Origin of the sequence: Rhodoluna sp. (genome assembly GCF_036721215.1) — a bacterium.
Lineage (GTDB): Bacteria > Actinomycetota > Actinomycetes > Actinomycetales > Microbacteriaceae > Rhodoluna.
Map to the genome: position 1 here is coordinate 230,390 of NZ_DAIMLM010000002.1, position 57,671 is coordinate 288,060.

Here is a 57,671-nt window from a genome sequence, read left to right on the forward strand (position 1 = left end):
CCAGGGTCTTTGCTAACCGGGTAGCGATTGACATGCCCCTTGAAACCGATCCGACAATTACTTATAGCTATGACGGAACCGACATGTCAGAAGCTTCCAGGCAAGAGCAGATTGCCTATGGTTACAACACGTATTTGGTTCGCGGTTTGCCACCTGGACCAATCAGTTCCCCAGGTGAGCTTGCAATTGACGCAACTTTGAATCCCGCCGTTGGAGACTGGCTGTTCTTCGTGACAATCAATCTTGCTACCGGTGAGACTAAGTTTTCGAAGACTCTAGCCGAGCATGAGTCATGGATTCCGTTGCTTCGGAAGTGGGAGTCAGAGAATCCGGACTGGTATGACGAGTAAATTCTGTGTTGTTGGTTCCCCAATAAAGCACAGTCTCTCGCCAGTCATTCACAAAGCCGCATACGCACGGCTGGGTTTGGATTTCAGCTACGAACGAATAGAAGTTCCGCTAGGCGGCCTAGGGGCAGTGATGGAAGATCAAGCTTTCTCTGGGCTGAGTGTGACCATGCCACTCAAAAACGAAGCTTTCGAGTTGTCAGATTCATACTCGCCAGAGGCCGAGAGAACCGGTGTAGTGAACACCCTGGTTAGATCTTCAAGTGGTTGGGTTGGCCACAACACTGATGTTCTCGGTTTCGCAAAGTGTTTCGATCAGGTCTCAGATCCGCAAAGAATTAACATTGTCGGCTCGGGTGCAACAGCGCGCTCTGCAGCTCTAGCGATCTCAAGAGTGTTTCCTGCCGCGAAGCTGTCGGTTATTGGAAGAACAGCAAGTTCTTTGGATGAGTTCACTGGATATCTAAACGGTCTTGGCATCGCTTCTGAGGTATTAGAACCTGAAGTTTCTTCATTAGTTGGTGCAGACTTGGTTGTCTCGACCGTGCCGGCAGGGGCCTTTACCGAACTCTGGGATCAGCTCGGAGCTACCAGCAGCGCTAGTCGCGGATTTCTGTTTGACGTTGTCTACGACCCATGGCCATCCCTAGCCTCTCGGGCCTGGGCAGGAAAATCTATTTCTGGTCTTGAGTTGCTTGTCTGGCAAGCCATCGAGCAGGTAAAGCTCTTTGTTGACTCAACGGGACACTCGGTTCCGATTGTCGACCAAGAGCTTTATGAGTCAATGATTGGCGCTGTGGCAGACCAATCTGGTTTCAAATAGACCAACTGTGAGAGAATCGAAACTATGTTGCGCTGGTTAACCGCTGGAGAATCGCATGGCCCTGAGCTGGTTGCGATTGTTGAAGGAATGCCTGCTGGGATCGAAATTACCACCAGCGATGTTCAGGATGCACTGGCTAGGCGAAGACTCGGCTTCGGTCGAGGTGCCCGTATGAAATTCGAACAGGATCAGGTTCAATTAAGCGGTGGCGTGAGACACGGCCTATCTCAGGGCGGTCCAATTGCTATTACAATCCAAAACACTGAGTGGCCCAAATGGCAACAGGTCATGTCTGCAGATCCCGTGAATGACGAAGATCTATCGGGCGCACGTGCTGAGCCACTGACTAGACCTCGTCCAGGCCACGCCGACTTCACCGGCATGCAAAAATATGGCTTCTTGGACTCTCGTCCAGTGCTTGAGCGCGCCTCTGCGAGAGAGACAGCCGCGAGAGTTGCTTTGGGTGAGGTCGCTGCGAGATTTCTATTCCAGCTGGGAATCAAACTAGTTACTCACACCGTGGCTATTGGACCAGTGAAATCCGAAGATGAACAGCTTCCAACGCCAGCTGATGTATCAACTCTTGATGAGAATCCGGTTCGTTGTTTTAGTAAGCAGGTTACCGAGGCTATGGTTTCAGAGATTGAAGACTGCCAGAAAAGCGGAGACACTCTCGGGGGAGTAGTTGAAACCCTTGTGTACGGACTACCTCCTGGTTTGGGCAGTTATGTTCATTGGGATCGCAAGTTAGATTCTCAGCTTGCTGGTGCCCTGATGGGAATTCAGGCCATAAAAGGTGTCGAGATTGGTGATGGCTTTAGCACCGCTAGTCGCAGAGGATCGGTTGCGCACGATGAGATATCAAGAGACAACGATGGCCTGGTGAAAAGATCAACTGGAAGAGCCGGAGGCATCGAAGGCGGTATGTCAACCGGCGAGGTGCTTCGAGTGCGTGCAGCGATGAAACCAATTTCAACCGTGCCCAAAGCCTTGGCAACGATAGATGTAAAAACCGGTGAGGCAACCAAGGCTCACCATCAGCGCTCGGATGTTTGCGCAGTACCGGCAGCAGGAATAGTCGCTGAGGCGATGGTTGCACTCGTGGTCGCGAACGCTGTCTTGGAAAAATTCGGAGGGGACTCTGTCACAGAGACCAAGCGGAACTTGGCTTCTTATCTTGAATCAATCCCTGAAGTCTTAAAGTCTGCTGGTAGCTGATGAAGCAGCCTTTGGTTCTGGTTGGACCCATGGGTGTTGGCAAGACAACCGTTGGAAAGAAACTTGCCAAGGAGCTAAATACTTCCTTTGCTGATACCGACAAAATCATCGCTTCAGAACACGGTTCTATCTCTTCTCTTTTTGACCGCCTTGGCGAGCCTGGCTTCAGGGAGATCGAGAGTAAAGTGTTGGCTAAGTGCCTAGAGGGATCGGGAGTTGTTGCAACCGGCGGCGGTGTTGTAACCACGGAGTCAAACCGAAAGCTACTAAAAACCCACAACGTGATTTATCTTGCGACCGACGGTAAGCACATTGCTTCACGAATCAGTACAAGAAATCGTCCACTTCTAAGTGATGGTGAAAACAGTTGGAAAAGCATCTATGAAGCTAGGAAACCGTTTTATCAGGAAGTAGCAACCCACGAGGTCGATACCAGTGGCAAATCTCTTGCAACCATCGTCACCGAGATTTCAACACTTCTGGGGCAAAAATGACTGAGTTAACAAGAATTACTGTTGGTGCTGCTGAACCCTACGAGGTTGTAATTGGTAGGAATCTACTTGATCAAGTTCCCTCTATGCTTGTTGGAGCCAAAAAGGTTTTGATTGTCCACCCAGTTGGACTATCCGTTAGTGCTGAGGCTCTTAGGGACTCTCTTATGGAGGCAAACTTCGAAGTTGTGCTAGCTGGGGTGCCCGATAGTGAGGATGCCAAGCGAATCGAAGTCGCGGCTTTTTGTTGGGGAATCCTTGGCAAGTCAGAGTTTTCTAGGTCAGACATGATCATTGGATTTGGCGGAGGCGCTATAACTGACCTTGCTGGATTCGTTGCGGCAACTTGGCTGAGGGGTGTTGGAATTGTTCAAATCCCTACCACCGTACTTGCGATGGTTGATGCATCAATTGGTGGCAAGACAGGAGTAAACACTGCCGAGGGTAAGAATCTCGTCGGTGTCTTTCATTCTCCTAAAAGCGTCTTAGTAGATCTAGAAACCTTGGGTAGTTTGGCACGAAATGAATTGATCGCCGGATTCGCAGAGGTTGTGAAGTGCGGATTCATCAGTGACACTCAGATACTTGATCTGATAGAAAACAATACTTCCGAAGCTACGGACCCATCATCTGAGCTTTTTCTTGAGCTTGTGACGCGTGCAATCAAAGTCAAGGCTTTGGTTGTGGCTGAAGATTTCCGCGAGCAAGGTCTTCGCGAGACCCTGAACTACGGCCACACTCTTGGCCATGCCATCGAATTGGCGGAGCGGTATAAGTGGCGTCACGGTGCAGCTGTATCAATTGGAATGGTGTTCGCTGCCGAGTTGGCCAGGCTAAACGGTCGTTTATCTAGCTTTGACGTTCAAAGGCACCGTGACATTCTCACCAGTCTCGGGCTTCCAGTTTCCTACCCAGCGGATAAGTGGCCTCAACTACTTGCCAACATGCGAATTGATAAGAAGGCCCGTGCGGGAAACTTGCGATTTATCGTTCTGGACGAGGTAGGAAAGCCAAGAGTTATGCACTCACCAACTGATGAAATATTGTTCACTGCCTTTCAAGAGATTGCTCAGTAGGCTAGTTCCATGAAATCCATAGTGGTACTCAATGGGCCAAATCTGCAACGCCTTGGATCCAGAGAGCCTGATATTTACGGGACTCTTGACTACACAACTCTCGTCAGTATGTTGGAAAAACACGCTGCCGAACTTGGAGTGTCCTTGACTGTGAAGCAGTCCGATAGCGAGAGCGAACTGATTTCCTGGCTACACGAGGCTACTGATTCGGGAGCTGACATAATTTTCAACCCCGCCGCTTTTACGCACTATTCCTACGCCATTGGCGACGCTTGCAAGATCCACACTGAATCTGGTGCGAAGCTAATAGAGGTCCACATTTCAAATCCACATGCCAGAGAAGAGTTTCGTAAAACCAGCGTCGTTTCTCCAGCCGCAACTGGGGTCATAGCCGGTTTTGGGTTTGACTCCTATCTGTTGGCGCTTAGACAGCTCACTTCCTAAACGCTAGACTCCATAGGTAAACCAACAAGAACAAGGATCGAGCGAGCACGAACATGGCAACATCAAATGATCTAAAAAACGGCCTAGTTCTAAACATTGACGGACAATTGTGGACTGTTATCGAGTTCCAGCACGTCAAACCGGGCAAAGGACCTGCGTTCGTGCGTTCGAAGCTTAAAAATGTTTTGACTGGCAAGGTTGTTGAAAGAACATTCAACGCTGGTGTCAAAGTTGAGACGGCGAATGTTGACAAGCGTGAAATGAACTATCTGTATAACGACGGCTCGGGTTACGTGTTCATGGATAATCAGAACTACGAGCAGATGAGCTTGACTAATGAAATAGTTGGCGATGCTAAGGACTACCTACTAGAGAACCAAGGTGCAATTGTCGCAGTCTACGAGGGTAATCCGATCTATGTTGAGCTGCCGGCCTCTGTTGTCCTAGAGATTACTTTCACTGAGCCTGGCCTTCAGGGCGATCGCTCGAGTGGTGGAACCAAACCTGCAACGGTTGAAACTGGCCTCCAGATTCAGGTGCCGCTGTTTATTGAGCAGAACACCAAGGTTCGAGTGGACACCAGAACTGGCGAGTACCTCGGTCGAGTTACCGACTAGCAAGTGAGCTCCCGGACAAAGTCTCGCAAGATGGCACTTGATGCCGTTTTTGCAGCTGACCTTAGGAAAATCAATCCTGAATTGCTTCTGGCAGCATCTGCCGAGGAGCAGCTTGATCGGCAGAATCAGGAAGAGATCGTTGGTTACGCTAGGCAAATCGTCGAAGGAGTCGCGGCCAACTTTGCCGAGATTGACGATCGCATAGAGGCTTTCTCCCATAAGTGGTCTGTTGAACGTATGCCAGCAGTTGACCGGGCAATTCTGCGGGTTGCTTGCTGGGAGATTCTTTTCAACGAAGAAGTGCCAGATGGAGTGGCAATTTCCGAGGCTGTCCAGTTGGCCGCCGAGCTTTCAACGGAGGATTCCAGTGCTTTCGTGAATGGTTTGCTGGGCGCTATTGCTGGCACAAAAACCGCTAGATGATGTAGGGTAACTTCTAGTAAACATCCTTTAAAGATCGTCCTGTGAGGCGAAGAAGGAGGTGGGCGTTGTCAAAACGCACTGTCTTGAGCTCGGACGACATTCGTCGGGCTATCACTCGCATCTCTCACGAGATTCTTGAGCAAAATCGCGGCGTAGATAATCTTCTTTTGCTGGGTATTCCAACCAGAGGTATTCCAATCGCCACGCGCATCGCTCAGGTCATTAAAGAACACTCTGCTACCGACGTATCGGTCGGTTCACTTGACGTCACGATGTATCGGGATGATCTATCAGATCAGCCAACACGGGTTGTCGGCATTACCAATATCCCTACCTCAGGTGTTGCCGGGAAAGCGGTCGTCCTAGTTGACGATGTTCTCTTTAGCGGCAGAACTATCCGGGCCGCTCTTGATGCTTTGAATGATCACGGACGCCCAGCGGCAGTTCTACTAGCCGTTTTGGTTGACCGGGGTCATCGTCAATTACCAATCAGAGCTGATTATGTCGGCAAGAACCTACCTACCGCGTTGACCGAGAGAATTTCGGTGAAGCTTGAAGAGGTAGATGGAGTGGACGAAGTGGTGATCGACGATTGAAGAATTTGCTCTCAGCTTCTGATCTGGCCAAGCCACAGATCATCGAAGTTCTTGATTTGGCGCATGAAATGTCCGATGTAAACGAGCGCGAGATTAAGAAGCTACCAACTCTTCGGGGAAAAACCGTCGTGAATCTTTTCTTTGAAGACTCAACACGAACCAGGATTTCCTTCGAGCTCGCGGCAAAACGGCTTTCAGCCGACGTGATCAACTTTGCTGCCAAAGGATCATCCGTCTCAAAAGGTGAATCTTTGAAAGATACCGCTCAGACCCTAGAGGCGATGGGGGCAGACGCAATTGTTCTTCGCCACGGCTCAAGTGGGTCAGCACATCGCCTGGCACACTCGGGCTGGGTTCGATCGGCCGTAATTAACGCTGGTGACGGCTCCCACGAGCATCCAACACAGGCACTGTTAGACGCTATGACCATAAGGCAAACGCTACTAACCAACCCAATTGGAACTGATCTTTCAGGAATGAAGGTTTTGATTGTAGGAGACATTTCACACTCAAGGGTGGCTCGCTCGAATCTGATTCTGCTAAAAGCCCTTGGCGCGAGAGTAGCTACCTGTGGCCCGGCCACCTTGGTGCCGCGATCTTTGGAGCCAAGCGGCGGAATCTTTTATTCACTTGATAACGCAATTGACGAATTCGCACCTGATGCAGTTTTGATGCTGAGAATTCAGTCCGAGCGAATGGAAGCATCTTTTTTCCCCACAGAGCGCGAGTACTCAAGGGTTTGGGGCATGAACAGTGAAAGGCTTTCAAGGCTTGGAGATTCAGCCATTGTCTTACATCCAGGACCGATGAATCGTGGACTCGAGATAGACGCAGCCAGCGCTGATAGCCCCAAGTCAAAGATTCTAGAACAAGTTCAAAATGGTGTCGCAGTCAGGATGGCTGTTTTATTTCATCTGCTGGCTGGGGACAAGGGGGAGACAAGATGAATTTCATTCTGCAAAACGCCGTAGACACCAAAGGCAAGTCAGTTGAGGTTGTTATTGAAGGTGGCCTCATAGCCTCAACAAAATCCAAGGACATCGACCACGAGTTAGTCGATTGCTCCGGTCTTCACGTGCTACCGGGATTTGTTGATTTACACACTCACCTTCGCGAACCAGGATTCGAAAACAGCGAAACTATAAGAACTGGTTCTATGTCAGCTGCCGCTGGCGGCTATACCGCGGTTCATGCCATGGCCAACACTTTCCCGGTTGCTGATACAGCTGGCGTAGTTGAGCAAGTGCTACGAATCGGTAAGCAGGTCGGCTTGGTACATGTTCAGCCAATCGGTGCAGTCACCGTAGGTCTTGCTGGGGAGCAACTGGCTGAACTTGGTGCGATGCATGACTCGGCGGCTCGCGTTCGAATATTCAGCGATGACGGTAATTGCGTTCACGATCCTCTGTTGATGCGAAGAGCACTTGAGTATGTAAAGGGTTTTGATGGCATCGTTGCTCAGCATGCTCAAGACCCCAGACTCACCAAGAATGCTCAGATGAACGAGGGTGCTATTTCTTCGCGCCTTGGCTTGGCCGGCTGGCCAGCTCTAGCTGAGGAGTCGATTATCGCAAGAGACATTATGCTCACTGAGCTAACTGCATCTAAGCTGCACGTTTGCCACGTGTCGACCAGACGATCGGTAGAATTGATTCGAGAAGCTAAGTCCCAAGGTATCCAGGTAACAGCTGAGGTAACGGCTCACCATTTGTTATTGACTGAAGATCTCGCGGAAAGTTACGATCCGGTATACAAAGTCAATCCACCGCTAAGAAAAGCTGACGACGTAATGGCTTTGCGCGAGGCCTTGGTCGATGGAACGATAGACGTGATCGCAACCGATCACGCCCCACACCCAAAGGAGTCAAAGGACACCGATTGGGCCAGCGCCGCTTTCGGAATGATCGGCCTCGAGTTCGCATACACAGTGGCTCAGCAGGTTCTGATTGATTCCGGGGCATCCAATCTTGAGCGTCTTGCAGAAGTCATGTCTACGGCTCCCGCACGAATCTCTGGGTTGGATGGTCAGGGCAACTACTTGTTACCAGGAAGTCCGGCGAATCTCACGCTGGTTAATTTGGGGCAAGCTTGGGTAGGCGTGGAAAAAACTCACTCGAAGAGCTCCAACAACCCCTATCAGGGCCTGGAATTCAAAGGCCGCGTTGTGCACACAATTTTTGACGGAGAATTTACTTTGAAGGATCAGACGATAAGGGGGGCCAACACCGATGTTTGAGTTGTATCAGGTTGGTCTGGCATTCGTTGCCGTCTTGCTTGGAGTCATTGCTTGGGCCGGAGCGATTTGGCACAAGAAGTCGAAGGCTCAAGACCTAGAACTAGCTACCCCTGAATACATCGAGTTCAGCAACGTGGGAACGAACGGATTTTACGTCGCAACAACTTATGCTGATCTACCTCTGAATCGGGTTTCGGCGCATGGGCTAGGTTTCGCTGGGAAGGCCTTCTTAGATGTTTCAGATCGGGGCGTTAGGGTTCATCGAATCGGCGAACGAAGCTTCAGAATTGATTCATCCGCCTTGATAGATCTCCGCAGAACTTCGGGTGTTATCGACAAAGTTGTAGAGAAAGACGGACTACTTTCTCTGCGCTGGAAGCTTGGAGTAACCGAACTTGAAACACATCTGAGGTTCGCAAATAATAAGTCAAGAGATGAGATTGCTCATGATGTCTCAAAGCTGATTGTTGGTGTCAAATGACTTCGGCAAAGTTGGTTCTCGAGGACGGAAAGGTCTTCTACGGAAACTCTTATGGCGCTGAAGGCCAGGCACTTGGTGAAATCGTCTTTGCGACTGGCATGACCGGATATCAGGAGACTCTCACTGATCCGTCGTACGCTGGTCAGATTGTCGTGCAGACAGCCCCTCATATAGGCAATACAGGGGTCAACAGCATGGACGAGGAATCAAATCGTATTTGGGTTTCTGGTTATGTGGTGCGCGAACCATCGAGGATCGTCTCGAATTACCGTTCAGAAAAGTCCCTTGATGGAGAGCTTGAGAGTAACTTCATCGTTGGAATCAGCGGACTCGACACAAGGGCTCTAACTAGGCACATTCGCTCACTCGGTGCGATGCGCGCTGGTATCTTCTCGGGACCCCGATCGGAACAATCCATCGAGAGATTGCTGGAGATTGTGCGTGAAGCTCCAGAGATGAAGGGTCTGTCGCTTAGTTCCGTGGTGACAACACCAGACGCGTACGAGGTGCCCCACATGGGTCAGTACGTTGGTCGGGTAACAATTCTCGACCTCGGAATAAAGCGCACCACGATAGCCCAAATGATTAACCGCGGGCTTGTAGTTTCGGTGTTGCCGGCCACCTCCGATCTTGATCAAGTGCTGGCAACAAGTCCGGATGCTGTCTTTTACTCGAATGGGCCTGGAGACCCGAGGGCATCCGCCACTCAGGTAGCCCTGCTGCAAGAGATCCTCAAGCGAAGAATTCCGTTTTTTGGAATCTGTTTTGGAAACCAATTGCTTGGACGCGCACTTGGCTTTGACACTTACAAGCTTCCTTTTGGCCATCGTGGCATCAACCAACCAATCCTTGATAGAACCACTGGCAAGGTTGAGGTTTCTTCTCATAACCATGGTTTCGCCGTATCGGTTCCCGGTGGCGAGAATGGAGAAATTGTTGAGTCACCGGCAGGTTTTGGAAAAGTCAGAGTTTCACATGTGAACCTAAACGACGACTGTGTTGAGGGTCTGGAGTGTCTAGAGCTCAGCGCCTATTCCGTTCAGTTCCATCCAGAAGCGGCAGCGGGCCCACACGATTCCCATCATCTTTTTGATCGCTTGGTTGACATGATCTCTAGCCGAAAGGCGCTGAACTAATGCCGAAAAGAGAGGATATAAAGAGCGTTCTAGTAATCGGTAGTGGGCCAATTGTCATTGGCCAAGCGTGCGAATTCGACTACTCGGGAACTCAGGCCTGTCGTGTGTTGCGGGAAGAAGGAGTGAGAGTAATTCTCGTCAACTCGAATCCGGCGACAATCATGACCGATCCTGATTTTGCAGACGCGACCTATGTCGAGCCAATTACGCCAGCGGTTATTGAAGCCATTATCGCCAAGGAGCGACCAGATGCGATCTTGCCAACACTTGGTGGGCAAACTGCGTTGAACGCCGCCATGAAACTTCATGAGCTAGGAGTTTTGGAAAAGTACTCGGTAGAGCTTATTGGAGCAAACGTTGCAGCCATTCGCGCCGGTGAAGATCGCAGCGAGTTCAAGCAAATCGTTTTGGACTCTGGAGCCGATGTTGCAAAGTCTTTTATCGCTCACGACATTGATGAAGCCCTAGCGGCCGCCAAGAATTTGGGTTATCCGGTTGTTGTTAGACCGTCATTTACGATGGGTGGCCTCGGTTCCGGTTTTGCCTACAACAAGGAAGATTTGATCAGAATTGCCGGAGCTGGTCTTCAGGCAAGCCCCACCAGCGAGGTCTTACTCGAGGAGTCGATTCTTGGCTGGAAAGAGTACGAACTTGAACTAATGCGAGACAAGAATGACAACGCAGTTGTTGTCTGTTCAATTGAGAACGTTGATCCCGTTGGGGTCCATACCGGAGACTCGATCACAGTAGCTCCCGCTCTAACTTTGACAGACAGAGAGTTCCAGAACCTAAGAGACATTTCGATCCAGATTATCCGAGCCGTAGGTGTTGATACCGGTGGATGCAACATTCAGTTTGCGGTGAATCCACTCAATGGACGCGTAATTGTTATTGAGATGAATCCCAGGGTCTCAAGATCCTCCGCACTTGCCTCTAAGGCAACAGGTTTTCCTATCGCAAAGATTGCTGCAAAACTTGCACTCGGATACACGCTAGATGAGATTCCAAACGACATTACGGGAGTGACGCCGGCAAGCTTTGAGCCAACACTTGATTACGTCGCCGTAAAGGTTCCAAGGTTCGCGTTTGAGAAGTTCCCGGCAGCGGATTCAACTCTTACAACGACAATGAAGTCCGTAGGCGAGGCCATGGCTATTGGAAGAACTTTCAGCCAGGCTCTGCAGAAAGCCCTACGTTCACTTGAAAAGAGGGGGTCGTCCTTCCATTGGGCCCCTAACACCACACCACTAAAAGATCTTGTCGAGATCATAAGAAAGCCAACGGATGGACGAATTGTCGATGTTCAGCAAGCGCTTTTGAAGGGTGCTTCTATTGACGAGGTGTTTGAGGCCACCAAGATTGACCCCTGGTTCTTAGATCAAATTGTCTTGATAAATGAGGTTGCTGAAACAGTCAGATTGGCAAAGGACTTAGACTTCGAGACCCTCAGGCATGCAAAAATGCATGGCTTTAGTGATCAACAAATTGCCCAGATTCGAAGACTTAGTGAGTTTGACGTCAGGAGTATCCGCCACCAACTAGGCCTTAGACCGGTTTACAAGACTGTTGACACTTGTGCGGGGGAGTTTCCGGCTCTTACCCCTTATCACTACTCAACCTATGAGCAAGAAACAGAGGTTGTTGCATCTGACAGAAGTAAGGTGATCATCCTCGGGTCTGGTCCAAACAGGATCGGCCAGGGAGTCGAGTTTGATTACTCTTGCGTGCACGCTTGTTTTGCTTTATCTGATGCAGGTTACGAGACTGTAATGATCAACTGCAACCCGGAAACCGTTTCTACTGATTACGACACTTCAGATCGCTTGTACTTTGAACCAATGACACTCGAAGATGTTCTGGAAGTGATCCACGCCGAGTCGCTATCTGGCGAAATTGTAGGTGTGATTGTTCAACTCGGGGGTCAGACTGCTCTCGGATTAGCTCAAGGGCTCAAAGACGCGGGAGTCCCGATTCTTGGAACCACACCCGAGTCACTGGATTTGGCTGAGGACAGGGGAGCATTCTCAAAGATCCTTGATCAAGCCGGTCTGCTATCTCCAGCAAATGGAACGGCAACAACCCTTGAGGAAGCTAAGGCAGTAGCTCACAGTATTGGCTACCCAGTACTGGTTCGACCATCTCATGTGCTTGGAGGTCGTGGGATGGAGATCGTTTACGAGGCCGAGGGAATGACTGGCTACTTTGGTCGCATTGAGGGTCAAGCAATTGTTGGTGTTGAGCATCCTTTACTAGTTGATCGATTCCTCGACGATGCAATTGAGATAGACATCGATGCTTTGTATGACGGTGTTGAACTGTATGTCGGTGGCGTCATGGAACACATCGAGGAAGCTGGAATTCACTCTGGTGACTCTAGTTGCACACTTCCCCCAATTACTTTGAGCGATTCTCAGATACAGCGAGTCCGGGACGCAACAGAACTAATTGCCAAGGGAGTTGGCGTGAAAGGATTAATCAACGTCCAGTTTGGCTTGGCCGCGGATGTGCTTTATGTGCTTGAAGCAAACCCGAGGGCCTCGCGAACTGTTCCATTTGTCTCCAAGGCTCTTGGAATAACACTGGCCAAAGCGGCGTCCCTTGTCATGGTTGGCAAAACTATTCACGAGCTACGTGCGGAAGGTCACTTGCCAGCAGTTGACGGCGTTGTTTCTTTACCGGGAGATCCAATCTCGGTCAAGGAAGCAGTTCTTCCCTTTAAGCGGTTCGCAACTCCAGAGGGCAAGTATGTTGACTCTCTTCTAGGTCCGGAAATGCGATCAACCGGAGAGGTCATGGGAATAGACGTGGACTTTCCAACGGCATTCGCAAAGTCCCAAGCCGCAGCTGGTAGCGCTCTTCCCAAGTCGGGAAAAATCTTTGTTTCTGTTGCAGATAGAGACAAGCCACAGATGCTTCTGGCTATCCGAAGATTGGCGCAGTTAGGTTTCGAGATTCTTGCGACCGAGGGAACGGCACAAATTCTGGGGAGGCACGGGGTAACTGCCACGTCTGTGCGAAAGCACAGCCAAGGTTCCTCCGAAACAATGGGCCCAACAATTGTTGAACTGATAACAGCGGGTCAAGTCGATGTGGTTGTGAATACCCCAACCGGGGCCGCGGCAAGACGGGATGGTTACGAAATTCGAGCGGCCACCACAGCAGCCGACAAGCCGATCTTTACAACAATCGCGCAACTGAGCTCGGCAATCGGATCCTTTGAGTCTGTAATTGCAGGTCCGTTCGCAGTTCGATCATTGCAAGAATATGCGCAAGACAGAAAGGCCGCTCTTGCCAAGTAGTTTCGGAGAGCGCCTTGTCAAAACATTCGCCACAAGTGGCCAGCTTTGTGTTGGTATGGACCCGAGTGTGGAACAGCTCAGTAAATGGGGACTTTCCGAAAGCTCTGCTGGCGCTGAGCAATTCTGCATGCAAATCATTGATAGCTGCTCTGGTGAAATTGGTTTATTGAAACCCCAGGTTTCATTCTTTGAGCAGTTTGGTTCCGAGGGCTTCGCCGCTTTGGAGCGAGTGCTTGTTCGAGCTTCTGAAGCGGGTTTCATTGTTATAGCTGATGCCAAACGAGGAGACATCGGAACCACAATGGATGGCTACGCTAGGGCCTGGCTTTCAACTGAGGGTCCATTAGTTGCAGACGCGGTTACTGTTTCACCGTACTTAGGCGCAGAATCCCTCGACCCCACGATTGCATTTGCGTCCAGCAATTCCAAGGGAGTGTTTATCTTGGCGGCAACCTCCAATCCGGAGGGCAAAGTTCTACAATCTTCTATTTCCGATAATCAAAGAAGCGTAGCAAGCAACGTTTCCTCGTATGCAGCTGGTTTCAATAAGGAATCTATGGGTTCGGTTGGTTTGGTCATCGGGGCGCAGGCTAATCTAATTGACATGGATATCGATCCCAAGAAACTAATTCACACTCCCATCTTGGCGCCGGGCTTTGGCGCTCAGGGGGCAAAGCTTTCGAATGCTCGGTCAATTTTTGGAGATCTTGCTGAAGTGACAATTTTTAGCGTTTCTAGATCTGTGGCAGGGGAGTCATCGGTTGGTTTGCGAGATAGAGTTCAGAGCGCGAAAGCAGAACTAGAGATTGGGCTTTCGAGATGAGTGCAAAATTAGTTGTACTTTCCGGGCCTTCTGCTGTGGGTAAAGGAACATTGGCTAGCTACATCATCGAACAGAACAAGGATTATGAGCTCTCGGTTTCAGCCACTACGAGAACCCCGCGTCCAGGAGAAATTGATGGAAAATCATATCGATTCGTGAGCGAAGACGAGTTTTCAAGGATGCAGCAATCAAATGAGCTACTTGAGTGGGCCACCGTTCATGGTCAGCACAGGTACGGCACACCTAGGTTCCCGGTAGAGAAGGCGCTTGCCGAGGGTAAGAATGTGGTTCTCGAAATTGATGTGCAGGGAGCTTTTCAAGTAAAGAAGTCTTTCCCAGAGGCACTTTTGGTTTTTGTGAATCCTCCTAGTTTTGAAGAGCTTGGGGCAAGGATGGATAAGCGGGGTACAGAGAGCCCAGAAGATAAGCTTCGAAGGCTGGAAACGGCTTCATCGGAGCTTTCACAAGCTGATTCCTTTGATTTTCAGGTAATAAATGACGAGGTAGCCAGATGTGCCCAAGAAGTCGTAGACTTAGTTAAATCCAACTAATTGCAGGGAAGTTTGTCATGTCAGAAAAGCTTGAAGGTATTGTTTCTCCGTCCATCGATAACCTAATGGACCGTGTTGACTCAAAGTATGAACTTGTAATGTTTGCCGCCAAGCGAGCACGTCAGATCAACGATTACTACTCCTCTCTGCACGAGGGATCACTTTTTAGCAACGTAGGCCCACTTGTTGATGTAACAATCGACGAGAAGCCACTAACGATTGCTCTGAATGAAGTTGACCAGGGACTTCTCACCAAGAAAAATCTAGACTAAACGGCAAAGCTCAAATGGCTAACGTAGTCGTTGGTGTAACAGGTGGAATCGCTGCCTATAAATCCGCTGCCCTCATTCGACTGCTGTCTGAAGCTGGTCACAGTGTCCAAGTTGTCGCAACAATCAATGCCACGCGATTCATTGGGACAACTACCCTAGAGGCGCTTTCTCACAACAAAGTCCAAATAGTCGACCCAGATCTTTTCACTGACGTTGAGAGCGTGAAGCATGTTTCTCTCGCGAAATCAGCAGATCTTATTGTCGTAGCTCCCGCAACTGCTTCTTTCCTAGCTAAAGTGGCAGCGGGTATAGCTGATGATCTTTTGACAACAACGGTGCTTACCGCAACCTGCCCAGTGATAATTGCCCCGGCGATGCACACTGAGATGTGGGAAAATGCCGCCACTCAGCAGAATGTCTCCACACTAAGAAATCGTGGCGTGCACATCGTAGACCCTGGTGTTGGAAGGCTCACTGGAGAAGACACTGGCGTTGGTCGACTAGCTGAGCCAGAAGTCATACTCTCCGCCGCGAACTCTTTGCTAGCCGAGAGAATCCTTGAGGGTGTTCGAGTGCTTGTCACCACCGGAGGCACCAGAGAGCGAATTGATCCTGCTCGTTATGTTGGAAATTTCTCTTCCGGAAAGCAGGGTCTAGCTTTTGCTAGAGCCGCCCTGGAAATGGGTGCAAGCGTAAGAGTAATCGCCGCAAACGTCGATCAGAGCTTGCTCCAAGGGATAGACCACTCGAATGTGGTCAGTGCATCTGATCTAAGCGAAAGCATTGATGATGCAATTGGCAACTTTGATTTACTGGTTATGGCGGCAGCGGTCGCCGATTACAGCCCGACCATAGTTTCTGATGTGAAGATTAAGAGGTCTACTTCCGGAGAGAACCTCCAGATCTCGCTGACTGCAAATCCTGACATCGTCGCTGCTGTCTCGGAAAGAACCAGAGGCACGGGATCAGACGCGCTTATTGTCGCCTTTGCTGCGGAGTCAGGAGAAGATCTAGAGACTCTGGCCAAGACAAAGCTCCTCTCAAAAAAGTGCGACTTTGTTGTTGCTAACAGCATCAGCTCAGGCGAAGTATTCGGCTCGGATCAGAACTCGGTAGTTTTGGTTTCTGAGAGCGATTCGACTAGGTTCTCGGGTTCGAAGCTAGAGATTGCAAGGGCTGTTTTGGAGATCGTTTCCAGTAAAGTTGTTAGGTTACCAAGAGGGGAATCCAAATGAGCAATTTGCGTCAGTTCACGTCTGAGTCAGTTACTGAAGGCCATCCAGATAAAATCTGTGATCAAATCTCAGATGCGATTCTTGATGCCATGCTAACCGAGGACCCTAATGCGCGCGTCGCGGTAGAGACCATGGTGACAACAGGTCTGGTCCACGTTGCCGGTGAGGTTTCAACCACTGGATACGTTGAGATTCCCGCAATTGTCCGTAAGACCGTACTTGACATCGGTTACAACTCTTCGAGCATTGGTTTTGACGGAGCAAGCTGTGGCGTCTCAGTTTCTATCGGTCAGCAGTCACCAGACATCGCTCAGGGTGTTGATTCGGGGCTAGAAGTTCGAGATGGTGGATCATCCGACCCATACGAGTTACAGGGTGCTGGTGACCAGGGTCTAATGTTTGGCTACGCAAGCAATGAGACCAGTAATTTCATGCCAACGGCTATAGCTCTAGCTCACAGGCTTTCTGAAAAGCTTTCCGCAGTTAGAAAAAGTGGTCAGGTTGACTTTCTTAGGCCGGATGGCAAAACCCAGGTCACTATTGGATACGAGGGATCCACACCTCGGACGGTTGAAGCCATTGTGGTTTCTTCCCAGCACAACGATAAAGTCAGTCAGGCGGAGATCCACGCTGCTATTCGCGAGCAGGTTGTGAATCCGATTCTTTCTGAGTCCGGACTTGATTTCTCGAATGCCAAGCTATTCATCAACCCAACCGGAAAGTTCGTTATTGGTGGCCCGCAGGGAGATGCTGGTCTAACTGGCCGCAAAATCATCGTAGACACATATGGTGGAGCTTCTCGACACGGCGGCGGTGCTTTCAGCGGTAAAGATCCTTCTAAGGTTGACCGTTCCGCTGCTTATGCCATGAGATGGGTAGCTAAGAATGTTGTCGCTTCCGGAGCTGCCGATCGTGCAGAAGTGCAGGTTGCCTACGCAATTGGTGTTGCTAATCCAGTCGGTATCTACCTGGAAACCTTCGGCACTGAGAAGGCTGACACTCAGCAGATAGAGAAGGCAATCAGGGACATTTTTGACTTGAGACCCCGAGCAATTGTTGAGTCACTAGACCTACTGAGACCGATCTACAAAAAGACTGCCGCCTACGGACACTTTGGACGCGAACTGCCTGAATTCACTTGGGAGAAGTTGAATCGAGTAGAGGAACTTCGTTCTGCACTGAAGCTATAGCTATGCCAGTAATTGCGAAGGTTGCCGTAGTCTCGAATCTTCCACAGCTAGACAAACTTTTTGATTACCTGGTACCAGACGAGCTTGTGTCTGTCACTTGGGTTGGCTCAAGAGTGAAAGTCCCTTTTGGTAAGGCAGCGAAAGCCTACGAAGGCTTCATCTTCCAGCTTGAAACCTCATCAGATTTCCCAGGGCAGCTTTCAAGCGTTCAAGAAGTCATAGGAACAAAGCCTGCTCTGTCCGCAGTGCTGATTGAATTCCTACAAGATCTTGCGGTTCGATCTGCGTCATCTATTGGTGAGATTTTGAAGCTCGCTGTTCCGCCGCACATGCCAAGAGCTTTCAAATCCCACATCGATCTAGCTGAACCGCAACTGATTCCTTTGAAGGCGGCATCACTGCTTGAGAACGCACAAGCTCAAGAACTTGTGCGCAAGGATTCGTTGCATGCCGTACTTGAAAGGCCCGCAATCGCTTCGCTTGGAGTAGATCCCGATGTCCGAAACTTCCCAAGCTGGGTGGTTTCGATGTGTTCAGTTGCAGCCCTAAATCTCAATGAAGGAAAATCCTCGATACTTTCTGTTCCAGACTTTCGCGATCAAGAAATACTCCTGGAAGCACTTGGTGGTTACGGCCTTGATGATTTCATAGCGAATTTCTCGCAAGAGCAACCAAAATCCAAAATCTATGAGGCTTACCTTCGTGCTTTGGATGAGACGCCAAGAGTGATTGTTGGTTCTAGATCTGTGATTCTCGCTCCAGCGCACAAACTCGGAACTATTGCTATCTTCGATGATGGCGACCGTAGCTTTACTGATCAGTCTGCACCGTATCTAAACGCTCGAGACAACGCCCTTTTGAGGCAAAGCATTCAAAAATGCTCTCTAGTATTCCTGTCGTACTCGAGATCCACTGATGTACAGCGCCTCGTTGAAACTGGATACCTCAAGGACTCTTCTGAAACATTTCCAAAACCGAAGATTTCTGTTTCAGAACCTGGTTTCAGGGTTGACTCTCACGCCTTCAAAGCTATCAAGAAGGGTTTGGAATCTGGTTCAGTCTTGGTTCAAGTGGCTTCTAGGGGAGAGTCAACAGCTCTGTTTTGTTCATCTTGCGACAAGAGAGTTTCTTGTCAGGTTTGCGCTGGTCCGGTTTGGGTCGATGGTTCTGGTGTGAGAAAGTGCCGTTGGTGCAATGCCTTCTCTCCTGCAGCTGCTTGTGAATGTGGATCAATCGAAATCAGCAAGGGAAGAGCCGGAGCTTCCAGAACAGCTTCGGAGCTCGGGCGATCCTTTCCAAACTCGAAGGTTATTGAGTCAACTGGGGAGAACAGGATTCTGAGCGTTTCTCAGGGAAAGAATCTGGTTATTGCAACAGCTGGAGCCGAACCTTTTGTTGCCGAGGGTTATCGAGCAGTTGTCATGCTCGATGCCCAAACCCTTCTATCGCGACAGAATCTTCGGGCAACCGAGGATGCCGTGAGACTGTGGTCAAACGCCATTTCCAAACTAGCTACCGACGGTGAAGCGGTGCTTGTGGGAGTGTCAGGTTCTTTGTCGCAGAAGTTCTGCCTCTGGCAACAAGTTGAGATTGCCGCCGACGAACTAGCATCGCGAAGGGAGCTAAGTCTCCCTCCAGCTCTTCGACTGGGGAGTGTCGCAGGAAGCCAGGTGATGCTTGTCGAACTAGCGCAATCCCTAGCGAGTTTCGGGAAAGTTAAGGTACTAGGACCAGCTCCACACGTCAAAGGAAATGATTCGAGTGAGTGGCGTCTGATTGTTAAGTACAACTATTCAGATACCGTTGAGGTAGCAAAGCACCTTCGCGGCGAAGCGATTCGTTTGTCTCGCGGCAAATCCGTTCTTGCCGCCTCCGGCAGAGCAGTCAGGGCTTTGAAGGTCCGGATGAGTGACGGAGATGTTGTCTAGCATGACAGCCAAGCTGAGAGTAGTTTTCGCAGGGACTCCCCAAAATGCCGCGGAAACTTTAGATCGCCTTGTGAGCGAGGGAGTTCAAATTGTCGGCGTCCTAACCAGAACAGACGCTCGCGTTGGTCGATCTGGTGAACTTACACCCACCGCTGTCGCACAGAAAGCGCATGAGCTCGGATTAGAAACCTTCAAGACAAACAAAATTGATGACAAGGCTATTGAATGGCTGATCTCTCTCAGGGCGGACATTGGAGCCGTTGTTGCCTATGGGTCAATTTTCAAGCAACCAGTGCTTGAAATACCGCGGCTGGGATGGCTAAACCTTCATTACTCAGTTCTTCCCGAGTTACCTGGTCCAGCACCAGTCCAGCACGCCATCCTGCAAGGGAAAAAGGTAACCGGCGTAACCGTGTTTCGTCTTGACTCAGGTGTTGATTCCGGACCGATTATATCCAGCAAGGAACAGGCTATTGACGATGCCGATACAACGGGATCCTTGCTGAGCAAGCTAACTGGAATTGGTTCCAAATTACTTGTTGACATTCTTCAACAGGATGAAGCCAAGCTCGCGCTGGCGAGACCGCAGGAAATCTCGGGAGTTCATGCATCTGCAACGAAACCGACTCGCGAGCTTGCAAGATTAGATCTCACAGGTGACGCTCTCACACAGCTAAACAAGATCAGAGCGATGAATCCTGAACCGATGGCTTGGTTCGAGTTAAATGGGACAATCATCAGAGTGATTCGAGCTAGATATCACGACTCAATCTCAGAGGCGTCAACTATGAGAATTGTGGAGAAGGAGCTCGTTGCACATTGCAAGACAGGTTCATTAGTTCTTGATCTTGTACAACCAGCGGGTAAGCAGCAAATGTCCGGCGCTGATTGGTTTAGAGGCCTGCGGGTTGAGAAATTGAAACTTTTCTAATGCGTGCAATAGCTTTTGAGCTACTAAGGCGTGTGGCGGAAGATGATTCTTACGCGAATTTGCTTTTACCGAAATTGCTTAGTGACGCGAAAGTGGACTCAAGAGATGCCGGGTTTATCCAAGAACTAGCCTTTGGCACACTCAGAAACAAGTTGCTTTACGAGAAAGTCATTGAGCTAGCATCGGCAAGGGAAATTCGCACCATCGACTCACACGCGCTTATTGTTTTACTTTTAGGGGCTCATCAGATTCTAGGTATGCGGGTTCCTGCGCACGCAGCCATAAATGAGTCGGTCAATTTGGCTAAACAGAAAGCTTCACAGTCTGCAGCTGGATTCGTGAATGCCGTCTTACGTCGAGTTTCAGAGAGGTCGCGCGAACAGTGGATTGAAAAAGTTTTAGAGTCTACTGACTCATCCGACGAGAGGCTCTCTCTCGCTTATTCTCACCCACTTTGGATTGTGAAGGCTCTGAGAGCTGCCCTCGAGAGTCGAGGCTTGGGGGACTCGCTTGAGGATCTCTTGGTTGCGGATAACACTCCGGCCAAGGTATCTGTCGCTGCGCTTCCCGGTTTTGCAGACGTTAGTGAGTTATCGAATTTTGGAACTTTGGGTATCGCGAGCCCGATCGGTTTGGAGCTAAGCGTGCCGCCATCCCGAGTACCACATGTTCAGAGTGGTTTCGTTAGAGTCCAAGATCAAGGTTCTCAACTTGCAGTCCTTGCTTTGTTAGCAGCCGAGCTAAATGTTGAGGACTCCAGTTGGCTGGATCTTTGCGCAGGTCCAGGCGGTAAGGCTGCGCTGATGTTAGCTGTGGCCAAGCAAAGAAATGTGACTTTTGAAGCAAATGAAGTCTCGACGCACCGCGCCAAGCTTGTTCAGCAGGCGCTTGATCCTATTGCGAAGTTGAAAGTCAGCATCGGTGACGGTCGCAAGTTAGCTGAAGGGGGAGCAAAGTTCTCGAGACTTTTGCTCGATGCCCCTTGCACGGGACTTGGGGCTCTCAGGAGACGGCCTGAATCACGTTGGCGCAAGAAGTCAACTGACATCCCCGAGCTAGCAAAGCTGCAAAAGGATCTTTTCAAAGCGTCTTGGGATTCGCTGTTGCCTGGAGGCGTGTTGGGTTACGTTACCTGTTCACCGCACCTTTCTGAAACCACGGCACTGGTTTCCTGGGCCGAGTCACAGTATCGGGTTGACTTGGAGTTACTACCGGCTAACGCGATTTTGAATGAAATCAATCCGAACTTGGGCCTCGATGTCACATTCAGGACTGCACAGTTATGGCCACACATCCACGGAACCGACGCCATGTTCATTGCCTTGTTTCGCAAAAAGGTAAACTCATAGAGTGAAGATGAGAATCGCGCCCAGCATATTGAGTGCTGATTTTGCAAACCTTGAAACCGAGTTACGGACAATTTCGAGCTCAGACCTGATTCATGTCGATGTCATGGACGGTCATTTTGTTCCAAACCTAACTATTGGCGTCCCTGTGGTTGCTCGCTTACAGGAGATCACAACGGTCCCGCTGGATGTTCATCTCATGATTGAAAACCCCGAGCGTTGGGCTGGTAGTTATGCAGAAACTGGCGCATCTTCGGTGACCTTTCACCTCGAAGCTGCCACGAACCCAGAAGAAGTTATTTCTCAAATTAGAAGCTCCGGATCAAAGGTTGGCATTGCAATCAAACCTGGAACCTCGTTTGAGGATGTGTCAGGTCTTGTTGAGTTAGCCGACATGTTGCTTGTCATGACAGTTGAGCCTGGTTTTGGTGGACAGGGTTTGATTGAGTCGGTCATACCTAAGATCACCCAAGCCAGAGATTTTATACATGCTCAAGGTCTTGAGGTGTCAGTTCAGGTGGATGGGGGAGTCGGAGTGGCTAACATCGCCAATCTGGCACGAGCTGGTGCTGACACTTTCGTTGCCGGTAGTGCTGTTTTTTCTGAACTGAACCGAAATGAACGTATTGCATCGCTTCGGTTGCTTGCCGAGTTGGTCTAGTGTTACCAAGTTTTAGACACACGTGCATTGGTTCAACCATTAGAGCCACCTCATGATTTCGCTTGACGAGGCCAAAAAACTCTCGGAGAAATTCCGCGTTATTCCACTGGTGACTACCCTGTTTTCTGGCAGTGAGACCCCGCTTTCAATTTTCGAGAAGATTGCTGGCGACTCTACTGGAAGTTTTCTACTCGAGTCAGCTGAGCAAGGTGTCTGGTCAAGGTATTCGTTTATTGGTGTTTCAAATCTTGGGATGCTACTAAAGGAAGGCTCATCTGTTCGCTGGATAGAGTCAGAGCCAAGTGAGACAAGCTCTTTGGTTGCATCTTTGGTTTCTGATAGCAGCGGCTTAGTCGCAATCGAATCGATACAGGAATTCTTCAGAGCAGCTCCGACGCCAGGGCTTCCTCCATTGGTGTCTGGAATGGTTGGATTTTTAAGCTGGGGTGTTGTCAATGAGATCGAGAATCTGCCTATTCCTAAATCTGGGTCCTATGAGATTCCGGAAATGGCGTTTTCACTGCTGCGGGATCTGGTGGTCGTAGATCACGCTGATTCAACGCTGAAATTGATTTCAAACTTGTATTTGACAGATTCAACAGACATCGGTGCAGAGTACGAGAGATCCGTAGCCCGAATTGAGAAACTGCAGTCTGACCTTCTTTCAACACAGCTACCGTTCATAGTTGAAATCGATACCAATGTAGCGATTGAGTACAGCAGGAGCTCTAGCGACCAAGAGTTTATCGAGATTGTCAAGAGGGCAAAGAGACGGGTTGAGCTTGGGGACGTCTTCCAGGTAGTTGTATCTCAACGCTTTGAGATGGAAGTTTCCGCAACTGCTCTTGATGTTTACAGGAGCCTGCGGGCACTCAATCCAAGTCCTTACATGTATTTAATGAATCTTGAGGATTCAACTGGGGTTTTCTCTGTTGTCGGATCATCGCCTGAAGCCCTGGTGAAGGTGAATCAGGATTCAGCGATACTCCATCCAATTGCTGGATCCAGGCCTAGAGGCGTATCCGGTGAGGAAGACAGCAAACTGGCCGAAGACCTACTGGCCGACAAGAAGGAGCAGGCAGAGCACCTGATGCTTGTTGATCTGGCTCGGAATGATCTTTTGAAGGTATGCGCCCCAGATTCAGTATCTGTCACCGAGTTCATGACCGTCGAAAGATATAGCCACATCATGCATTTAGTTTCAACAGTTGAAGGGAAGATCTCAGCCGGCTCTTCAGCTGTTGATGTTGTTAGGGCAACTTTTCCCGCTGGAACTTTATCCGGGGCTCCGAAACCTATGGCGCTATCGGTTATTCATGAACTAGAGCCAATCAACAGAGGTCTTTTCGGCGGAGTTGTTGGCTACTTTGACTTCTCTGGTAATGCTGATTTAGCGATAGCAATTCGAACTGTTGTTCTTCGCGATGGAAAGGGTTATGTCCAGGCTGGTGCAGGCATCGTTCTAGATTCCGTCCCAGAATCGGAGAACCAAGAAACAATCTCCAAAGCCTCGGCACCCCTGAAGGCAATAGCCATAGCAAACTCAATGAGGAAGCTATCGTGAAAAGAACAAGGGTGCTTCTGATTTGGCTTTTTTCCAGTGGTCTCGTTGCGCTAACAGCAGCTCAGAGTTGGCAAAGTTTTGAAGTTTCGGAAAGTGCTGGTGGGGGAGTAATCCAGATTACGGGCTTCCTGGCCTTCCCGGTTATTGGAACCCTCATTTCATTGCAGGTTGTGATCATTCTGGTTAGCCTGCTTGTGAAACCGATTGTTGCCAGAATTCTTGCTGCGGCCACCTTGCCAATGATGATTTGGGCCTTTTTTGATGTTGTATTGACTTCGGAAAAGCAGGTTCGAGAGACTCTTGTGTCCGTCCTGGCGGCTCAAACCGGTGTTGTGCAAGAACTTTCAACTTCTGAATTCCTGGTGTCTAGCTCGGTTGGTGTCTTTACGACGCTGTTTCTTATAAGCGCGGCTCTAAATGCATTAGTTTTGGCATTTGTGGCACTAATACCCATCGAGAGCCAGAAGCCTAAGGCTGCAAAGTCGAAGCGAGAACCAGAGAACCTCTGGAGCAGTCAGAACTAGTAATCAACTGATAAAGTTGGGTCAAAAGAGGAGAAATCATGTCTGCGAATAGCACCGAGCCTGGTCACGGAGATTCACTTGCCGCGTGGGTAACTGTGTCCGTTGTGATAGTTGCGTTTGCCCTTGGGACTCTCTTTTTTTGGCTAGACCTGGCTTTCATGGTTTGGGCTAGTGCCGGCTTGGCCGGTCTAGGACCAATTGCTGGATGGTATCTCAAGCGCGCAGGTTATGGCGTCGGCGGATCGAAGTCTAAGGACTAATTGCTTTTAGATCTTTACGCGGGAGCCATTCGAGATGCCGCGGCACGCGAAGAACTAATTCCACTTCCACAAATTGAGAAGCTTGCCCTTCTATCTCCACCATCAATTGATCTCGAACCACACCTACTAAGTCCTACGAACATTCGAGTAATTGCCGAAATCAAGAGAGCTAGCCCATCTCGAGGAAGCATTGCGAGTATTGAAGATCCCGCAGCATTAGCAAGATCGTATGAATCTGCTGGCGCTGGAGCCGTGAGTGTACTAACAGAAGGAAGAAGTTTTCTTGGAAGCCTGGAGGATCTCGATGAGGTCCGAAAGTCAGTAAGGATCCCGGTATTACGCAAAGACTTCATAGCTAACGAGTATCAGGTGCTTGAGGCCCGCGCTCACGGCGCGGACATGGTGCTTCTGATTGTTGCTGGCTTGGACCAAAAATCACTTACTCGATTAAAGGCATTCACCGAGCAGCTAGGAATGACCGCCCTTATAGAAACTCATTCAGAGCAGGAAGTCCTCCGTGCATGCGAAGTTGAATCCAGACTTATTGGAATCAACGCTAGGGATTTAGGAACATTCGAAACCGACCGATCCCTGTTTGGCCGATTAGCTTCTCTGGTTCCAGAAGGGTCAATCAAGATTGCGGAATCGGCTGTTCGCAGCGTGGCCGATGTTGAAGAGTATGCTTCCTTCGGTGCGGACTGCGTTTTGGTTGGCGAGGCTCTAGTAACCGGTGACGCCCCAGAACTGGTTAGCACTTTTAGCAAAGTGAAGAAGCCGTAGGCTTATTAGATGTCGGAAAAGCTTGCAGACCAAGTTGGGCCATACTTTGGTGAATTTGGCGGGAGATTTGTTCCCGAATCCCTCATTGCTGCCTTAGATGAGCTTGATCGGACCTACCAAGAGGCCAAGAGCGATCCTTCGTTTGTTGAGGAGTTGGCCCACTTACACAAAACCTATACGGGGCGCCCCTCCATCATTACCGAGGCACCGAAGTTTGCAGCCACCATCGGCGACATTCGAGTATTTCTCAAGCGTGAAGATCTAAACCACACCGGTTCACACAAGATCAATAATGTTCTCGGTCAAGCATTGCTTGCCAAGAGAATGGGCAAGCAAAGAATTATCGCCGAAACAGGTGCCGGCCAGCACGGTGTGGCAAGTGCAACTGCGGCAGCATTGCTTGGTCTTGAGTGCATTGTCTATATGGGCGAAGTTGACACAATAAGGCAGTCACTCAATGTTGCGAGAATGCGACTTCTTGGCGCGGAGGTTGTTGCCGTAAAGACCGGAAGCAGAACACTAAAAGATGCAATCAATGAGGCTTTGCGTGACTGGGTGGCAAACGTAGCAGGCACTCATTACCTTCTGGGAACAGTTGCCGGCCCTCACCCGTTCCCAACTATGGTTCGTGACTTCCATTCCGTGATTGGTTTTGAGGCAAGGCAACAGATGCTTGATGAGACTGGCTCACTTCCAGATGCCGTGGTTGCATGTGTTGGCGGAGGATCGAATGCAATCGGTATCTTCCACGCGTTTTTAGATGATGACGTTCGACTGGTGGGGATGGAAGCTGCCGGTGATGGGGTAGCGACCGGCAGGCACGCGGCTACGCTCAGCGCCGGTCGACCTGGTGTGTTGCATGGGGCGATGAGCTACCTGTTGCAAGACGAAGATGGGCAAACTCTTGAATCACATTCGATATCCGCAGGTCTTGATTATCCAGGCGTTGGCCCCGAGCATTCTTGGTTGAAGGACATCGGTAGAGCAGAGTACATTCCAGTTACTGATTCGGAGGCTATGGAGGCTCTTAGAACTCTTAGTAGAACCGAGGGGATTATTCCTGCAATAGAGACCGCTCACGCCCTTGCTGGTATTTCGCAATTGATGCCAACCCTGAAACCAGATAGCAAGGTGCTTGTGAACCTAAGTGGCCGCGGCGATAAGGACATGGAAACAGCGGCAAAGTATTTTGGATTGGTCTAGATGAGTAAAACTGAACAGACTCTTCTGGCAAACAAGGAGAGTGGTGGCTCTTTGATCGGTTACTTCCCACTTGGCTACCCAAACCTTGATGCTTCGATAGAGGCAGCGGTTGCAATGTGCGAATCTGGGGTAGACGTTCTAGAGTTGGGAATTCCATACAGCGATCCTGTTATGGATGGTTTAGTTATTCAAAAGGCAACTGAAGAAGCTCTCGAGAATGGCTTTCGGCTGAGTGAGGCCTTTGAAGCAATCAAGAAGATCACTGCGCGAGTCAAGGCTCCTGTCTTAGTCATGACTTACTGGAACCCAGTTCTTGCTTATGGAGTGGAGCGGTTTGCTTCCGATCTTGCCGATTCTGGTGCTGCTGGAGCAATCACACCTGACTTGATACCAGATGAGGCTGCCAAGTGGATTGCCGCTACCGATTCACACAATCTTGATCGGGTGTTTCTTGCAACCCCATCTTCTAGTGATTCGAGGGTTGGCAATGCTAGCGAGTTATCACGTGGCTTCGTTTATGCGGTTTCCACGATGGGCATTACCGGACCGCGTGAGGACTTAGATGCTAAGGCTAAGGAAGTTGTTGCTAAAGTTCGCAGCAACGCACCAGAATCTCTCACGGCTGTTGGAATTGGTATCTCAACAGAGGATCAGGTTAGGCAGGTAAACAGCTATGCAGATGGGGCTATTGTCGGTTCAGCGTTCATAGCCGCCTACGCAAGCTCAGGTATCAACGGCCTAACGGCTAAAGTTAGAGAATTAGCAAAAGGAAAGAGCTGAGATGAACCTGTTCCAAATATTCACATCAATCCCGTCACCAGATGTTAGCTACATTGAGCTTGGTCCTCTAAGGATTCATTTCTACGCGCTATTTATCCTCACCGGAATCATTCTTGCCCTTCTGCTTACCGAGTCCAGGCTCAAGGCCAGGGGAGTAGAAGCTGGTGTGGCACTAGACGTTTCTTTCTGGGCGATTCCTTTTGGAATCCTTGGCGGAAGATTCTTCCACGTGATCACTCACCCAAACGACTACTTCTACCAAGGCGCCGACCTGCTCGCACCATTTCGAATCTGGGAGGGTGGATTGGCAATCTATGGAGCCCTACTGTTTGGTGCAGTGGGTGCTTACATTGGATCCAGAAAGGCGGGAATCAAGCTCACTTCCTATTTGGACGCTGTCGCTCCAGGTATCTTGCTTGCCCAAGCAATAGGTCGCTGGGGCAATTACTTTAACAACGAGCTTTTTGGCCTGCCGACCGATCTTCCGTGGGGTCTTGAGATTTCTAGCAGCAACCGCGCTTACCCAGCTGGCTTGCCGGAGGGTGTTTTGTTCCATCCAACATTTTTGTACGAATCAATCTGGTCGCTCGTTGGAGTCGCAATACTTTTAGCCGCAGACAAGAGATTCAACCTGCGCTGGGGCCGAATGATTGGGCTTTACTTCATCTACTACTCGGTGGGCAGGATCTGGGTCGAAGCGATCCGGATAGACCCAAGCGAGATATTTCTTGGCCTACGCATCAACATATGGTCGGCCATCTTTGGCATCGTCGTAGGACTCGCGGTCATGGTCATCTCCTACCGCAAGCACACTGGTCTTGAGCTCACCGCCTACCTTGCAGGTCGCGAGCCAAAACCCAAGGATGACCAGGCTGCAAAGCCAGAGGATAAGCTAGTATCTGAGAAGTAGCCCAACAAGGCTAATTTGGCATCACAAGTGCCTGGTTCCAGTTTTTTGAACTGTTTTGCGGGCCAGCGTTGTCCCTTCAATATTTTGAATGGAGACAACGCGCAATGCCGATATCACCCTTTGAGCGATTTGCCAATTGGCCAAGCTCTGGTTTGTATCAGCAGGATTCCGAAAAGGATGCCTGCGGGCTTGCTCTGGTTGCAACCCTACGGGGAACCCCAGGTCACGACATTATTCAAACAGCACTTGATGCTCTTCGAAACCTTGAACACCGTGGCGCTATCGGCTCGGATGCTGGAACAGGTGATGGCGCAGGAATTCTGATTCAGATTCCTGATGCTTTCTTCAGGCGTGAACTTGGTAGCGATCTACCAGCAGCAGGTAGCTATGGAGCTGGGCTTGTTTTTGAATCTACGGATGAAGCCACACGCAGTGCTGAACGAGCAAAGTTTGCTGAGCTGGCTAGTCAAGAAGATCTAGAGGTCTTGTCCTGGCGTGATGTTCCCACAAATCCAGACGTTCTAGGAAACCTAGCAAGAGAAGCAATGCCGTTTATCGCTCAGGTATTTGTCAAGAGTCTCTCGGGTCTTACTGGAATCGACCTAGAGCGAAAGCTCTATCGCCTGAGAAGAGCCAGCGAGAAAACTATTGGTATTTATCACCCTTCGCTATCGAGTAAGACCATTGTCTACAAGGGCATGGTTACTACCCTCCAACTTGAACCGTTCTTTCCTGAACTTAGTGATCCGGTTATGGTTTCAACTCTCGCCCTTGTTCATTCGAGATTTTCTACCAACACCTTCCCTTCTTGGCCCCTTGCTCATCCATATCGAATGATCGCTCACAATGGTGAGATCAACACCATTCGCGGAAATCGCAACTGGATGAAAGCTCGTGAAGCTCAGTTGGAATCTGATGTGCTCGGTGACATTGAATCTCTCAAGCCGGTTATCACTAAGGGAGCTAGCGACAGTGCATCGTTTGATGAGGTACTGGAACTTTTGTATCTTGCAGGTCGATCGCTACCGCACGCCATGATGATGATGATTCCCGAGGCATGGGAGTCTCAGCAAGTAATTGATCCGGCCAGGAAAAGTTTCTACGAGTATCACTCGTTGATGATGGAACCATGGGATGGTCCGGCTGCTGTTATATTCACTGACGGCGACTTGGTTGGTGCCACCCTCGATCGCAATGGCCTTAGACCGGGTCGATACCTAGTTACCGAAGACGGTCTAGTTGTTTTGGCATCCGAGGCCGGTGTTGTTGACATCGATCCCTCCAAGGTTGTCAGAAAAGGCAAGCTTCAGCCCGGGAAAATGTTCTTAGTCGACACAGTTGAAGGTCGAATCATTGAAGACGAGGAAATCAAGTCTCAGGTTGCTTCCTCTGAGCCATGGGACAGTTGGTTATCGGATAACCGAATCAACCTGCGAGATCTGCCTGAGAGGGAGCACATCGCACACACGTCTTCGTCTGTGAATCGCAGGCAGAGAACCTTCGGTTTCACCGATGAGGAACTAAGGGTGCTTCTGATGCCGATGGCCAAGAACGGCACAGAACCACTCGGTGCCATGGGTTCGGACACTCCGATTGCTGCAATCTCAGATAGACCACGGTTACTTTTTGACTACTTTGTTCAGCAGTTTGCTCAGGTAACAAATCCGCCGCTTGACTCGATACGCGAGCAAGTGGTGACCTCGCTTGCTACCGGTATCGGTCCCGAGAGAAATCTCCTTAGCGCTGGCCCGAATCACGCGCAGCAAGTGATCATTGATTTCCCAGCGCTCAGCAATGACGAGCTCGCGAAGATAAAACACATCGCCGAAATGCCAGGAGGAGGAGAGGCGTTTGTTGTGCGGGGTCTCTACCGGCTATCCGAGGGAAGCACTGGACTAGAGAAGCGTCTTGTGGAGATCTACGCCGAAGTTGATCAAGCCATAGACGATGGGATCACCTATTTAGTGCTTTCAGATCGTGATTCCAATCGTGATTTAGCTCCAATCCCATCACTACTTCTTACTTCCGCAGTGCATCATCACTTGATTAGAACCGGTCGACGCACCATGGTTGGTTTGGTCGTTGAGGCTGGTGATGTTCGCGAGGTTCACCATGTCGCAGCTCTTGTTGGCTACGGCGCGGCCGCTGTGAATCCGTATCTTGCTTTGGAATCTGTAGAGCTAATGATTCGAGAGGGACGTATTCAGGGAGTAAGCCTCGAGCAGGCGGCGAAGAACCTAATTGGTTCGCTGGGCAAGGGTGTTCTAAAGATCATGTCGAAGATGGGTATCTCGGCAGTGTCTTCATATAGCGGCGCTCAGTGTTTCGAAGTAATTGGACTAAATCAAGACGTTGTCGAGAAGTACTTCTATGGCACCACATCTCAGCTAGGCGGCATCGGCATGGAGGTATTACACCAAGAGATCGCGGCAAGGCACGCCAGCGCGTACCCGGTTGAGCGTGCCGTAAACGTTCACCAGTCGTTAGATGTTGGGGGAGAGTATCAATGGCGAAGAGAAGGCCCGCCGCATCTATTCAACCCAGAGACAGTATTCAAGCTGCAGCACGCAACTCGCGAGAAGCGCTTTGACATCTTCCGGCAATACACCAAGCTAATTGATGATCAGTCCTCCAGGCTGATGACACTTCGCGGGTTATTCAAGTTCAAGGACGGAGTCCGCGAACCTATATCAATCGATCAGGTCGAGTCCGTCTCATCGATTGTCAAACGATTCTCCACCGGTGCCATGAGCTACGGGTCAATCTCAAAAGAGGCTCACGAAACTTTGGCAGTTGCGATGAACAGTATCGGAGCAAGGTCCAACACCGGCGAGGGCGGTGAAGATACCGATCGTTTGCTAGATCCGAAACGAAGAAGTGCCATAAAGCAGGTTGCTTCTGGACGTTTTGGCGTAACGAGCATGTATCTAACTCATGCCGATGATCTACAGATCAAAATGGCACAGGGTGCTAAACCTGGTGAAGGTGGTCAACTAGCCGCTAACAAGATCTATCCATGGATCGCCAAGACCAGACACTCGACGCCAGGTGTGGGCCTGATCTCTCCACCACCACACCACGACATCTACTCGATTGAAGATTTGAAGCAGCTGATCTTTGACCTGAAGAGATCAAATCCCTCGGCACGAGTGCACGTAAAGCTGGTTAGCCAGGTGGGTATCGGCACCGTTGCCGCGGGAGTTGTCAAGGCCAAGGCAGATGTCGTTTTGGTTTCCGGTCACGATGGTGGAACAGGCGCATCGCCTCTGAACTCGCTGAAGCATGCTGGAACACCTTGGGAATTAGGACTTGCTGAGACACAGCAGACACTTATGCTCAACGGACTTCGTGACCGAGTATCGGTTCAAGTTGACGGGCAGATGAAAACCGGTCGCGATGTTGTAATCGCAGCACTGCTAGGAGCTGAGGAGTTTGGTTTTGCAACAGCACCTCTGGTTGTTTCTGGTTGCATCCTCATGAGGGTCTGTCACTTGGATACTTGCCCAGTCGGAGTGGCAACTCAGAACCCTCTATTGAGAGAGCGGTTTACTGGCAAGCCTGAGTTCGTGGTGAACTTTTTTGAGTTTCTTGCCGAGGAGATTCGCGAGATTCTTGCAGGTCTTGGCTTTAGGTCCATCGAAGAGGCAGTTGGGCACACTGAGCTGCTTAATGTGGACAGCGCTATCTCACATTGGAAAGCTGATGGCCTTGACCTCTCACCAATCCTCCAGGGCTCGGGTCTGGGTGATTATGCCCCAAGATCCAAGAAGGTAGATCAGAATCACGAACTTGAGAAGCACTTCGATCACAAATTGATTGCCCAAGCATCTGAGTCTCTCCTTCATTCCAAGCCAGTGCTAATCGAAGACACTATTCGTAACACCGAGCAGGCCGCTGGAACTCTCTTGGGTCATCACGTGACTGTTTCTTTTGGCGAATCGGGATTACCGGAAGCCACTATTCATGTCCGACTTCGCGGAACTGCTGGACAGTCCTTCGGCGCATTTATCCCGAGTGGAATCAAGTTAGAGCTCATTGGCGACGCCAACGACCATGTCGGCAAAGGCTTGAGCGGCGGTTTGATCGTTATCCGCCCAGATGAGAATGCAAGTTTTCCTTCCAACGAGAACATCATCGCTGGCAACGTAATTGGCTACGGCGCAACGTCTGGTCAGCTGTTTCTATCTGGAGTTGTCGGCGAGCGGTTCATGGTACGAAACTCTGGAGCTACCGCAGTGGTTGAAGGTGCTGGAGACCATGCACTCGAGTACATGACCGGCGGACGCGTTGTGATCCTGGGTTCTGTTGGAAGAAACTTAGGTGCTGGTATGAGTGGTGGATACGCCTACGTCTATAAACTTCGGGATTCAAGTGTGAACGCTGAGGCACTTAGCGCAGATGATCTCAGGCTTCTCAAGCCTTCCAAAGAGCAGGCTCTCGAGCTGAGAGAGCTCATTGAACTGCACCAGGCCGAGACTCAATCAAGAATCGCTGGATGGATTCTTGAGAACTTTGAATCTGAGTTAGAGAATTTCAGTGTGGTGATGCCAACTGATTACGCTAGCGTTCGCGAGATTCTCGCAGACGCAGAGATAACCGGAATGGACCCGGACGGGTCAGAAGTTTGGGGAAAGATTCTGGAGGCTACAAGTGGCTGATCCAAGGGGTTTTCTAAAGGTTACCGACCGTGTAGTTGCAAAGCGTAGGCCGGTAGACGTGCGCATTATGGACTGGAAGGAAGTCTATGAACGTCGTGAATCTGGAGTTGTAAAGGCTCAGGCCGGAAGGTGCATGGATTGCGGAGTTCCGTTTTGCCATCAAGGATGCCCTCTTGGGAACTTGATTCCAGAGTGGAATGATGCGGTGTGGCGAGCAGATGGATCATCGGCAATTGAACGTTTGCATTCGACGAACAATTTTCCAGAATTTACTGGTCGGCTTTGCCCGGCACCTTGCGAGTCAAGTTGTGTTCTCGCGATAAACCAACCTGCGGTAACAATTAAAGAAATTGAAGTTTCGATAATCGATGACGCTTTCGATAACGGTTATGTTTCGGCCCATCCGCCAGAGCGCCTCACTGGGAAAACCGTTGCCGTGGTGGGTTCCGGTCCAGCCGGACTGGCAGCCGCCCAGCAACTTGCAAGAGCCGGGCATACCGTTGCGGTCTTTGAGAAAGATGATCGAATTGGCGGCTTGCTGCGCTATGGAATTCCCGATTTCAAGATGGAAAAGCGTCACATCGACCGAAGACTCGCTCAACTTGAAGCGGAGGGTGTGCGCTTTAGAACTGGGGTTGAGATTGGTACGCAAATCAGTTGGGAAGACCTACTTCGACGCTACGACGCTGTCTTGGTTGCAACCGGTGCTTCGGTACCAAGAGACTTGCCAGTTGCCGGAAGAGACCTCATGGGTGTTCATTTTGCGATGCCATATCTGGCTCAGGCCAATCGGGCCGTTGCAGGTTTGAGCGTGAGCGATCAGATCTCTGCTGCCGGAAAACACGTCGTGATTCTTGGCGGTGGGGACACCGGTGCGGATTGTTTAGGAACCGCCACTAGGCAAGGCGCTAAGTCTGTTACAACAATCGCAATCGGTGTGAAGCCGCCTGAAACAAGATCGTCAAAGCAGCCTTGGCCCACTTTTCCGAACCTCTACGAAGTATCCAGCGCTCACGAGGAGTTTGGTGAAAGAAAGTTCATGTCTTCAACAATTGAATTTTTAGGGGAGTCTGGTCTCGTAAAGGGAATCCGCGTTGCGGACACTCAAATAGTTGACGGGAAGCGCGTCCCAACTCCAGGCACAGAACGCACCATCGAAGCAGATTTGGTCCTTCTAGCCCTTGGATTTGTAGGCCCTGAAACAACCGGTCCCGTAAATCAGCTGAATCTAGGTTTACAATCGAATAGTACCTTTGTAAGGGCAGATGATTTCTCAACCGAAGTTCCAGGGCTTTTTGTTGCTGGTGACGCAGGAAGAGGTCAGTCGCTAATTGTTTGGGCGATTGCTGAAGGTCGCGCAGCTGCTGCCACCATCGATAGGTTCTTAGAAGGAACAACGGATTTGCCCTCACCGGTGCGGGCTTCAGACCAACCATTATCTGTTTACAGCTAACCGCTCCAAACATAGAAGAGGAATCAAATGAGAAGGGCAAAAATCGTTGCGACCCTAGGGCCTGCTAGCTCTAGCTACGATCAACTTCGAGCAATCATCGAAGCTGGTGTTGACGTTGCCAGGATGAACCTAAGTCACGGTAGTTACGATGTCCACGAGCAGATTTATCGCGATGTTCGTAAAGCTGCCAGTGACCTAGATAAGCCAGTGGGAGTTTTTGTGGACCTCCAGGGTCCGAAGATTCGTTTGACCAAGTTCAAAGATGGTCCGGTAAAGCTAGAAAAGGGTGCCACTTTCAAGATCACAACCGATGAGATAGAAGGCGATGTAAACATCTGTGGCACCACATTCAAGGGTCTTCCAGGCGATGTCAAAGTTGGCGATTTCCTTTTGATTGACGATGGCAAGGTCAAACTTAGAGCGGTAGCAGTTTCTGACACCACTGTGACAACCGAGGTTGAGATCCCAGGTCTGGTTTCGAACAACAAGGGTATTAACCTTCCTGGAGTTGCTGTAAATGTTCCGGCGCTTTCAGAAAAGGATGAGGATGATTTGCGTTGGGCCCTAAAGCTCGGTGTGGACATGGTGGCGTTATCTTTCGTGAGAAACGCTTCTGACATCGATCGGGTTCACGAGATTATGCGCGAAGAGGGTCGCAAAGTCCCCGTAATCGCAAAGATTGAGAAGCCCCAAGCCGTTGAAAATCTTGAGGAGATCATTGATGCCTTCGACGCAATCATGGTGGCTCGAGGTGATCTTGGTGTTGAACTTCCTCTTGAGCAGGTTCCACTGGTTCAAAAGCGTGCCGTTGAACTTGCACGCCGCTGGGCAAAGCCAGTGATTGTTGCAACCCAGATGCTTGAATCCATGATCTCATCGAGCATTCCAACCCGTGCGGAGACTAGTGATGTTGCAAACGCTGTTTTGGATGGGGCTGATGCCTTGATGCTTTCTGGGGAAACCAGCGTTGGATCATTCCCTGTTGAAACAGTTGCAACCATGGCAAAAATCATCCAGTCAACTGAGGAAAATGGTCTTTCGAGGATCCCGGACCTTGGTACTAGACCTCACACTCAGGGTGGAGCGGTTTCGTTTGCAGCAATGGAAATTGCAGAGCTGCTTGGGTCAAAATTTGTCTGCGTGTTCACCGAAGGTGGAGATTCGTTGCGCAGAATCTCCAGATTGAGATCAGCCGTGCCGGTTCTTTCTTTCACTCCGAACGTTCAAACAGCTCGGGAGCTGTCGCTGGTGTGGGGATCGAAAACCTACATTGTTCCAAAAGTTTCACACACAGACGCTATGTTCGAGCAGGTCGACATTTCGGTTCTAGAGCAGGGAATGTGCAAGGTTGGGGATGAGGTAGTTGTAGTCGCTGGCACCCCGCCTGGGGTGTCTGGTTCGACAAATACTCTTCGGGTGCACAAGGTTGGAACCGGTGCCGAGAGCTAAGATTTCGTGGTGCCGGAAGTGGGATTCGAACCCACACGTCCTTTCGAACAAAGCATTTTGAGTGCTCCGCGTCTGCCGTTCCGCCATTCCGGCAGTACCACGTGTTCAACTCTAACCGATTTGTTTTAGCGCTAGTACCCGAAAGTGCCATAAAGTAAGCGACATGGAACACAACTCAAAGCGACGAATAGTAGTTGCCGAGGACGAATCGCTGATTCGGATGGACATTGTTGAAACCTTGAAGGATCAAGGCTTCGATGTCGTTGGAGAGGCCGGGGATGGTCTAAAGGCAATTGAACTTGCCAAAGAACTTAAGCCTGATCTCATGGTGATGGACATCAAGATGCCAGACATGGACGGACTTTCGGCAGCGGAGCAGATTGCCAAACTGCGAATTCCAGTTGTGTTTCTAACAGCTTTCAACCAGCAGGAGCTAGTTTCGCGCGCTTCCGAAGTGGGAGCTATGGCTTTTCTTGTTAAGCCATTCTCTCCGGATGATCTTCTTCCTGCAATAGAGGTTGCGTTATCTCGTTTTCAGCAGCTGACTCAGCTGGAGTCGGAAGTATCAGATCTAACTGAAAGGCTCGAAACAAGAAAACTAGTCGAAAGAGCCAAGGGCGTACTAGGAGTCCAGATGGGACTGTCAGAACCAGATGCTTTCAGGTGGATTCAAAAGGCAGCCATGGATAGGCGTATCGGAATGGTTGATGTTGCCAGGACTATTCTTGATCAGCTGGAGAAGTAGCTTTCCTTATCAGATTGGTTATACGCACGGTGGAAAGTCTTTCGCCGGCTTCGTTTGTCACCACGATTTCGTGAACAGTTAGCGTTTTTCCGAGTGACAATGCTGTCGCTGTACCAGTCACCAAGCCCCGAGTAGCGGACTTTGTATGGGAGGCAGAGATTTCAATTCCAACTGCGTGACCGTTTGGGTGAGCCCAAACGTTAGCGGCGAATGAACCTAAAGTCTCGCCAAGCACAAGATACGCACCGCCGTGAAGCAAACCAATTGGCTGAGTGTTGCCTTCGACCGGCATCGTTGCGACAGCCCGCTCAGCGCTTAGTTCAAGAATCTGGATACCCATTTTCTCAGCGAGAGCCCCTACGCCTCGTTGTGCTGCAACTTGTTTTGCTACGTCGCTAAGAATTGGGTCTTGGCCTGACATGCAACTTCCCTCTCATTGGTTTCACCTACAAGCAAAGTAGGCTTGCAATCATGAATCCTAAGCCTACCTTGATGCTTATTGACGGGCATTCTCTGGCTTTTCGAGCTTTCTATGCACTGAATCCCTCCAACTTCAAAACGCCAGACGGTCAGCACACAAACGCAGTTCATGGATTCATCTCTATGCTTCTAAACCTTCTCGAGGGTGAGAAACCAACCCATCTTGCAGTCGCATTCGACATCTCAGGACCTTCGTTCCGCGCAATCGAGTATCCGGAATACAAGGGAAATCGCGGGGAGACCCCACCTGAATTCTTCGGTCAGACCGAACTTTTGGAAGATGCCATGGAAAGCATGAACATCAAAACGCTTACCAAGAAAGACTACGAGGCAGATGACATCCTTGCATCACTCGCGGACCAAGCCAGCGCCGCCGGATTCAAAGTACTAGTTGTTTCTGGGGACCGCGATACATTTCAGCTGATTAGTGAAGACACCACAATTCTTTATCCAGTCAAGGGCGTCATGAACCTAGCGCGGATGGACGATGCAGCTGTTCTAGAACGCTACGGAATCCATGCAAAGCAGTATCCAGATCTCGCAGCTCTGGTTGGAGAGACTTCAGATAACCTTCCAGGCATTCCAGGTGTCGGTCCAAAAACAGCCGCCAAGTGGTTGCAGCAGCACGGTGATCTCAAGACAATTTTGGACAATTCTGCAGAAGTACCAGGCAAAGTGGGGGAGTCACTCAGAGAGAACTACGAGCTTGCTCTTCGAAACCGAAGACTCAATCATCTTGTTCGGGACCTCGACATGGGTGTTGAATTTGAGTCTTTCCGGCTGACCGCGGTGGATGAGGCTCGAGTTCGCACTGCTTTTTCCAAGATGCACTTTAAGGCTCTTACCGAGAGAGTGCTTCGATTGCGCGGGACAGCCGGCACCCAAACCAACGGTCTAGGCTCCGCTCCTGCGGCAACAACGACTGCACCCTTTCAGGATCATGCACCTAAATCTGCAGTCGCAAAACTTGAAATTCCACCATCGAAGGATTTGTCTGAAGCTGAGCTGATGAAATGGCTTTCGGGCGAGGAAGTTGTTGGCCTGGAAATCGAAGAAATTGACAATGGATTGCTGTTTGGTTTTGCCTCCGCGGCTACAAGAATCTTTCTGTCAGGAAAGCAGTCCTCAATTCTTGCAAGTTGGTTAGCAGATGGGTCCAAGAAAAAAGTCCTGTTTGATTACAAGGGGACAAAAAGACTTCTTATGGAGCACGAGCTAGACATCGATGGTGTTTCAGACGACGCACTTTTGCTCGCATACTTGCTGAATCCGGTACGCAGAAACTTTTTCGTTGATGACCTTGTTGAGGAGTATCTGGGTATTTCAGTGACGAGGTCTGATCCAAACCAGCTGATCCCAGAGCAGGCAATAGACCCGAGTTTGGACGCGTGGCTTGCTTTTTCTCTGGCTCCAATAATGGCTTCACAAGTTGTATCCCAGAATCAAGATTCTGTTTATAGGCAGATTGAGCTCCCAAGCTCAAGATCGCTGGCATTGATGGAGAGTGTTGGTGTTTCGATTGATGCAAAACTCTTGCAGAGTTTGTTTGACACCCTGAGTAAAGAGGTTACCCAGATTGGCGATGAAGCTTTCAAGATTATTGGTAAGGAAATCAACCTTGCTTCGCCCAAGCAGCTCCAGGTTGTCCTCTTTGAAGATCTAGGCATGAAGGGAACCAAGTCTCTGAAGACTGGATTCTCAACGAACGCGGCTGCACTAACCGAACTCTTTGAGCAAACAGGGCATCCGTTTCTTGAGAGACTGCTTGCCCACCGTGATTCAACAAAGTTGAAGCAAATGGTGGAGACGCTACTTAAGGCTGTAGAAGAGGACTCAAAGATTCACACAACTTACGTCCAAACCGGAACCTCAACTGGTCGCCTAAGCTCCGAGAACCCAAACCTGCAGAACATTCCGATTCGAAATCCCCGCGGAGCTCAGATCCGTGACGCCTTTATTGCATCTAAGGGATTTGAATCAATAATGACCGCCGACTATTCGCAGATCGAAATGCGCATCATGGCGCATCTGTCTGAGGACCCAGGTCTTATTGAGGCTTTCAAGGCAGGAGAGGATCTGCACCGCTTCGTAGGCTCGAGAATCTTTGGCGTCAAACCCCAGGACGTAACTTCAGAAATGCGAGCTCAAGTCAAGGCCATGAGCTATGGCTTGGTCTATGGGTTGAGTGAGTACGGGTTGGCAAAACAGCTGGGTCTATCGAACGCCGACGCTAAGCAGCTCATGAAGGACTACTTCGAGCGATTTGGGGGAGTAAGAAGGTATCTCGCAAAGGTCGTTGAAGACGCCAAAGCGGTGGGCTACACCACTACCTATCATGGGCGTCGAAGACCGTTTGACGATCTGAATAGTTCGATTTTTCAAGTGCGGGAGAACGCTCGCCGGGCCGCTCTAAACGCACCGATCCAAGGAACAGCCGCAGACATCATGAAAATGGCCATGAACCAGATTCAGGACGCGCTAGAGACGAAAGGTATGAAATCTAGGATGCTTCTCCAAGTCCACGATGAGCTTGTCTTTGAGGTGTACCCGGGAGAGGCCAAGACCTTGGAAGAACTAGTTTTGGACAAAATGTCTAATGTGGTCAAGCTATCGGTGCCATTGGATGTCCAGATCGGGACAGGCAAGAGCTGGGACAAGGCTGCTCACTAGCCCTTTGTCTCCAGCCTCATTAGCAGGTAGGCTTAGGGGGCGCGAAAGCGCAATCCCTTATCCGCCGTTGCGGTAGCAATTTCTCTCCTATGGAGCGCTATCGCGACCTGAGTATGCAGAGCAAATGGAGCACCTTTCTCTATGACAACAGAATCAACCACAAAAGCCCCAAAGCAAGTAGCCATTAACGACATTGGCACTGCCGAAGAATTCCTAGCAGCCGTTGAAAAAACCCTCAAGTTCTTCAACGACGGAGACCTTATTCAAGGAACCGTTGTAAAAATCGATCGCGATGAGGTTCTGCTAGATGTTGGGTACAAGACCGAAGGTGTTATTCCTTCCCGAGAACTTTCAATCCGTCACGATGCTGATCCAGGGGATATTGTTTCTGTTGGAGACACCATTGAAGCCCTTGTTTTGCAGAAAGAAGACAAAGAGGGTCGTCTGATTCTTTCCAAGAAGCGCGCTCAGTACGAGCGTGCCTGGGGTGATGTCGAGAAGATCAAGGCAGCCGATACCACCGTTACCGGAACAGTTATCGAAGTTGTCAAGGGTGGACTTATCGTTGACATCGGACTTCGCGGGTTCCTACCTGCCTCCCTTATTGAACTTCGCCGTGTTCGTGACCTAGCTCCATACCTCGGCCAGGAAGTTGAAGCCAAGATTCTTGAGTTAGACAAGAACCGCAATAACGTAGTTCTTTCAAGAAGAGCGTTACTGGAGCAAAGCCAGTCAGCATCAAGATCTACTTTCCTTGCAGATCTTGCAAAGGGACAGATTAGAACCGGTGTTGTTTCATCGATCGTAAACTTCGGTGCATTTATTGACCTCGGTGGCGTTGACGGATTGGTTCACGTATCAGAGCTTTCTTGGAAGCACATCGAGCATGCTTCTGAGGTTGTTGAGATAGGTCAAGAAGTAACCGTTGAGGTTCTGGAAGTTGATCAAGACCGCGAGCGGGTTTCGCTTTCCTTGAAGGCAACCCAGGAAGACCCATGGCAAGTGTTTGCTAGAACTCATTCGATTGGTCAGTACGCACCTGGCAAGGTCACCAAACTTGTTCCATTTGGTGCATTCGTTCGTGTTGCTGATGGCATCGAAGGACTTGTTCACATTTCAGAGCTTTCGACCAAGCACATTGAGCTTGCAGAGCAAGTCGTCTCTGCTAACCAGGATGTCTTTGTGAAGGTCATCGACATTGACCTCGAAAGAAGAAGGATTTCGCTTTCCTTGAAGCAAGCTCTTGAGGAAGTTGATCCAGAGGGCAAGGACTTCAACCCAGCACTTTATGGAATGTACGCAGAGTACGACGAGAAGGGTGACTACAAGTACCCGGATGGTTTCGATCCTGCAACAAGCGAATGGCAACCTGGTCACGAAGAGGCCAGAGCAAAATGGGAGAAGGAATACTCCGAAGCCAACGCTCGCTGGGTAGAGCACAAGAAGCAGGTTGCGGTTGCCAACAAGCTTGCTGCCTCTTTACCTGATGCACCAGTGCCAAGCCAAACACCTGCTGAGTCAAGCAGTTCTTTAGAAGAATCAGCTGGCACACTCTCGGACGACGCGTCACTCGGTGCGCTGCGTGACAAGCTTGCGGACAAAGAATAGACAAAAATCAGTCTTTGAATCGGGGCCTGGGTATTCCAGAGCCCCGTTTCGAGCTTTATAGGATGGGCTAATGTATCTCGTCGGACTAACAGGTGGCATAGCCTCTGGAAAGTCCTATGTTGCAAGCTTGCTGGGGGAGCTTGGCGCAAGCATCGTCGATGCAGATCAAGTTGCCAGGGAGGTTGTTGTCCCTGGGTCTACTGGTTTAGTACAAGTTGTTGGAGCGTTTGGCTTCGAGATTCTGTCACCTAGCGGTGAACTAGACCGGGCCAAACTTGGTGAAATCGTCTTTGCGGATCCTGAGAAAAGAATTGAGCTTGAGAGGATCCTGCATCCCCTCATAAAGGCGCGGACAACACAACTCATTAGCGATCAGCCTTCAGAAATCGTCGTCTATGCAGTACCACTTCTTGTTGAGGCAAATGTTGATTACCCCTTCGATACGATCATCACCGTGGAAGCTGGTGTTGAGAATCAAGTTTCGAGGCTTATGACATCTCGTCAGATGTCAGAATCTGACGCCAGAGCGCGAATAGAGGCGCAAACTACCTCGCCCGAACGCGTTGCAAGAGCAAACTTTGTCATCGACAGCTCAGGGCCCAAGGAGCAAACGAAGCTTCAAGTCGTTGAGGTTTGGAAGCAATTACTAGAAGCTGCGAAGGCGAAGGGTTAAATTGCAGCGAACAAGATCCTTCACGCCTTTCAAGGTCGAAAGCGATTTCAAGCCATCCGGTGATCAGCCAGCGGCGATTGCTGATCTGGTCCGCCGGATAAATGCAGGGGAAAAGGACGTTGTCCTTCTAGGTGCTACCGGTACCGGTAAATCTGCAACAACGGCCTGGCTCATTGAAGCACTTCAACGCCCAACTCTTGTGATGGCTCACAACAAAACCCTTGCTGCACAGCTTGTAACCGAGCTTCGGCAGATGTTTCCGAATAACGCCGTTGAGTATTTCGTTAGCTACTACGACTACTACCAGCCAGAAGCCTATGTGCCACAAACCGATACCTTCATTGAGAAGGATTCCAGCATCAACGAGGAGGTTGAGCGGCTACGCTACTCTGCGACCATGAGCCTGCTTTCTAGGCGAGATGTCATCGTTGTCTCCACGGTTTCCTGCATTTACGGACTAGGGGCCCCAAAAGAGTATTTGGACCAGTCCATTCCTCTTCAAGTGGGTCAAAAAATCGATAGAGATGAACTCATCAGAGAGTTTGTAAAGATCCAGTATCAGCGCAATGACATTGATTTCTCCAGGGGAAACTTCCGCGTCAAGGGCGACACTATTGAAATCATCCCGGTTTACGATGAGTTCGCGACGCGAGTTGAGTTCTTTGGGGATGAGATTGAGGCCATCTATTCGCTTCATCCACTCACTGGTGATGTCATTAAGAAGCTTGACTCCGTCGGAATCTTTCCTGCAAGCCACTATGTTGCATCTCCAGTACAAATGGGGCGTGCTATTGAAGAGATTGAAAACGAGCTAGCTGCAAGGCTTCGCGAGTTTGAATCAGCCGGAAAGCTTCTCGAAGCTCAGCGCATAAAGATGAGGACCAACTTCGACCTGGAGATGATACGTGAGCTCGGCTTTTGCTCGGGAATCGAGAACTACTCAAGGCACATCGATGGCAGAGCTCCGGGGGAGCCGCCTTCATGCCTTCTTGACTATTTCCCTGAGGATTTCCTGACTGTGATTGACGAATCACACGCCACTGTTCCGCAAATCGGTGCGATGTATGAGGGGGATTCTTCTAGAAAACGCACACTGGTTGAACATGGCTTTAGACTGCCCTCAGCTCTTGACAACAGACCGCTTCGATGGAGCGAGTTCCAGCAGCGAGTTGGACAAACTGTTTATCTATCAGCAACTCCTGGTAAGTATGAACTTGCTGCGGCAGACGGTGTTGTTGAACAAATCATCAGGCCAACGGGTTTAGTAGATCCAAAGATTGTCCTGAAGCCAACCAAGGGTCAGATTGATGATCTGTTAGAAGAAATCCGCGTAAGAGCAGCTAAGGATGAGCGCGTTCTAGTGACCACTCTCACCAAGAAGATGGCCGAAGAGCTAACCGATTTTCTCTCAGAAGCCGGTGTCAAAGTCAGGTACCTGCATTCGGATGTTGACACGCTTAAGCGAGTAGAGCTACTTAGGCAGCTTCGTCAGGGAGTTTTCGATGTTTTGGTTGGAATCAACTTGCTACGAGAGGGGCTCGATCTTCCTGAGGTTTCCTTAGTCGCGATACTCGATGCAGACAAGGAAGGCTTCCTTCGTTCAGCTACGTCCTTAGTGCAAACAATTGGTAGAGCTGCTCGAAACATAAATGGTGAAGTGCATATGTATGGGGATAACCTGACAGAGTCGATGCGAAAGGCTATCGATGAAACCACCAGAAGACGCGAGAAGCAGGTCGCTTACAACAAGCAACTTGGTGTAGACCCTCAACCGCTGCAGAAGAAGATCATCGACATTACCGATCAGATAGAGCGCGAAGAGCTGGACACTGCAGAGTTAATCGCTGAACTAGGAAAAGCCAAAGGCCGTAAAGCAACCGCAGTTCCACTTAGATCAAACCGAGGGATTGCGGCCATGGCTCAGGATGAGATTCTCGCTGTGGTTCTGGATCTCGATGCCCAAATGAGACATGCTGCAAGCGAGCTTCAGTTTGAGCTTGCCGCGAGGCTTCGAGACGAAATTGCGGAACTAAAGCATGAACTGCGACAAATGAAGAAGGCCGGGCACATATAGTGCCACTTGCCTCAGAGCTAAGCTAGGAAGAATGAGCGCCAAAGACACCATGAATCTTGACCATTTGGTGGTCAAAGGCGCACGCGTTCATAACCTCAAGAACATCACAGTTGAGATGCCGCGCAATTCCCTCGTTGTGTTTACCGGACTCTCGGGTTCTGGTAAGTCTTCTTTAGCCTTTGACACAATCTTTGCCGAAGGTCAACGGCGCTATGTTGAATCTCTTTCGGCTTACGCACGTCAGTTTCTCGGTCAAGTTGATCGCCCTGATGTTGACTTCATTGAGGGCCTAAGCCCTGCTGTATCAATTGACCAGAAGTCAACAAACCGAAACCCCAGATCTACTGTTGGAACAATCACCGAGATTCACGATTATCTCAGGTTGCTTTGGGCGAGAATCGGAATCGCTTACTGCTCCGAGTGTGGCGAGAAGATTGTCAAGCAAACACCGCAGCAGATTGTTGATCAAATCCTTGAGAACCCTGAAGGAACCAAGTTCCAGGTTCTTGCAGAGCTCGTAGATCAGAAAAAAGGCGAGTTCTCAGACCTATTCCGTGATCTCATCTCGCAAGGTTACGCAAGGGCTGTTGTAGACGGCGAAACAATTACCCTGGCTGATGCGAAGCCGCTAAAGAAGACTTTCAAGCACGACATCGCTGTTGTAGTTGATCGATTGGCAATCAAGGCTGGAATCTCTGGGCGTCTCACGGATTCAATTGAAACCGCGTTGAAACTAGCTGCAGGCAAAGTAACAATCGATTTCGTCGATCGGAAGGGCAAAGACGCCAGGCGAAGCTTTTCTGAGCAAATGTCATGTCCAAATGACCACCCACTGACTCTTACTGAGATCGAGCCTCGCACATTTTCCTTCAACGCGCCATTTGGTGCTTGCCAGGCTTGCTCCGGTCTTGGAACGAAGATGGCTGTCGACGAGGATCTAGTGATTGGTGATCCGGACGCGTCGATTCTAGACGGCGTGATTCTGCCGTGGTCCACTCAAGGTAAAGGATTATTCCACTACTTCTCAAGAATGCTGCAGGGTTTAGCAAAGGATCTTTCGTTTTCACTAAAGACCCCATGGAGCGATCTGCCCGAAGAAGTTAGATTCGCAGTTCTAAATGGAAATGACTTTGACGTTCAAGTGAAATGGAAGAACCGTTACGGCAGAGAGTTGCGATACACAACTGGTTTCGAGGGAGTCCTAAAATACATCGAGCGGAAATACCTTGAATCTGAGAATGACTACTCCAGAGGTAAATGGGCAGGATTTTTAAGAGAGATCAACTGTCCAGATTGTGATGGCGCAAGACTTAGACCAGAGGTGCTCGCTGTAAGAATCGGAAAGTCCTCAATTGCGGACGTCGCGTCGCTTAGCTTAGGCGAATGCGTAGCTTTCTTCGCGGGCATAAAACTTGACAAGCGCGATGAGAAGATCGCCGCTCAGGTGCTACGCGAGATTCGAGCAAGGCTCGATTTTCTTATGGCTGTTGGCTTAGATTACCTTTCTCTATCCAGGGCAGCTGGCTCGCTATCGGGTGGCGAAGCGCAGCGCATCAGGCTAGCTACCCAAATTGGATCTGGACTTACCGGAGTGCTATACGTCCTGGATGAGCCATCAATCGGCTTGCACCAAAGAGACAACAGGCGACTAATTGAAACACTGCTAAAGCTACGTGATCTAGGAAATACCCTCGTTGTTGTCGAACACGATGAGGACACTATCAAGACCTCGGATTGGATTGTCGACATCGGTCCAGGTGCCGGAGTCGACGGTGGTTCTGTTGTTCACTCCGGAACATACAAAGATCTCCTGCAGAACAAAGCATCATTGACCGGTGACTACCTGGCTGGTAGGAAGAGTATTTCTACTCCCAAGAAGCGAAGGGCAATAGATCCAAAAAGGACTCTTTCCGTCGTTGGAGCGAAGGCCAATAACCTAAAGAACCTGACAGTGAATTTCCCACTCGGAGTCTTTATCGCTGTGACCGGCGTCAGTGGGTCAGGAAAATCCTCGTTGGTCAATGACATTTTGTACAACGTTTTAGCAAACTCTCTTAACGGAGCAAAGCTCGTTGCGGGAAAGCACACTCGGATTACTGGGGTCAACCAACTGGACAAAGTCGTGCATGTTGACCAGAACCCAATCGGTAGAACACCTCGATCAAACCCGGCTACTTATACAGGCGTATTCGATCACATCCGAAAGCTCTTTACGGAGACCTCTGAATCAAAAGCCCGTGGTTACCAACAGGGTAGATTCTCGTTCAATGTGAAAGGAGGCCGCTGCGAGGCGTGTAGCGGCGATGGAACCATAAGAATTGAGATGAACTTCCTACCGGATGTATACGTTCTTTGTGAGGTGTGCCAGGGTGCCAGATACAACCGTGAGACGCTTCAGGTCAAGTACAAGGGTAAATCGATATCTGAGGTTTTAGAGATGCCGATTGCAGAAGCTGCAGTGTTTTTCGCGGCAATCAACTCCATCTCAAGGTATCTAGACACGCTTGTCGACGTGGGCCTTGGGTATGTACGGTTAGGACAGTCTGCAACTACCTTGTCTGGGGGAGAGGCCCAGCGAGTCAAGCTCGCTACGGAACTGCAGAGGCGCTCAACAGGCCGAACCATTTATGTACTTGATGAACCAACCACCGGATTGCATTTTGAAGATGTCAGGAAGTTGCTGATTGTGCTCAACTCGCTCGTTGACAAGGGAAACACTGTGATTGTGATTGAGCACAACCTTGATGTCATCAAATCTGCGGACTGGCTACTAGATCTTGGTCCAGAAGGTGGATTCCGCGGTGGGGAGTTGGTTGCCGAGGGTACTCCCGAGCAGGTAGCCAAGAATAAGGCAAGTTTCACCGGATCATTCTTGAAAGAAATCCTGAGCTAAATGTCAAACGATCTATCGTTTAGACCTAAAACTTCCGAGATCCCTACACGACCAGGCGTCTATCGCTTCTATGACAGTAAGAGAAGAATTCTCTACGTTGGTAAAGCGAAGAACCTCAGAGCTAGACTGCAGAGCTACTTTGCGCCTCTTGAATCTCTGCACGAGCGAACCAGGCGTATGGTGAAAAGCGCGGTAGACGTGGACTGGACCATAGTCAAGACCGAGTTTGAAGCCCTGCAGCTGGAATTCACCTGGATCAAAGAATTCAATCCACCTTTCAACATTCGTTTCAAAGACGACAAGTCTTATCCCTACCTTGCTGTTTCGATGTCTGACAAGGTACCACGTGTGTTTGTGACTCGAAACCGCGAGCTAAAAGGCGTCAAGTACTTCGGCCCATACACTCAGGCTTGGGCTCTAAGGCAAACACTAGACACTCTTCTAAAAGCGTTTCCAGTTCGATCCTGTTCTTCTGGTGTCTTTGCGACCGCAAAGAGAAGTAATAGGCCATGTCTTTTGGCTGACATTGGGAAATGTTCGGCGCCCTGCGTATCACGAGTAACCGATCAAGAGCACGTTGATATCGCTAAGGAGCTCGTGAACTTCATGAGCGGCATGGACCCCCAACAGGTTGAGATCCTGCGACAAAAGATGCTAACAGCCTCCAAAAATGAAAACTTCGAGCTCGCTGCAAGGCTTAGAGACAACATCGAGGCACTGGAGACTGTTCTTGAGAAGAGCACTGTGGTTTTTAGTGATCTAACAGATGCGGATCTTTTTGGCATAGCCCACGATGAACTAGCCGCTACGATTTCACTCTTCTCTGTCAGAGGGGGCCGAATTCGTGGGGTAAGGGCATGGACTATGGATAAAGAACTAGATCAAAGCCTTGACGATCTGGTCAGGCAGATAATCCTTTTCGCCTACTCACCGGTGGCCGGAGTAGAGGCCCCTTCAATACCGAAGGAGGTCTTAGTCCCGTCGTTACCCGAGGACTCTAGTGATCTCGAACTTTTCCTAGCCGCGTTACGTGGTTCTGCCGTATCGCTACGAGTTCCTAAAAGAGGAGATAAGGCAGCATTGGCGCAGACCGCGCTTGAGAATGCCGAGCACGCATTAGCTCTTTACAAGACCAGAAGGGTTTCTGATTTTGCGGCACGTACCGGGGCACTTAATCGATTGGCTTCCGCGCTTGATCTAACCGACGCGCCACTTCGCATAGAGTGCTACGACATCTCGCATTTATCTGGAACTGACATTGTTGGTTCCATGGTTGTTTTCGAAGATGGCCTACCCAAAAAAGCCCACTACAGGCAATTCAACATTGATTCAGCCCAAGATGACACTGATGCAATCTTCCAGGTTTTGACCAGGAGGCTGAAGTATCTTCGGGACCCTGAGACGGTTGACGAGGGGAGATTCAGTTACTTTCCGTCTCTAATCGTTGTCGACGGTGGTATCGGGCAAGTGAATGCAGCAGCTCGTGCAATTGAAGCTAGCGGTGTAACTGGGCTTGCCGTTTGCGGTTTAGCAAAGCGACTAGAAGAGGTTTGGCTGCCGGGGAACGAAAACCCGATTATCTTGCCAAGAGCATCCGAAGAACTCTTCTTGTTGCAGCGGCTTCGAGATGAGTCTCATAGGTTCGCCCTAACCGCTTCAAGGCGAAAGCGATCTAGCGCGATTTCGTCTTCTCTACTTGAGATTCCAGGGCTAGGTGAAAAGCGAGTCATGGCCCTGTTGAAGCGATTTGGCTCAGCAAAGCGGCTCCGGATTGCCACTTTGGATGAGATTTCAGATGTTGCAGGTATTGGAAGAGAGCTCGCTAGCCAAATTCTGGAGCGACTAAAGATCGAGCAATAACGCACTCGGGCGTGTCGGAATTTCATTAGACTTGTGACCCGAAAGGGTGCAATGGTTGAAAATCTAAGGCACGAGCTGCTGGTTGTAACAGGCATGTCGGGGGCAGGACGCTCGACAGTGGGTAACGCTCTTGAAGACCTTGGCTGGTACGTGGTGGACAATCTTCCCCCAATCATGCTGGGCCCAATAACTGATCTTTTCTCAAACACAAAAACACCCGTTCCAAGACTTGCCGTGATTATCGATGTGCGAGGTGGAGAGTTCTTTACAGAGCTTGAGGAGAACATAGCCCTTCTGGAGGGGAAAAGCATAAGCGTAAGGGTTGCATTCCTTGAAGCTAATGACGGAACGCTTGTAAAAAGGTTTGAATCGGTAAGACGACCGCATCCCCTGCAGGGCACCGGGACAATTCTCGATGGTATCGCCGAGGAGCGAAGAAGGCTTCTTCCACTTCGTGAATCCGCTGACGTAGTTATCGACACTTCTGATCTAAACGTTCATCAGCTCTCGACAAAGACCGCAGAGCATTTCTCTCTAGAGGCCACAAGCAAGCTACTACTTACTATCGTGAGCTTTGGTTTCAAGTACGGTATACCGGCGGACGCCGATAATGTTGCTGATGTTCGATTCATCCCAAACCCTTTTTGGAACGAAGAGCTTCGCCCATACACCGGACTTGACCAACAGGTAAGCGATTACGTCCTGTCTCAGGAGGGCGCTAGGGAGTTCGTAACAAGCTACGTGAAATCTCTTGCACCAGTTCTTGCTGGATATGATCGCGAGAACAAGCACTATGCAACTATCGCGATTGGTTGTACCGGTGGTAAGCATCGATCCGTAGCTGTTGCAACCGAACTGGGTAAGGCTTTACAGGGAAACAAAGACATCGCCGTCACGGTTAGACATCGTGACTTGGGCAAGGAGTAGTAAATGGCACTTACAGCCGATATAAAAGACGAGTTAGCAAGAATCGATGTTCCAAAAAGCGCTGTTCGGGCAGCTGAGCTAGCCACCATCCTTCGACTAGCAGGCGGGTTGCACCTGGTATCAGGCAAGGTTGTAATCGAAGTTGAACTCGACTCCGCGCAAGTTGCCAGGCGAGTAAGAAAAGATCTCACCGAACTTTTTGGCTGTGAAAGCGAGCTATCAGTAATTTCTGCTGGTGGAATCAGAAAAACTAGTAGATACCAAATACGTGTTTTGGGTCAAGGCGATACCCTTGCCAGACAAACGGGACTAGTAGATAGTCGCGGTCGTCCAGCTAGGGGACTTCCAGCAACTCTTGTAGCAGGTTCGATAGGTGAAGCTCAGGCTGTTTGGCGCGGAGCTTTCCTAGCTCACGGTTCCCTAACTGATCCAGGTAGATCTGCCGCACTAGAAGTGACAGCTCCTGGAAACGAAGTTGCCATGGCACTTGTTGGTGTTGCAAGAAGATTGGGAATAGTCGCCAAGCCTCGCGAGGTGCGCGGCATGTTCCGAGTAGTCATCAGAGACGGCGATGCGATTTCAGCGATGCTGACTCAGATGGGCGCCCATGGTCAGCTGCTGAAATGGGAAGAGCTAAGACTACGGCGCGAAGTCAGGGCCACTGCAAACCGCTTGGCAAACTTCGATGACGCAAACCTACGTCGCTCAGCCCAAGCTGCCGTTGCGGCAGGCGCGAGAGTTGGAAGAGCCCTTGAAATCCTTGGGGAAGACATCCCTAAACATTTGAAGTACGCGGGCGAGCTTCGCCTAAAGCATAAGCAGGCAAGCCTTGATGAGCTTGGAAGACTTGCTAATCCACCCATGACCAAGGATGCGGTAGCTGGAAGAATTAGGCGCCTTTTATCCATGGCTGACAAGCGAGCCGAGGAGCTGGGAATTGACGGCACAGACGCCTTCTTGCCTGAAGAGCTTGAAAACGACTAGAGAAGATTCCATAACGCATAATAGAACTATCGACGAATAGGACAGTAAATGGGCAAGTACACTCTTCCAGATCTCGGTTACGACTACGGCGCACTAGAGCCAAACATCTCTGGTCGAATCATGGAACTGCATCACGACAAGCATCATCTTGCCTACGTTAATGGAGCCAACAGCGCTCTTGATCTTCTTGCTGAGGCAAGGGATAAGAACGATTTGACCTGGGTCAACAAGCTTCAGAAGGACCTAGCATTCAACCTCGCAGGTCACGTGAACCACACTGTATTTTGGAGAAACCTGAGCCCAGATGGTGGGGACAAGCCAACCGGTGAAATGGCAGCGGCTATTGACGAGTTCTTCGGAAGCTACGACGGCTTTCGAGCCCACTTCACCGCATCCGCACTTGGTATCCAAGGTTCTGGGTGGTCAATTCTCGCCTGGGACATTCTTGGCCAAAAGCTAATCATTGAGCAGCTCTACGACCACCAGGGAAACCTTGCTCCCGCCACAATCCCGCTTTTGATGCTGGATATGTGGGAGCACGCCTTCTACCTGGACTACCAAAACGTGAAGGCTGATTATGTTGCTGCATTCTGGAAGATCGTATCTTGGCCGGACGTACAGGCTCGTTTTGAGGCAGCTCGCGGCCAAACAAAGGGCTTACTGCTAGTCTGATAATTCCACCCGAGGCTGCGTGGATTTCCTGTTGAAAATCGCGCCTCTGGCGCCAAGCGAAATGGAACATCTTGACTACAAAAGTTGGCATCAATGGCTTTGGAAGAATCGGTCGCAATTACCTTAGAGCAGAACTAGCTAAAGGTACCGACCTAGAGATCGTCGCTGTAAATGACCTCTCGGATCCTAAGGCCCTCGCACATCTACTCAAATATGACTCTGTTACAGGTCGCCTTAACCAAGATGTTCGAGTCGAGGGTCAGCACATTTTTGTCGGCGACTACAGAATCAAAGTTTTAGCCGAAAAAGACCCGGCAAACCTTGGTTGGGGGGATCTCGGTGTTGACATCGTTATCGAGTCAACCGGTCGCTTTACCGATGCCAAAGACGCCGTCAAACACATCGAGGCTGGAGCTAAAAAAGTTCTTATCTCGGCACCGGCCACCGGTGAAGATGCAACCTTCGTTATTGGTGTTAACGAGCATCTTTACGATCCTGCAAAGCATCACATCATCTCAAACGCGTCCTGCACAACCAACTGTCTTGCCCCTTTGGCAAAGGTCTTCAATGATGAGTTTGGGATTGTCAATGGTCTGATGACCACAATCCATGCCTACACCGCTGATCAGAACCTTCAGGATGGTCCCCACGGTGACCTGCGCCGTGCACGAGCTGCAGCGATAAACATCGTTCCCTCATCAACTGGTGCAGCGAAGGCCATCGGCATTGTTCTTCCAGAACTAAAGGGCAAACTTGATGGCTTTGCGCTTCGTGTTCCAGTTCCGACAGGTTCGATCACTGACTTGACACTGGTATCGGCCAAGAAGGTAACAATCGAAGAGATCAAGGCAGCCTACAAGAAGGCAGCAGCTGGACCCCTCAAGGGAATCCTTCTTTATACCGAAGATGAAATCGTCTCTTCCGATATCGTGACCGATCCACATTCCTCGATCTTTGACGCAGGACTTGTTAAGGTAATTGACAACACCGTGAAGATTAGCGCCTGGTATGACAACGAGTGGGGTTACTCAAACAGACTTGTTGACCTTACTGTTTTGGTTGCGAACAAACTCTAGATTTTGAGAACTCTATCTTCCCTTGGGCAGCTTGAATCAAAGCGGGTATTGCTTCGTTGTGACCTGAATGTTCCGATAGAAAACGGTGCTATCAGCGACGACGGAAGAATCCGAGCCTCGCTACCGACCATCAAGTATCTAATCGAGCAGGGTGCAAAAGTCATCATCTGCTCGCACCTTGGAAGGCCAGACGGTGCCAGAGTAGAGAAATATTCGCTACGCCCAGTAGCCAAGAGACTTTCCGAACTTCTTGATCAACCCGTCTCGTTTTCTGAAGATTGCGTGGGTAGGGAAGCCAGTGATCAGGTCTCTAATCTTGAGAACAAAGACGTTCTACTTCTAGAAAATCTCCGCTTTCATAATGCCGAAACTAGTGATTCTGAGACTGAGCGTCAGGACTTTGCGGCAGACCTTGCCGAGCTGGCAGATGTGTATGTGGGTGATGGTTTTGGGGTACTTCATCGAAAGCAGGCAAGCGTTTTTGAGATTGCAAACCTCCTTCCTACTGCAGCTGGCTATCTAGTTGAAAAGGAACTTTCTGTTCTTGAACAGCTGGTAATAAGCGACTCACATCCATACACAGTTGTTCTTGGTGGATCTAAAGTCTCAGACAAATTGGGCGTTATCTCAGCGTTGCTACCAAGGGTAGATAACTTGTTGATTGGTGGTGGAATGGTCTTTACCTTCCTTGCCGCTCTTGGCCACAAAGTCGGCAAGAGCTTGCTCGAAGAGTCGCAAATAGACACCGTCAGGGGCTATCTTGAACAGGCCAAGGCTCTCGGCGTGAACATCGTGCTACCAACTGACATCGTTATGGCAAGTAAATTTGCTGCGGATGCTGAAAACTTAGTAGCTCAAATGGACGAACTCGAGCAAACCTCTTTCGGTGCTAGTGGCATCGGACTTGACATTGGACCAGTATCAGCGAGGGTTTTCGCGGAGATTATTTCTTCTTCAAAACTTTGCTTCTGGAACGGCCCAATGGGTGTTTTCGAGTTTGAAAGCTTTAGTTCAGGGACCATGTCCATAGCAGAGGCTCTCTCAAAGGTTCAGGGTCTTGGTGTTGTCGGGGGCGGTGATTCGGCAGCCGCCGTTAGGGCGCTTGGATTCGATGACAGTGAGTTTGGGCACATCTCAACCGGCGGTGGAGCTAGTCTTGAGTATTTGGAAGGCAAATCTCTTCCTGGACTGGAGGTTCTCGCATGAGCGATCGTAAGCCGCTGATTGCTGGCAACTGGAAGATGAACTTGGACCACCAGCAGGCTATTGCCCTAGTCCAAAAAATCGCGTGGACACTAAAGGATGTCGATCACGACTACGAAAAGGTCGAAGTGGCAGTTTTCCCTCCATTTACTGATCTGCGTACAGTTCAGACGCTCTTGGATGCTGACAAGCTTCAACTTCGCCTCGGAGCCCAGGATGTCTCGAAGCATGAATCTGGTGCATACACCGGCGAGGTTGCTGGCGCATTTCTCAAGAAGCTAAATGTCGAGTACGTGCTGGTAGGCCACTCGGAAAGACGCCAGCATAACAACGAAGATGATGAGCTAGTGCGCGACAAGGTAGCAGCATGCTTCAAGAACAAGCTTGTTCCGGTTATCTGCGTTGGAGAGACGCTTGAAGAATTGGAAGCGGAAGGCGCAGCTGCAGTTCCAGTTAGACAACTAACCAAGGCTCTCGAAGGTCACAAGGACATTGGTGATTTCGTAGTCGCATATGAACCGGTTTGGGCTATTGGCACAGGGAAGGTTGCCAGCAGCGAGCAGGCCGCAGAGGTCGCAAAGAAATTGCGCCAGACCATCGGCGAGCTGGTATCTACCGAGACCGCGGAGCAGACCAGGATCTTGTATGGCGGATCTGTGAAGAGCGCTAATGTCGCTGGATTCCTTGCATCCCCAGAGGTTGACGGGGTTTTGGTTGGGGGAGCAAGCCTGGTGGTTGATGAGTTCACCGGTATTTGCCGCTTCCAGAAGCATGTCAGCTTATAATCTTCTAGTACTTATAAAGAACAGGTAAATCCATGGCTGCAATCCAAATCGCGCTTCAGGTGCTTCTAGCAATCACTAGCTTGCTGCTTATTCTCATGATTTTGCTCCACAAGGGCAGAGGCGGCGGACTCTCGGACATGTTTGGTGGCGGAGTCACTACTAACGTGTCATCTTCTGGAGTTGCTGAGAGAAACCTGAATCGCATCACCATCATATTGGGCCTTGTTTGGGTTGGTTCAGTCATTGCACTTGGTCTTTTCACCAGGTTTGGGTTCTAGGGGGGAATTTGTCAAGCGGAGGATCAGCAATAAGAGGCTCTCGTGTTGGCGCGGGTCCAATGGGTGAGCAATACCGCGGATTCAAGTCCGAAAGAGTTGAGCGTCATTACTACTGCATAAACGGACACACTCAGAGTCCCCAGTTCGCAGCTCATGTAGACCCAGCTGAAATACCCGACATGATTGACTGCCCGAACTGTGGCCTTCCTGCTGGTCAAGACAAAAAGAACCCTCCAGAGATCTTGAAGCACGAACCATACAAAACTCACCTGGCTTATGTCAAAGAGCGCCGCACCTCAGATGAAGCAAAGGCACTTCTTGACGAGGCACTTTCTTCAATCAAGGACCGAAGGGCGAAACTTGCCGAAGCTGCAAAGAAGCAGCTCAAGGAGGAAGCTGCCCGAACAGCAGCAGCAAAAGCTCTGGCAGCAAAGATGGCAGCTGAAAAAGCTAAAGCAGCAAAGGCCGTTAAACCCGTCAAACCGGTCAAGCCTGCCAAGGTAGTAAAGGCTGTGGCCAAGAAAGCTGCCAAGCCAATTACCAAGAAGCCAGTTGCAAAAAAACCCGCCGCTAAAAAGTCAGCACCAGCCAAGGTTGTTAGAAAAGCCGCTAAAGCAGCACCGAAGGCAAAGCTAAATGCAAAGAAGACTGTTGTTAAAAAGAGCGCATCAAAGGTCGCTAAGAAGAAGTAATCCCGAAAGATTAGTTAGCTTCAATAAGCTCTTGGATCAGAGCTAGGGCGTTTTCTTTATCAGCGAAGCGGAGAGCTAGAACTGGCCTTCCCGCCGACGACAAGACGTTCGCATCTCCAACTGCTTGGGAGTTCATAAGTTCAGCAAAACCAAAATCACGTCCAGGAACCGGAATGTCCTCTTGCCCCGTGCCTATTAGTTGCAAGAAAACTCCTTGGGCGGGACCTCCCTTGTGGTACTGACCGGTGGAGTGTAGAAACCTAGGACCCCAACCAAAAGTCGTTGGCCTAGCTGAAATTCCCGCAATCACGCCTCGAAGTTTCTCATAGGCAACATCGCGATTACGGTCGAGATAGGCATGTATGGCGAAGTATCTGTCTTTGTCGGCCGAATCTAAGAGCAAGCGAAGTGCTTCTCGGAGTGTTGACCTAGGCCCTAAGTCCAAGTTTCTTGCAAACACTTCAATTCCAGATTCTGTAAACAGGGAACTTTGGTTAGCTGATTTGTTCTCCAAGAAAGCACGGGACGCAACCTTTGCGGACTCAACATCTGGCTGATCGAATGGATTCACTCCAAGTAGCTTGGCTGCGACAACTGTTGCTACCTCCCATAGAAGAAGTTGGCTGCCTAGAGAACCAGACACTGCGATATCAAAATCGCCCTCGGACACCTTGTCAACAAGTCCCACTGTTAAAAAGTCATCTGCAAGCGTCTTGAGTTCAGGGGAGTTACGATCAAGAACAATGGGGAGAACGCCACGGCCGATCTTTCCCGTGGACTCGGCAATGAGCTGCTCCATCCAATCTCCAAGGCCTACGATTTGATTACTAATCGAAGCAATCCCCATTTTGTCCTTGAAGCCAACACTTGATGCGCTTCTGGCCATGGCCGCCCCTAGAACTAAGCCAGGATTTCCTGGTTCATCACGGCACAAGACATCTGCGGCGGCAACCGCATCCAAAAGGATTGGTTGCATGTCAACGCCTGCAAGGATCGATGGAACAACCCCAAAAGCTGTAAGAGCGGAGAATCTTCCTCCGACGCTGGGGTTTGCAAGAAAAATACGATAACCATCTGCTGTGGCTTGTTTTTGCATCGGGGATCCTGGGTCGGTAACAATAACTATTCTTTTGGTCTTATCTATGCCTGCGCGATCAAATGCGTCCTCGAATGCACGTTTTTGTGAATCGGTCTCCACGGTTGAACCTGACTTAGAGGAGACGACAACGATGGTTCGAGCAAGATCCTTCGACAAGGCTGCACTCACTTGGGAAGGGTAAGTAGAATCCAAAACAACCAACTCAACACCAGCAGTTGCTGCAATGACCTCTGGTGCTAGTGAGGAACCGCCCATTCCACAGAGCACGATTCTAGAGAGACCTTTACCAAGGTGCTCTGTTCTAAGGGCGCTTAGCTCGGGTAGTAGCTCTAGAGACTCGCTAGCGGCATCGACCCAGCCAAGACGAATAAAAGACTCGGCCTCAGCTTCTGGGCCCCAAATGGTGTGGTCCCTGCAGAAGATTCTGCTGGCAATTTTCTCGCGAACTAGTTCCGGTACAAAGAGTTCAACCGCTGCCGCTGACGCACCCCTTGTTGCGACTTCAAAGTTCATTAGTTACCTTGCAGCGCCTTCGATACGGTGTCTAGAAGGTCATTCCAAGAGGCAACAAACTTTTCGACTCCTTCGGACTCCAGCAAAGCGACAACCTCGTCGTATGAGATACCCAGCTCACTAAGTTCCGTGAGAACAGCTCTGGAGTTCGCGTATTCTCCAGTGATGGTGTCGGGGGAGATGACACCGTGATCAAATACTGCCTCCATGGTGGCCTCAGGCATGGTGTTTACAAGCTCAGGTGCGATCAACTCAGTCACATACAAAGTGTCCTGCAATGTAGTGTCCTTGACCCCGGTAGAAGCCATGAGTGGGCGCTGCTTATTCGCACCAGCATTCTGCAGGTCCTTCCATTCAGACGCCGCAAACTCTGTCTCAAAAAGCTCATAGGCCAATCTCGCGTTCGCAAGGGCTGCCTTTGATTTCAAGTCAAGTGCTTGCTTGGTACCAATAGCTTCAAGCCTCTTATTGATTTCAGTGTCAACGCGAGAGACAAAGAATGATGCGACTGAATGAATCTTGGATAAGTCGTGTCCGTTCTGTTTCGCCTTCTTGATACCATCCCTAAACGCCTTGATAACAAGTGCGTAGCGCTGGAGTGAGAAAATAAGCGTGACATTGACAGAAATACCAGCAGCTAGAACTTCAGTGATTGCGCTAAGCCCTGGAACCGTGGCAGGAATCTTGATCATGACATTCTCACGGTCTACGGCTTTGAACAGCTCTTTTGCCTG

Annotated in this window: 49 protein-coding genes, 1 tRNA gene and 2 pseudogenes (2 of these 52 running past the window's edge); 48 read left to right on the forward strand and 4 right to left on the reverse strand. The window is 50.0% G+C overall.

Annotation, left to right across the window (positions count from 1 at the left end):
• The 33 genes and pseudogenes from mltG to pyk all read left to right on the forward strand — a co-directional run.
• Positions 1-350: the final stretch of an endolytic transglycosylase MltG gene (gene mltG, locus AC9UCN_RS04420; protein ID WP_509524150.1), read on the forward strand. It extends 718 nt beyond the left edge of the window; 350 of the gene's 1,068 nt are visible here — the last part of the coding sequence; its start codon lies beyond the left edge, outside the window; its stop codon occupies positions 348-350.
• Positions 340-1,170, forward strand: a complete 831-nt coding sequence (locus AC9UCN_RS04425) for a shikimate dehydrogenase (protein WP_509524153.1) — start codon at positions 340-342, stop codon at positions 1,168-1,170. The genes mltG and AC9UCN_RS04425 overlap by 11 nt, the downstream gene beginning before the upstream one ends.
• A gap of 24 nt (positions 1,171-1,194) precedes the next feature.
• A complete protein-coding gene (gene aroC / locus AC9UCN_RS04430; RefSeq protein ID WP_509524156.1) occupies positions 1,195-2,388 on the forward strand; it encodes a chorismate synthase in 1,194 nt (397 codons plus the stop codon).
• The gene (locus tag AC9UCN_RS04435) at positions 2,388-2,882 is read left to right on the forward strand and encodes a shikimate kinase (protein ID WP_509524158.1); all 495 of its coding nucleotides are present in this window, start codon (positions 2,388-2,390) and stop codon (positions 2,880-2,882) included. The genes aroC and AC9UCN_RS04435 overlap by 1 nt, the downstream gene beginning before the upstream one ends.
• Positions 2,879-3,955: a 3-dehydroquinate synthase gene (gene aroB, locus AC9UCN_RS04440; RefSeq protein ID WP_509524160.1), complete on the forward strand. Its 1,077-nt coding sequence runs from the start codon at positions 2,879-2,881 to the stop codon at positions 3,953-3,955. Before AC9UCN_RS04435 ends, aroB begins: the two co-directional genes overlap by 4 nt.
• 9 nt (positions 3,956-3,964) lie before the next feature.
• Positions 3,965-4,399 carry a type II 3-dehydroquinate dehydratase gene (locus AC9UCN_RS04445; RefSeq protein WP_509524162.1) on the forward strand — a complete coding sequence of 145 codons (435 nt, stop codon included), beginning with the start codon at positions 3,965-3,967 and terminating at the stop codon, positions 4,397-4,399.
• A 53-nt stretch (positions 4,400-4,452) separates the two neighbouring features.
• Entirely contained in the window at positions 4,453-5,016 is a 564-nt protein-coding gene (gene efp / locus AC9UCN_RS04450) for an elongation factor P (RefSeq protein ID WP_509524165.1), read from the forward strand.
• Positions 5,017-5,019: 3 nt separating this feature from the next.
• Complete coding sequence (nusB, locus tag AC9UCN_RS04455) at positions 5,020-5,439, forward strand: transcription antitermination factor NusB (RefSeq protein ID WP_509524167.1); 420 nt, start codon at positions 5,020-5,022, stop codon at positions 5,437-5,439.
• Positions 5,440-5,504: 65 nt separating this feature from the next.
• On the forward strand, positions 5,505-6,035 hold the full coding sequence (gene pyrR / locus AC9UCN_RS04460) for a bifunctional pyr operon transcriptional regulator/uracil phosphoribosyltransferase PyrR (RefSeq protein WP_509524169.1): 531 nt from the start codon (positions 5,505-5,507) through the stop codon (positions 6,033-6,035).
• Entirely contained in the window at positions 6,032-6,982 is a 951-nt protein-coding gene (locus AC9UCN_RS04465) for an aspartate carbamoyltransferase catalytic subunit (protein WP_509524171.1), read from the forward strand. Before pyrR ends, AC9UCN_RS04465 begins: the two co-directional genes overlap by 4 nt.
• On the forward strand, positions 6,979-8,271 hold the full coding sequence (locus tag AC9UCN_RS04470; protein ID WP_509524173.1) for a dihydroorotase: 1,293 nt from the start codon (positions 6,979-6,981) through the stop codon (positions 8,269-8,271). The genes AC9UCN_RS04465 and AC9UCN_RS04470 overlap by 4 nt, the downstream gene beginning before the upstream one ends.
• Positions 8,264-8,752: a PH-like domain-containing protein gene (locus AC9UCN_RS04475; protein ID WP_509524176.1), complete on the forward strand. Its 489-nt coding sequence runs from the start codon at positions 8,264-8,266 to the stop codon at positions 8,750-8,752. Before AC9UCN_RS04470 ends, AC9UCN_RS04475 begins: the two co-directional genes overlap by 8 nt.
• The gene (gene carA / locus AC9UCN_RS04480; RefSeq protein WP_509524178.1) at positions 8,749-9,888 is read left to right on the forward strand and encodes a glutamine-hydrolyzing carbamoyl-phosphate synthase small subunit; all 1,140 of its coding nucleotides are present in this window, start codon (positions 8,749-8,751) and stop codon (positions 9,886-9,888) included. Before AC9UCN_RS04475 ends, carA begins: the two co-directional genes overlap by 4 nt.
• On the forward strand, positions 9,888-13,187 hold the full coding sequence (carB, locus tag AC9UCN_RS04485) for a carbamoyl-phosphate synthase large subunit (RefSeq protein ID WP_509524181.1): 3,300 nt from the start codon (positions 9,888-9,890) through the stop codon (positions 13,185-13,187). Before carA ends, carB begins: the two co-directional genes overlap by 1 nt.
• Complete coding sequence (gene pyrF, locus AC9UCN_RS04490; RefSeq protein WP_509524184.1) at positions 13,153-14,010, forward strand: orotidine-5'-phosphate decarboxylase; 858 nt, start codon at positions 13,153-13,155, stop codon at positions 14,008-14,010. The genes carB and pyrF overlap by 35 nt, the downstream gene beginning before the upstream one ends.
• On the forward strand, positions 14,007-14,561 hold the full coding sequence (gmk, locus tag AC9UCN_RS04495; RefSeq protein ID WP_509524186.1) for a guanylate kinase: 555 nt from the start codon (positions 14,007-14,009) through the stop codon (positions 14,559-14,561). Before pyrF ends, gmk begins: the two co-directional genes overlap by 4 nt.
• 17 nt (positions 14,562-14,578) lie before the next feature.
• Positions 14,579-14,833, forward strand: a complete 255-nt coding sequence (gene rpoZ, locus AC9UCN_RS04500) for a DNA-directed RNA polymerase subunit omega (RefSeq protein WP_509524188.1) — start codon at positions 14,579-14,581, stop codon at positions 14,831-14,833.
• An 11-nt stretch (positions 14,834-14,844) separates the two neighbouring features.
• Positions 14,845-16,068, forward strand: a pseudogene (gene coaBC / locus AC9UCN_RS04505) (bifunctional phosphopantothenoylcysteine decarboxylase/phosphopantothenate--cysteine ligase CoaBC); the annotation flags it as partial.
• Positions 16,065-17,258 (forward strand): methionine adenosyltransferase, encoded by a 1,194-nt coding sequence (metK, locus tag AC9UCN_RS04510; protein WP_509524191.1) that lies wholly within the window; start codon positions 16,065-16,067, stop codon positions 17,256-17,258. The pseudogene coaBC and the gene metK, both read left to right, overlap by 4 nt.
• Before the next feature lie 2 nt (positions 17,259-17,260).
• Positions 17,261-19,186, forward strand: coding sequence for a primosomal protein N' family DNA-binding protein (locus AC9UCN_RS04515; protein ID WP_509524193.1), 1,926 nt, complete (start codon positions 17,261-17,263; stop codon positions 19,184-19,186).
• Position 19,187: 1 nt separating this feature from the next.
• Positions 19,188-20,117: a methionyl-tRNA formyltransferase gene (locus AC9UCN_RS04520; RefSeq protein WP_509524195.1), complete on the forward strand. Its 930-nt coding sequence runs from the start codon at positions 19,188-19,190 to the stop codon at positions 20,115-20,117.
• Complete coding sequence (locus AC9UCN_RS04525) at positions 20,117-21,466, forward strand: RsmB/NOP family class I SAM-dependent RNA methyltransferase (protein ID WP_509524198.1); 1,350 nt, start codon at positions 20,117-20,119, stop codon at positions 21,464-21,466. Before AC9UCN_RS04520 ends, AC9UCN_RS04525 begins: the two co-directional genes overlap by 1 nt.
• A gap of 7 nt (positions 21,467-21,473) precedes the next feature.
• A complete protein-coding gene (gene rpe, locus AC9UCN_RS04530) occupies positions 21,474-22,124 on the forward strand; it encodes a ribulose-phosphate 3-epimerase (protein ID WP_509524201.1) in 651 nt (216 codons plus the stop codon).
• 52 nt (positions 22,125-22,176) lie between these two features.
• A complete protein-coding gene (locus tag AC9UCN_RS04535) occupies positions 22,177-23,688 on the forward strand; it encodes a chorismate-binding protein (RefSeq protein WP_509524203.1) in 1,512 nt (503 codons plus the stop codon).
• Entirely contained in the window at positions 23,685-24,212 is a 528-nt protein-coding gene (locus tag AC9UCN_RS04540) for a hypothetical protein (RefSeq protein ID WP_509524206.1), read from the forward strand. Before AC9UCN_RS04535 ends, AC9UCN_RS04540 begins: the two co-directional genes overlap by 4 nt.
• 38 nt (positions 24,213-24,250) lie before the next feature.
• Positions 24,251-24,472: a DUF6704 family protein gene (locus AC9UCN_RS04545; RefSeq protein WP_509524208.1), complete on the forward strand. Its 222-nt coding sequence runs from the start codon at positions 24,251-24,253 to the stop codon at positions 24,470-24,472.
• On the forward strand, positions 24,473-25,252 hold the full coding sequence (trpC, locus tag AC9UCN_RS04550; RefSeq protein ID WP_509524210.1) for an indole-3-glycerol phosphate synthase TrpC: 780 nt from the start codon (positions 24,473-24,475) through the stop codon (positions 25,250-25,252).
• A 9-nt stretch (positions 25,253-25,261) separates the two neighbouring features.
• Complete coding sequence (gene trpB, locus AC9UCN_RS04555) at positions 25,262-26,455, forward strand: tryptophan synthase subunit beta (RefSeq protein ID WP_509524212.1); 1,194 nt, start codon at positions 25,262-25,264, stop codon at positions 26,453-26,455.
• The gene (gene trpA, locus AC9UCN_RS04560) at positions 26,456-27,235 is read left to right on the forward strand and encodes a tryptophan synthase subunit alpha (protein WP_509524214.1); all 780 of its coding nucleotides are present in this window, start codon (positions 26,456-26,458) and stop codon (positions 27,233-27,235) included. It abuts the gene before it with no gap.
• A gap of 1 nt (position 27,236) precedes the next feature.
• A complete protein-coding gene (lgt, locus tag AC9UCN_RS04565; RefSeq protein WP_509524217.1) occupies positions 27,237-28,145 on the forward strand; it encodes a prolipoprotein diacylglyceryl transferase in 909 nt (302 codons plus the stop codon).
• A gap of 104 nt (positions 28,146-28,249) precedes the next feature.
• Positions 28,250-32,803 (forward strand): glutamate synthase large subunit, encoded by a 4,554-nt coding sequence (gene gltB, locus AC9UCN_RS04570; protein ID WP_509524219.1) that lies wholly within the window; start codon positions 28,250-28,252, stop codon positions 32,801-32,803.
• A complete protein-coding gene (locus AC9UCN_RS04575; RefSeq protein WP_509524221.1) occupies positions 32,796-34,256 on the forward strand; it encodes a glutamate synthase subunit beta in 1,461 nt (486 codons plus the stop codon). Before gltB ends, AC9UCN_RS04575 begins: the two co-directional genes overlap by 8 nt.
• Positions 34,257-34,283: 27 nt before the next feature.
• On the forward strand, positions 34,284-35,705 hold the full coding sequence (gene pyk, locus AC9UCN_RS04580) for a pyruvate kinase (protein ID WP_509524224.1): 1,422 nt from the start codon (positions 34,284-34,286) through the stop codon (positions 35,703-35,705).
• Between the two features lie 7 nt (positions 35,706-35,712).
• Here the strand turns inward: pyk and AC9UCN_RS04585 are convergent.
• Positions 35,713-35,798 (reverse strand) — tRNA-Leu (locus AC9UCN_RS04585).
• 70 nt (positions 35,799-35,868) lie between these two features.
• Here AC9UCN_RS04585 and AC9UCN_RS04590 point away from each other — a divergent pair.
• On the forward strand, positions 35,869-36,450 hold the full coding sequence (locus AC9UCN_RS04590; RefSeq protein WP_509524226.1) for an ANTAR domain-containing response regulator: 582 nt from the start codon (positions 35,869-35,871) through the stop codon (positions 36,448-36,450).
• Here the strand turns inward: AC9UCN_RS04590 and AC9UCN_RS04595 are convergent.
• The gene (locus AC9UCN_RS04595; protein ID WP_509524228.1) at positions 36,425-36,871 is read right to left on the reverse strand and encodes a PaaI family thioesterase; all 447 of its coding nucleotides are present in this window, start codon (positions 36,869-36,871) and stop codon (positions 36,425-36,427) included. The genes AC9UCN_RS04590 and AC9UCN_RS04595 overlap by 26 nt on opposite strands.
• 50 nt (positions 36,872-36,921) lie before the next feature.
• Here AC9UCN_RS04595 and polA point away from each other — a divergent pair, with 50 nt between their 5' ends.
• The 14 genes and pseudogenes from polA to AC9UCN_RS04665 form a co-directional block, all read left to right on the forward strand.
• Positions 36,922-39,600 (forward strand): DNA polymerase I, encoded by a 2,679-nt coding sequence (gene polA / locus AC9UCN_RS04600; protein WP_509524230.1) that lies wholly within the window; start codon positions 36,922-36,924, stop codon positions 39,598-39,600.
• Between the two features lie 141 nt (positions 39,601-39,741).
• Positions 39,742-41,208, forward strand: coding sequence for a 30S ribosomal protein S1 (rpsA, locus tag AC9UCN_RS04605; protein WP_509524233.1), 1,467 nt, complete (start codon positions 39,742-39,744; stop codon positions 41,206-41,208).
• 70 nt (positions 41,209-41,278) lie between these two features.
• Entirely contained in the window at positions 41,279-41,881 is a 603-nt protein-coding gene (coaE, locus tag AC9UCN_RS04610; protein ID WP_509524236.1) for a dephospho-CoA kinase, read from the forward strand.
• A 1-nt stretch (position 41,882) separates the two neighbouring features.
• The gene (gene uvrB / locus AC9UCN_RS04615; RefSeq protein WP_509524239.1) at positions 41,883-43,955 is read left to right on the forward strand and encodes an excinuclease ABC subunit UvrB; all 2,073 of its coding nucleotides are present in this window, start codon (positions 41,883-41,885) and stop codon (positions 43,953-43,955) included.
• A gap of 31 nt (positions 43,956-43,986) precedes the next feature.
• Positions 43,987-46,848, forward strand: a complete 2,862-nt coding sequence (uvrA, locus tag AC9UCN_RS04620) for an excinuclease ABC subunit UvrA (protein WP_509524241.1) — start codon at positions 43,987-43,989, stop codon at positions 46,846-46,848.
• A complete protein-coding gene (gene uvrC, locus AC9UCN_RS04625; RefSeq protein WP_509524242.1) occupies positions 46,849-48,708 on the forward strand; it encodes an excinuclease ABC subunit UvrC in 1,860 nt (619 codons plus the stop codon).
• Between the two features lie 51 nt (positions 48,709-48,759).
• Entirely contained in the window at positions 48,760-49,635 is an 876-nt protein-coding gene (rapZ, locus tag AC9UCN_RS04630; protein ID WP_509524245.1) for an RNase adapter RapZ, read from the forward strand.
• A gap of 3 nt (positions 49,636-49,638) precedes the next feature.
• On the forward strand, positions 49,639-50,619 hold the full coding sequence (gene whiA / locus AC9UCN_RS04635) for a DNA-binding protein WhiA (RefSeq protein WP_509524247.1): 981 nt from the start codon (positions 49,639-49,641) through the stop codon (positions 50,617-50,619).
• Between the two features lie 48 nt (positions 50,620-50,667).
• Positions 50,668-51,291: a superoxide dismutase gene (locus AC9UCN_RS04640; RefSeq protein WP_509524250.1), complete on the forward strand. Its 624-nt coding sequence runs from the start codon at positions 50,668-50,670 to the stop codon at positions 51,289-51,291.
• Between the two features lie 71 nt (positions 51,292-51,362).
• Entirely contained in the window at positions 51,363-52,367 is a 1,005-nt protein-coding gene (gene gap / locus AC9UCN_RS04645; protein ID WP_509524253.1) for a type I glyceraldehyde-3-phosphate dehydrogenase, read from the forward strand.
• Positions 52,368-52,370: 3 nt separating this feature from the next.
• Positions 52,371-53,573, forward strand: a complete 1,203-nt coding sequence (locus AC9UCN_RS04650) for a phosphoglycerate kinase (protein WP_509524256.1) — start codon at positions 52,371-52,373, stop codon at positions 53,571-53,573.
• Entirely contained in the window at positions 53,570-54,355 is a 786-nt protein-coding gene (tpiA, locus tag AC9UCN_RS04655) for a triose-phosphate isomerase (protein WP_509524259.1), read from the forward strand. The genes AC9UCN_RS04650 and tpiA overlap by 4 nt, the downstream gene beginning before the upstream one ends.
• Before the next feature lie 32 nt (positions 54,356-54,387).
• A complete protein-coding gene (secG, locus tag AC9UCN_RS04660; protein WP_509524261.1) occupies positions 54,388-54,633 on the forward strand; it encodes a preprotein translocase subunit SecG in 246 nt (81 codons plus the stop codon).
• Between the two features lie 8 nt (positions 54,634-54,641).
• Positions 54,642-54,992: pseudogene (locus AC9UCN_RS04665) on the forward strand (RNA polymerase-binding protein RbpA); the annotation flags it as partial.
• A 343-nt stretch (positions 54,993-55,335) separates the two neighbouring features.
• Here the strand turns inward: AC9UCN_RS04665 and AC9UCN_RS04670 are convergent.
• Together AC9UCN_RS04670 and tal are read right to left on the reverse strand one after the other, a co-directional pair.
• Positions 55,336-56,937: a phosphoglucose isomerase-related protein gene (locus AC9UCN_RS04670; protein ID WP_509524264.1), complete on the reverse strand. Its 1,602-nt coding sequence runs from the start codon at positions 56,935-56,937 to the stop codon at positions 55,336-55,338.
• Positions 56,937-57,671, reverse strand: partial view of a transaldolase gene (tal, locus tag AC9UCN_RS04675; RefSeq protein WP_509524267.1) — the 3' portion only. Its footprint extends 369 nt past the window's final position; the window shows 735 of its 1,104 coding nt (coding positions 370-1,104); its start codon lies off the right edge, out of view; the stop codon is at positions 56,937-56,939. The genes AC9UCN_RS04670 and tal overlap by 1 nt, the downstream gene beginning before the upstream one ends.

Coding starts and splice junctions, on each gene's coding strand:
- AC9UCN_RS04425 (WP_509524153.1), top strand. CDS start 340: ATGACGAGTAAATTCTGTGTTGTTGGTTCCCCAATAAAGCACAGTCTC.
- aroC (WP_509524156.1), top strand. CDS start 1,195: ATGTTGCGCTGGTTAACCGCTGGAGAATCGCATGGCCCTGAGCTGGTT.
- AC9UCN_RS04435 (WP_509524158.1), top strand. CDS start 2,388: ATGAAGCAGCCTTTGGTTCTGGTTGGACCCATGGGTGTTGGCAAGACA.
- aroB (WP_509524160.1), top strand. CDS start 2,879: ATGACTGAGTTAACAAGAATTACTGTTGGTGCTGCTGAACCCTACGAG.
- AC9UCN_RS04445 (WP_509524162.1), top strand. CDS start 3,965: ATGAAATCCATAGTGGTACTCAATGGGCCAAATCTGCAACGCCTTGGA.
- efp (WP_509524165.1), top strand. CDS start 4,453: ATGGCAACATCAAATGATCTAAAAAACGGCCTAGTTCTAAACATTGAC.
- AC9UCN_RS04470 (WP_509524173.1), top strand. CDS start 6,979: ATGAATTTCATTCTGCAAAACGCCGTAGACACCAAAGGCAAGTCAGTT.
- AC9UCN_RS04475 (WP_509524176.1), top strand. CDS start 8,264: ATGTTTGAGTTGTATCAGGTTGGTCTGGCATTCGTTGCCGTCTTGCTT.
- carA (WP_509524178.1), top strand. CDS start 8,749: ATGACTTCGGCAAAGTTGGTTCTCGAGGACGGAAAGGTCTTCTACGGA.
- carB (WP_509524181.1), top strand. CDS start 9,888: ATGCCGAAAAGAGAGGATATAAAGAGCGTTCTAGTAATCGGTAGTGGG.
- pyrF (WP_509524184.1), top strand. CDS start 13,153: ATGCGCAAGACAGAAAGGCCGCTCTTGCCAAGTAGTTTCGGAGAGCGC.
- gmk (WP_509524186.1), top strand. CDS start 14,007: ATGAGTGCAAAATTAGTTGTACTTTCCGGGCCTTCTGCTGTGGGTAAA.
- rpoZ (WP_509524188.1), top strand. CDS start 14,579: ATGTCAGAAAAGCTTGAAGGTATTGTTTCTCCGTCCATCGATAACCTA.
- metK (WP_509524191.1), top strand. CDS start 16,065: ATGAGCAATTTGCGTCAGTTCACGTCTGAGTCAGTTACTGAAGGCCAT.
- AC9UCN_RS04515 (WP_509524193.1), top strand. CDS start 17,261: ATGCCAGTAATTGCGAAGGTTGCCGTAGTCTCGAATCTTCCACAGCTA.
- AC9UCN_RS04520 (WP_509524195.1), top strand. CDS start 19,188: ATGACAGCCAAGCTGAGAGTAGTTTTCGCAGGGACTCCCCAAAATGCC.
- AC9UCN_RS04525 (WP_509524198.1), top strand. CDS start 20,117: ATGCGTGCAATAGCTTTTGAGCTACTAAGGCGTGTGGCGGAAGATGAT.
- rpe (WP_509524201.1), top strand. CDS start 21,474: ATGAGAATCGCGCCCAGCATATTGAGTGCTGATTTTGCAAACCTTGAA.
- AC9UCN_RS04535 (WP_509524203.1), top strand. CDS start 22,177: ATGATTTCGCTTGACGAGGCCAAAAAACTCTCGGAGAAATTCCGCGTT.
- AC9UCN_RS04545 (WP_509524208.1), top strand. CDS start 24,251: ATGTCTGCGAATAGCACCGAGCCTGGTCACGGAGATTCACTTGCCGCG.
- trpB (WP_509524212.1), top strand. CDS start 25,262: ATGTCGGAAAAGCTTGCAGACCAAGTTGGGCCATACTTTGGTGAATTT.
- trpA (WP_509524214.1), top strand. CDS start 26,456: ATGAGTAAAACTGAACAGACTCTTCTGGCAAACAAGGAGAGTGGTGGC.
- lgt (WP_509524217.1), top strand. CDS start 27,237: ATGAACCTGTTCCAAATATTCACATCAATCCCGTCACCAGATGTTAGC.
- gltB (WP_509524219.1), top strand. CDS start 28,250: ATGCCGATATCACCCTTTGAGCGATTTGCCAATTGGCCAAGCTCTGGT.
- pyk (WP_509524224.1), top strand. CDS start 34,284: ATGAGAAGGGCAAAAATCGTTGCGACCCTAGGGCCTGCTAGCTCTAGC.
- AC9UCN_RS04590 (WP_509524226.1), top strand. CDS start 35,869: ATGGAACACAACTCAAAGCGACGAATAGTAGTTGCCGAGGACGAATCG.
- AC9UCN_RS04595 (WP_509524228.1), bottom strand. CDS start 36,871: ATGTCAGGCCAAGACCCAATTCTTAGCGACGTAGCAAAACAAGTTGCA.
- polA (WP_509524230.1), top strand. CDS start 36,922: ATGAATCCTAAGCCTACCTTGATGCTTATTGACGGGCATTCTCTGGCT.
- rpsA (WP_509524233.1), top strand. CDS start 39,742: ATGACAACAGAATCAACCACAAAAGCCCCAAAGCAAGTAGCCATTAAC.
- coaE (WP_509524236.1), top strand. CDS start 41,279: ATGTATCTCGTCGGACTAACAGGTGGCATAGCCTCTGGAAAGTCCTAT.
- uvrA (WP_509524241.1), top strand. CDS start 43,987: ATGAGCGCCAAAGACACCATGAATCTTGACCATTTGGTGGTCAAAGGC.
- uvrC (WP_509524242.1), top strand. CDS start 46,849: ATGTCAAACGATCTATCGTTTAGACCTAAAACTTCCGAGATCCCTACA.
- rapZ (WP_509524245.1), top strand. CDS start 48,760: ATGGTTGAAAATCTAAGGCACGAGCTGCTGGTTGTAACAGGCATGTCG.
- whiA (WP_509524247.1), top strand. CDS start 49,639: ATGGCACTTACAGCCGATATAAAAGACGAGTTAGCAAGAATCGATGTT.
- AC9UCN_RS04640 (WP_509524250.1), top strand. CDS start 50,668: ATGGGCAAGTACACTCTTCCAGATCTCGGTTACGACTACGGCGCACTA.
- tpiA (WP_509524259.1), top strand. CDS start 53,570: ATGAGCGATCGTAAGCCGCTGATTGCTGGCAACTGGAAGATGAACTTG.
- secG (WP_509524261.1), top strand. CDS start 54,388: ATGGCTGCAATCCAAATCGCGCTTCAGGTGCTTCTAGCAATCACTAGC.
- AC9UCN_RS04670 (WP_509524264.1), bottom strand. CDS start 56,937: ATGAACTTTGAAGTCGCAACAAGGGGTGCGTCAGCGGCAGCGGTTGAA.